Raw genomic sequence first — 57,300 nt, 5'->3', positions numbered from 1 at the left:
CAACTTGGTAATGACGATCCGACAAAGCTCTTTAAGAACATAGTCGCCGCCAGGATGGCCATAACTGTCGTTAATTTTCTTGAAGTGATCAATATCGAAGGTCACAAGACTGAGAGGTTCATTCAAAACTTCGGACCGCTTCATGGCTTCGGGGCCTTTTTCAAGCAAGGCGCCTTTGGAGTGAGCCCCTGTCAATGCATCCTTCTGAGCCCGCTCATACATGGCCGCGTTCGTCATCGCTTCAATACTTCCTTTTTCCAGGAACTTGAAAATCACATTGCCCGTTTTAATTTGATCATTGTTTTTAAGAAGGCAGGATGCCAACGGCGGAATCACCTGACCGTTCACGATTGTTTTGTTCGTGGAACCCAGATCGATAACTGAAACTTCACTGCCATTGACAGCAAACTTCGCATGTGAACGACTTAAACTTTTATCATCAATATAAACTTGGCTTTCCACGGATCGACCGATCACGATGTCATTCGCAGTGATGGGATACTGTTTTCCCACGTATCCCGGAGGACCAATCAAAACAACAATCGCCGGTGGAACTTCGTCTGCCTCTTTCAGGCGGCCACGAAAAGTGTCACTGGCGACAATACTGGTTTTTTCTAAGTTGTCATTGGAAGAATCATCGTTGTGAGCCATAGAGAAAAGTATAAGACTTCTCGACGACTTATGACAATCACGCTTTCTTCAATTTTTCTTTCGCTAGTCTCTTGCCTAGCTCTACGCCTGGCTGATTGAAAGCGTCGATTTGCAGGTACTCACCCATGCCCGCAACAACCAACTCCCAGAACATAAACATGTATCCCAAGGTGTGCTCGTCTAGGACCTTTGTCTTAAGAGTCATGGTAGAAACACCGTTTTGGGTCAGAGCTTCCTGTGTGGCCAAAGCTTCTGCCCTCAAAAGTTCCCCCATGGTGCGACCTTCAAGATCCACCGTCTCCATAAACTGGGACTTTTTCAGACGTTGCGATCCACCTTCAGCTTCATCAATGCGCATGAAAATCACGAATTTATCGCGATGTCCTTCCATCACTTGTTGCAAAATCGAATGTTGATCCGAAGCACCCACCGCCGACATCGGTGTGCTGGCTCTTCGCGCCGGCCCGCCATCCCGACCGTGCGCTTTACCCAATGATTCGGCCCACAGTTGCTGGAACCAAGCTCCGAAATTTTTAAGTCGCGATCCGTAAAACCACAATAGAGTGATCCACTCTTCGCGCTGATAGCTTTGCGCCACTTGGGCCATAGTTTGTGTCACCAGAGCCGTGTCATTCAGAGCTCGCATCGCACCGACGCGAAATTTTTCCAGATCTAATCCAAGATAAGCCGCTGGCATCATCCCCACCGGAGACAACACCGAAAAACGCCCACCGACATCCACGGGGATTTCACACATGGGCACGTCATTTCTTTTTGCCCACTGAACAAGAGTATTTTCTTTGGTCTCAGAGATGACTGCACTTTGCGCAGCTAGTTTCAGGTTTTCCTGTTTATAGATCTGATCGATAAATTCGAGTGAGCATAAAGACTCAATCGTTGTGCCACTTTTGGAAATGAAGATCCAGCCGACTTCCTTAAGGTCACCCAGCTCTTCAAGCAAAGTTTCAAATTCCAGAGCATCTACGTTGTCGACAAAAAACATATGTTTGGCGCGGAAGACTTCCGCCAAAACGCGATTCCCTAAAGAGCTTCCGCCCAAACCGACGATGACAAGTTGGGTGAAACGACGACTGAAATCCTGGCCGACTTTATGCGACTGCTGCCACAATGGAATACGTTCCACCAATTGCGGAAAGCCAATATCTTTACGGTGCAGGAAGATTTTTAAAGACTCCTGACATTTTTGTAGGATTGAATCGTCGAGTTTGTGACCAGCTTGAACTATTTCCAACATACATCTGCCTCATTGTAAGAGAGGCCAGTATAGTGGGCCTCTAAGAAATCGCAACGTCTTCTTCGATACGGTGGTATCCTTTCCACTCTTTTAAGCGACCGCGCGGACGCCCGCCGTCTTCAGGATACTCAATCAGTACATAAGTGAGTTTTGTGATTTTGCCTAGGGACACAATATCCAAAGATGTGATCTCCGTCCATGTCCCTGAGTTAAAATATTCTTTGTTCTCGGACCACTGACGATACTGATAAACGTGGGTGTGTCCAAAAACAACCGTATGCACGCGATCATCATGAAGGATTTTACGCGCCGACTCACTGAGATCAGGAAAAATAGCACTTTCAGCGATCACTTTGATGATGCGCTTCAAGGGATAATGCCGTCGAGGGTCTTTAATGAAGGCGCTGCGTGCAAAATAAAACAGCGCCATGAAAAAAGCGCGAATCATCGTTTTGGTTTCATTTACTAAAGACCAACGCACCATTTTTCCAAAAGGACGGATCTTGTCCACATGGGGATAGTGCTGCTTGATCTTCAACACGACTTCCAAAAAGAAATGCGATCCGAAGGGCAGATTCAGAATGGGTTCCACCAGGTCCTTCTTTAGGAAGAACTTTTTGGGGTCCATGCGATTGGCCGCTTCATGCATATGACCATGTTCGATATGCACACCATCAAAGAAATAGACAATATTCTTAAAACGGATTGGCGTGCCGATCACCTGATTAAGATAGGCGCGGCATGCGGGCCACAACATTCCTTGATCATGATTTCCGACGATGTAAGTAATGGTGTTATTGGGTTTGGAGGCGAACTCTGCCAAAGCATGGAAAACATTGGCATGGCCCTTCACAATGTCTTTCAAAATTTCTAAAGTTACTGATTCGGTGATGACCGACAGAAAATGACCTTTGTAATCACACTGCAGAAAATTAAGAAAATCACCATTGATGATCAGTTCAACTTCATAATCGCGATAGACACCGGATGAATAGTAGTGAATGAACTCCACCAACTTTTCCCCATAATAAAATTCTTCTAAAGAATTGATTCCGCCTTGATCCAAAAGGCGACCTTTCCCCAGATGGAGGTCGCTGACAACAACTTTGATCTTTTTAACAGGAGCGGGCTTCACCGTGACGGCGATCTCGTTGCTCTCTTCTGGGGAAGCAGATTCCATACTACTCAGCTTTCTTCAGTGGAACGGCACTTTCCTCTTTAGCTTCCAAGTTCGTCAAGGCTAAACGCAGAGCGCGCTCAGTCCGTTTGACCTGATCTTGGTTGGCCTCGATCGTCTTGTTAAGCTCAAGACATTTCTTACGATAATTATCGAGTTCCTGAGAGAGCTGATCAATCTTTCTTTTCTGTTCTAAAATATACTCATCTTTGGACCGAACAAGAGCCGACTTTTCTGCACGCAGCAGTTCCAGACGGTTCTCGAGTTCTCTTTCGCGAACACGGATCTTCTTAAAGTCCGATTTAAGTCTAGTTTCCAGTTCTTCAACTTTAATACGCGCTTTAGCAACTTCATTTTCTTTGAACTGAAGATTGCCTTTTAAAATAAGAATTTCGCTTTGTGCGGATTCCTGAATTTCGGTTTTTTCTTTTTCTAAAGAAGTAATGCGAACTGTCAGTTCATCCGTGCGTGTACGAATGATTTCACCGGCCGAAGCCAGCTCTTCATTGTCTGCGCGAAGATGCTCAACTTCTCTTTCCAGTTCCAGAATGCGCTGCTGAGCGAGTTTAAGATTTTCGGCCTGGGCCAAACTGGCGTCCACCGAGGTCATGACATTCGCGGAACCACGACTTCCCCGAAAATTCCCCACACTGACTTTGACATCCACATCAGCGGATTTGCGCGCCCCTAAACGAGCGTTCGCGAAACCATCCACCGCAACAGTTTTGTCTGCATCCGAGTTACTGGAGGCGACTGACGAGGTGGCGTTGAAATCTTGTTGAATCGATACAGTTTTGTCTTCACCACCGCCAGGTTGGCCACTGAAAACAGGGCGCGTGGATTCATCCACAGAGTCCTGCGAGGAAAAATCAGGCGTTGGCGGAGAAAACAAGTCATCGGAAGACTGATAGCCGCCATCAGAGGAAGGACCTTGATAACGCTCTTCTTCTGCTATCGGTGCCGAGTTGACCATGAAACGTTCTGACGGAGGCAAATCGCCAAATCCCTCAGGCATATCAAAGTCCTCGACCGGAACATCTTCTTCAGACGCTTCGGCACCACCGGTAAACTCTGAGGCATCAAGGTCTTGCTCTAAGCCTTTTTCCAGATTGTCCCAAAGATTATTTCCCGCATTGGTTTTTTCTACCCGATGAGCTTCATCATCCAGCGTCGGCAGGCCAGAAAATTCGCCATCCGAAGACTCCGAATGATACGAAGAATCGGACTGAATATCCTTAAGGTCGTCCATCAAGGACTCAATAAGGTTTTCCGCAGCTGAAGATTTCTTTTTCTTTTTGCTCATATCTATAGGGAAATATCGGAATTTTTCCTGGTCCCCTTTAAGAATAATAAAGCCGACGACAGATATCAGGATGAAGGTCCGGAGTTTCTCAAAATGAAACATCTTATCGCACCTTCTGCGGTCGAAAACGCGGGAAGTTGGCCACCGATCCTAGGTCCCAGTCGCGTTTACAGCGTCACTGAAACATTTTATTGTTTATATAAACAAAGGATATTTATGAACTCAATTGCCATCGAATTTACCGAAAGAATGTCGGGATTCGTTGTTCCAAAAAAGCTGACTCTTTCTGCAGGGAAAGGCCTTTCTCATTCTGACTTCCAGGCAGAAAACGACCGTTTCGACAAACAGCCTTTTGAATTTACCGTGACCATCAAAGTCCCCAACCTGGAAAACTTTCTTAAGGACCATGGAACTCCATCGCAAGTTTTTGGCAAGATCACTGACTTCCGCTTTCGCGAAGAACTGCGCGTTGAAAACGGCTATTTTCAACTGTTCACTTCGCCTTCCATCAGTCCCGACTTCGCCACGGTAAAAGAAATGCACTACACCCTGTTCCTGACGGATCGTGAAGGAAAAAAATGGACCTTCTTCGGCTTTAAGGAACTTCTGAAAGAAGAGCTTTCCCAAGTGTGGAAGCAGACGACGACCTTGTACTACTATCTTTGGGAAGGACATTCCTTACTGAATAATTATGGCGACAAAGAGGTGCACGCCATCGGCAGTCTGCGCATTTCACCGAGCGATTTTTTAACTCAGATGAAAAGCTTTAAAACCAACGCGGCGACCTTTCGTGAAGAAAAAGAAGCTTTGCTAAAGTATTTTAAAGCGTTCACGGACACGCTGTGGGAAAGCTATGCGCCCTACATCTTCACCACGACATCGGCGCGCTGGAATGAACACCCCTACCCTGTACACACCACGCAAGGAGTGGCCTTAGGTGAAAACTCGCTTCATCCACTAGACACGCGCGATGGACTGACAATTTCATTGCAAAGATTTCGGCATCAGGACAGCAAAGATGTCGTCCTTCTTTTGCATGGCCTGACGACATCGACCGATATGTTTATTATGCCCGAGCACCAAAATCTGGTGAACCATTTGCACACCTCGGGATACCCGGATGTATGGTCATTAGACTGGCGCGGCAGCGGACGTTTCACCTACAACATGTCCCCCCATCGCTACACCATCGACGATGTTGCCAAATTTGACATTCCCCGCGCGGTCGAATTCATTCGGGAAAGCTGCGGGGCCGATGTTCGCATTCACGTGGTCGCTCACTGTGTTGGCGCACTTTCATTCATGGCTTCTTTAGCGACGGGACAGGTTCGCAATATCGCCAGCGTTATCGCCAACAGTGTATCGTTAACTCCTAAAGTCCCCTGGCAAGCCCTGGCTAAAATGAGGGTGGGACCAGAAATTTTTGAACAGCTCTTGGGTTATCCCTATGTTTCACCTGCCATTCCTTATTTTCCGGCCCGTGCGTTTGGACGCTGGATTTACTGGATGGAAAGAGGCCTGCGCAGCGAATGCAAAGAACCCGCGTGTCATATGGTGAGTTTCATGTGGGGATGGGGCTTCCCGGCCGCTTTCAATCATCGCAACATTCATCCTGTCACACATCGTCGTCTTAAAGATCTGTTTGGCGGAACAAGCTTTCACTATCACAAGCACATCCGAAAAATGTTGCTGACCAAGGCCTCCGTTTCGTTTGATGGCAAAGTGAACTATTTGGAAGAATCCATGAAAAAGGATCTGCCCCCCATTCTTCTGATTTCGGGAACCGACAATCAGATTTTTCCAGGTGCCAACAAGGCCACCTACGAAATTTTAAGTCAGACGAAAAATGCCGCAAAGGTGACGTACAAAGAATTCACCAACTACGGCCACCAGGATGTCTTTATGGGGCAGTTCTGTCATGCCGAAGTTTTTCCAGAACTGATTGCTTTTATAAAACAACACTCTGGGACATCTGGAATTGAAAATCGCAAACTGCGAATTGCCTGAGGTTAAAGTGAAATTAGACTATGACTATATTGTGATCGGGTCCGGCTTTGGCGGCTCGGTGATGACCTGTCGACTCGTTGAAAAAGGTTATAAAGTGTGTCTTTTAGAGCGCGGACGCGAGTGGAAAATGCACGAATTCCCGCGTCGCCCCCACGAAGTCCGCAAGAACATGTTTTGGGACCCGGCTGATAATAAATATGGACTGATGGAAGTTCGCGACACGCCTGAAAGTGACGTCATGACGATCACCCCCAGTGGTTTGGGTGGCGGCAGTCTTATTTATGCCAATGTACTTTACAAAATGCCCGAAGATTTTTTTCGGGGATGGCCGGGCGGAATCACTCGGCAAAAACTGGAACCTTACTATGAACGTGTCTTGCGCACGATGGAGGCCAAGCCCTATCCTTATGATTCACATCCTTATTATCGCAACACCCCGAAGACCACCCTTCTAAAAAAGCTCACCGAAGAAATGACGACCGCACCCGAATCGACAGAAAAACCCAAAGTCGTTCATCCGCCATTAGCCGTGCGCTTCGAAGGGAAATTCCCCGGACATCAGACAAGAAATATTCACGGCGCTTTACAATCTCGCTGCAACAAATGCGGCGACTGCGATATCGGGTGCAACATTCACGCGAAAAACACGTTGGATTTAAATTATTTATTCCGCGCCCGGAACTGGGACGGCGCAGATCATAAAGCCGAGGTACGCACTCACGCTGAAGTCGTGCGGATAGAGAAAAAACAGAATTTTTATGTCGTCACCTATGTGATTCCTGAATTTCCTTTGCAGGAAAATTCTTTCACCGCGAAAAATGTCGTCTTGTCGGCGGGCTCTTTAGGTTCAACATCGTTGCTTTTAAAAATGCGACGTCATGGACACTTGCCTTTGTTGAACAAATGGTTAGGAAAAAAGTGGAGCGGAAATGGCGACTTCATTTCTTTGATTTTTAAATCAAAACACAACGTCGATGGCACCAATGGCCCGGTGATCACCAGCTCGATTGAATACAGGTACAAAGACTACGAGGATGGCTATCCACATGGAATGTTTATTCAAGAAGCGGGTTTCCCGGTCGGCTTCGCCTGGTTTCTTTCGGGCAAAGTACCGCAGTTCAGTGGCTTGTGGGGACTGGCTTCGATGGCGGCACATCACTTAAAGAAATACGTGTTCAAAGTTCTGAAGATCAGCAGCCAAGATCAGATCAACATTGGCGACGAGATGGCCCATAGTATCGACCGCGCAGAGTTCACCAAACGCTGTTTGGTTCTTTTAGGTATGGGCCGGGACAAACCTGACGGAGAAATTCAGTTGCGCAATGACGATCAAGCCCTGATTCGCTGGAAAATTGATGAAAGTCAGCCGCACTTCACACGCATCCGCACAGAAATGAAAAAATTGGCGGAAATGGTCGATGGTGTCTATGTCGAAAATCCGCTCACACACCTGAAGAAAGTCATCTCCGTGCACCCTTTAGGCGGCTGTCCTATGGGCGACTCGGAACACACCGGTTTCGTCAGCACCAAGGGGGAAGTCTTTGGCTATCCCGGATTGTATGTCGTCGATGGCAGCATTTTACCAACTTCCACCGGTAGCAATCCTTCCTTAACGATCGCCGCTATGGCCGAATACATCGCCGATCAAATTCCCTTAAAACAGACACTCTTGATGGAAGAAAGAATTAAAATTGAAAGCCTTTAAAAAAACAAAGGCGCCCTAGGGAAAGGCGCCTTCGTGGGGGGTATTCTAAGTAAAATGTAAGCCCTCTTTTTTCGGGGGAAGGAGAAGGCCAGAGGGCTCAAGCTTACTTAAGTTCGTTTTGCTCTAAAAGGGTTTTGTATTGGGCTCGAGTGCTTCTGATATAGCTTTCAGCTTCCGCCATTTTCTCGGGCTTAATACCGTTATCTAGGTACGCTTGTGCAATTTGCACCGCAGCCATATCATCCGTTCCAAGAGCGAGAGCGTTGATGCTATCCGCAGCCACAGGATTGAGAGCTTCAATGCCGCCAGCAACTGTCAATTGCAGGGTGTGGTTAAGATCGTTGTAGATTTGTAAGATCGCTTGTCTAACAACGACACCCTCTTTTGAAGAAGCGAGAGTTTCGCTTGTCACATCCATCAAGTCTCTGATGACAACCTGATCGGCTTGCGGAGCTTCACAGAAAGCATCCATTTTTTGATGAACTGGCGCCAAGGCTTGTTTTAGACCTGGGAGATCCTTATTAGCAGCTTTGTAAAGAGTGGCACAGGCCTTCTTTGCAGCCGTTAAAACTCTTGCTTCTGCCTTCGCATTGCCGACAAAAAGACCACTGTGTGTGATAGCTTCATCACGCACGGGAGTGTCGAGCATGATACGCCCTGTAAGATTTTGAAGAGTGGCATCATCAACCGGCTGCTTATGTAAAATCTGTCTTTGACGAAGCGACTCATGAACAAAAGCGGCCGCCTGCGAATAGAAGCCAAGCTTATTCCAGGAAGGGATCGAAACATGAGCACGGCCATCAACATAGAAGATCACCGGTGCAAGATCCTTAGCCTGGCACGCTGATTGGCCATCGACCACGGCACGATTTACTTGGGTTAGACTAAATGGTGTGACAACCATCTGGAGGCTCTGCAGAGTTGCTTCCAGTGTAGCAAGTTCTGGCATCACTTGGGTCCAGGCTTTAACTCGGCTGACAGCGAACTGATAGGCTTGAGTTTCAGTATGCTTAAAGCTGTCAAAACCGATAAGGTTCGCCACCGATGTTACGTGGACTTGCTCGCCACGACGATCCTGAAAATTTGGTTTAGCCAGCGCCAGGTCAAGGAGTACGGGCTGACCGCCATTTAACTCGGGCTTTATGCAAAATGTGCCGCCACCACTTGAGCCAATGCCTCTGGCTGACGCCAATAAGGGCGCCACTGTCAAAGACGTAAACATCATAAGACTCAGGAAACGAAGTGCGGTTGATTTGATGAGCATATAATTCTCCTTTAAATTTAAAGTTCAATTAGCGTGCCCAATAGAGGGGCGCTTTTGGAGGGGACATTCTGGTTGAAGAACAAGCCCTCTGGATTTTTTTTGGGGGGGGAGGAACCAGAGGGCTCAAGCTGACTGAAGTTCGTTTTGCTTACCAAATAAATGTCGTTTGCAGGGTGTAGTTAAGGTGGTTATAGACTTGCAAGACATGAGATCTGACAACGACACTGTCTTCTGAAGAAGCCAGGGTTTCACGTGCTACATCCATCAAGTCTCTGATGACAACCTGATCGGCTTGCGGGTTCTCACAGAACGCATCCATCTTTTGATGAATCGGCGCCAAGGCTTGTTCTAGACCCGGGATGTTCTTCTGGGAAGAACTGTAAAGGGCCGCGCAGGCTCCCTTTGCTGCCGTCAAAAATCGCGACTCTACCTTTCCAGCATCACGCACCGGAGTGGCAGCAGCCTTTGACGACACCAACATTGGCGCCATCAAAGAAGTTAACATCATAAGACTCATGAAACGAAGTGAAGTTGATTTGTTGAACATATATTTCTCCTTATAGGTTGAAGTTCATTTCGTGCGCCCAATGTAACGCTAAGCATTATTTGCGTAAATATATACGTTATTAAAAACTTCAGAAAGTATGTATAATTCATACACATATGACTAAAGACGTTTTTCAATTCACTGATTATCGAGCCTTCATTAAAGCCCAAGTCGATCAAGATCAAAACCGTTGGGGGATCTGGGCAAAGCTAGCGCAGGCGGCTTCGTGCAAGCCGACTTATCTGTCACAGGCGATGCGAGAAAAATGTCATCTAACCTCTGAGCACATGCTCGGCATCGCTCGCTATTGGGACCTTTCCGATGCCGAAACCGATTTTCTTCTACTTTTATTGGAGTATGCCCGAGCCGGCACGCAAGAGCTTAGGGATTATTTATTTTCAAAAATAAAGCGCATTCGTAAAGAGCGAGAAGACATTGCGACACGACTTAAAAAGCCTAAATTTGAAACCGGAGAAAAGGAAACACTCTATTACTCTTCCTGGTTCTGGTCTGCCCTTCATGTGATGGTCTCGATCCCTGAATATCAGTCGCCCAAGAAAATCGCCGCACGCCTGTCTTTACCCGTTGAGTTTATTGAACAGGCCCTTCAGCGCCTGGCCACTCACGGTATCGTCACGCGCAAAGGTCAGGGGTGGACCTACGGAACTGCGGACGTGCATATCCCCAAAGACTCGCTTCTTGTCGGTGTTCATCACAACAATTGGCGACAACGGGCTGTCGCCGACTCGACGTCACCATTGGGTTCGGACGGTGTTCATTATACATCCGTTTATTCATTGAGCCGAAATGATTACCAGCATCTTAAAGAAAAGATGTTAGAGCTGATTGAGTATTCACGAAAGAAGATCGTCGACTCAAAGGAAGAAGAGATTATTTGTTTTCTGTGCGACATTTTCCCGGTGTAGGGGGCTCGAAGAGGTCCCAATTCAAGGCGCCCCAAAGGCGCCTTGAATTGAACCTTCTGAATAGAAGAATTAAAGCGTGATGACTTTTTTGTAGTCAGCCAGGCGTTTTTCAACATCGCCCAAAGTGACTTTTGAAAGAGCACGCACCGAAAAATCCTGAATCGTGTGGCTCGCCATCATAGAACCCATGATACAAGCTTGTTTCAAATGACCCAAGGTTGGCTTGTCTTTTTGCGCAGCCAAGTAGCCAAAAAAGCCACCGGCAAAAGTATCCCCCGCGCCTGTCGGATCAACCACTGTTGGGATCGGCATCGCAGGAAGAATGAAGTAGCCTTCTTCTTTTGTGTACATCGCAAAACCGTATTCGCCACGTTTAATAACCACAGCTTGGGGTCCCAAGGCCGTGATCAACGGGGCTGCTGAAATCGCATTGGCAGCGCCCGTCAACATTTTCGCTTCACCTTCGTTGATCAACACCAAGTCTACTTTTTTCAAAACCTCGATCAACTTTTCTTTTTTTATCGAGATCCAGAAATTCATTGTATCCATGCCCACGAACTTAGGCGCTTTCACCTGTTCCAAAACCTGCAACTGCAATTCCGGAGCAATATTCGCCAAGAATACGAAAGAAGAATCTTTAAAGTGCTCTGGCAATTGTGGATTGAAATGTTCGAAAACATTCAAATCTGTTTGCAAAGTTTTGGCTTCGTTCATATCGCCTTCGTAAGAACCTGCCCAATGGAAAGTCTTTCCGGCCACTTTAGAAAGGCCGCTAAGATCCACACCGCGGGAATTCAAAAGCTCATAATCGCCTTGCTCATAGTCTTCACCAACGACACCCACGACGCGCACCTTCGAAAACAAAGACGCCGCCAAAGAAAAATAATTCGCGGAACCGCCCAAAGCACGATCCACTTTTCCTGAAGGAGTTTGAATGGAATCGTAAGCCAAACTTCCGACAACTAAAATCTCTGACATAACTTATTGCTCCTGTTGAGAGGTCGCCGCGTTTTCAAGCATCTCGCGTTTATACTTCGGCAGACCTGCTAGTTTTGAATTTGAAATATCCATGGACACCGGTTTGTTGGGAACCTGGCTTGTCAATTGTCCGCAAGCCGCGAAGATATCGCGACCCATCGAACGACGCAAAAGCACGTGTGCGCCCAAACGCATCAACTCTGAATGAAACGCCTCGACGGCGGCATCGGAAGGACGTTCGTAACCCGAGCCCGGGTGCTCGTTAAAAGGAATGATATTGATTTTACAAGGCACATCCTTCACCAGTTTCACCAACTGGCGCGCATGTTCAATTTGATCTGTTACACCTTTAAGCAAAACGTATTCAAAGGTGATTTTATCCTTGGTGATACGATAGTGCTCTTTGCAGGCATTTAACAATTCCGTCGTATTCCACTTTTTATTGATCGGCATAACTTGGGTGCGGATTTCATCCGTCGGACCATTTAGGCTCACCGCCAAACGCACTTTGGCTTCAGAGACTCGCCACATTTCCGGCACAATCCCCGATGTCGAAACGGTGATCTTCTTGCGCGACAAATTGATTCCCCAAGGAGAATGAAGAACATCGATCGTCTGGAAAACTGCTTCCGGATTATCCAACGGCTCGCCCATGCCCATGAAAACGATATTCGTGATACGTTGGCCTTCACCCAAACGATCGTGCACTTGCATGAATTGTCCGACAATTTCTTCCGTGCGCAGACGTCGTTTCAATTTTTGTTTGCCCGTAAAGCAGAACTTACATCCAATGTTGCAGCCCACTTCTGAAGAAATACACAAAGTCAGACGGTCTTCAGATGGAATAACGACGGCCTCAACGCTGTTACCGCTACCCATATCAAAGAGCAGTTTTTGCGTCCCATCGACCGACTTTAAATGAGTCAATACTGGCGGAAGATCGAAAGACAGAATCTGTGGCAATGAAGCGCGGAACTCTTTCGAAAGATTGGTCATCAGCTCGGGATCTGTTACACGCTGTTCGTAGACCCATTTAAAGATCTGCTGTGCGCGGAACTGTTCTTTTCCTTTGCCTTTCAAATAGGCTTTAAGGCCTTCCAAAGTCAGGGAGTAGAAATTCACCGGTTTGTTTTCGAGGGGTTTGGCGACGTTATCGTCAGAGTAGTTTACAGGCGCGCTAGTTTGAGTGGTGTCAACACCATCATTCAATTCCATCTTCGGGGCTCCTTGGCTTGTTACAGCCATGCTTATTACAGCTGGGACCTTGTCAGTCCCTTTGGTTAAGGATTTATGTGGGCTCGTTTGTAGCATAGCACCCGATCATTTCCTAGGGATTTCAGCAAATTGAGGGTTTCTCCCAAGCATTTTCTACACATTTTGCCGGTCCCCTGGCCACGTCTTGCCCGACCTATTCGAAAGCCGCATATTTAGTTGCCCTTGTCTTCCTGAAAGGGGCTCTTTATATTGACCGCATGATTTGGCCCTTTATTTTTCTTTCTTATGCGAGCTTGTTTGTATTTGGTCTGACTGACAATATCAGGGGCCCTCTTTTTCCAGAAATTCTGAAGCAATTTGGAGTCAGCGATTCGTTGGGCTCCATGATGTTCGCGCTCAGTAATATTTCGGGTTTCATCGCCAGCTATGGATCTCGTTATCTTTTGCGACGTTATGATCGTCTCAGCGTCCTCCAGGGGGGCGCCATCGGGTTGATGCTGGCGATGTGGGGACTGGCCGCCTCTCCGATCTTCCCTCTCTTCTTGGTTTTCAGTTTTATCTATGGCTTGTGCCTGGGTATTCTGGGGCTCGTGCCAAATATTCTTGTGCCCATGGGTTCGACTCCTCAAAAAAAACAACAAATGTTGTCGGGCCTGCATACCATGTATGGACTGGCCAGTCTGATGGCTCCCCTTTTAGCGGCGGGCATGGAGTACCTAACCGGCAGTTGGCGGTGGACTTTTGCAGCGGCCTCGCTGGCGCCCTTGATCTTTGTCGGTTACACCTTTCACTCCAGTCACAAGTCTTTGCACACAAAAGCCTCTTTTTCACCCGAGACTCACAAGGCGAATAAAAAGAAAAACTTCAAGCCACAGATTTTTTTGGCGATCATGTTAAGTTTGGCTGTGGCCGCCGAAATCATGGTTTCTTCCCGTCTGGCGTTGTACATGCAAAGAACCTGGAACTATGACATGGAAGCGGCCAGCATCTATGTGACCTATTTCTTTATTGCGATGATGCTGGGACGTTTGCTTTTTGCGGTAGTGCATTTTAAACGCTCTCCTCAATTTCTGCTTTCGGCCTCTTTGCTGTTAACAGGTATCTGTATTTTAGGCGGTGTCTTTATTCATCCGCTGTTTCTTACCGGCACAGGTTTCATGATTGCCCCCTTTTATCCCTTGGCGATTTCCTGGATCTCGACAGAGTTTCCAGAGGACTTGGACACCGCCGTTTCCTATATGATGGCGACAGATTCTATCATGTTGATCATTATGCATTTAACAATCGGCAAACTGACGGACCTGTTTGGCATTCGTGAAGCCGTTCTTTGCGGCCTGGTCTTTGTCGTGGTGTCCTTAGTTTTGGTGAACAGCTATCAGTTCTTTTTTAAACGCCCTAAAGAAGAAAACAAACCGTCCTATCATCCGCACGATAGGCAGGCCCCGGCGAAATAAAAATTCATTCATATTCACTAAACAAGTTTGCGATCTAGGAAGAGCGCGGAAACCATGCGATACTAGCGCTCTATGACCCGGGAATTTCGCAAAAACATCCGTGGTCGCGGCGCCAGTAGCAATGTCACCAATCGTTACGACTCTTTGAAATATGAAGCTACTACAGAAGATTTCGACAATTATCTTGAGGACGAAAAAGCTCTTCTTAAAACGGAAGTTCTGAAAGATTCTTCGCGCACGATTATCACGGAAAATAAAAGCCCAGACATCGGCTTTACTTTTTCAATCAATCCTTATCGCGGCTGTGAACACGGCTGCGCGTATTGCTACGCGCGCCCCACTCACGAGTACTTAGGTTTATCGCCGGGATTGGATTTTGAATCTAAAATTTTTGTGAAAGAAGAAGCCCCGCAACTTTTGCGAACCGCTTTACTGAAGCCCTCGTGGCAACCCGCAGTGATTGCTATGAGTGGCATCACCGATTGCTACCAGCCCTTAGAAAGAAAGATGCAACTAACGCGTGGATGCCTGGAAGTTCTATTAGAGTTTAAAAATCCTGTTTCCTTGATCACCAAAAATGCTTTAGTCACTCGCGACGTAGACCTTCTGGCGCCAATGGCGGCTTATAATGGAGTTTTAGTTTTTATTTCCATCACTTCTTTAGATGATGAACTTGTGCAGGTTTTGGAGCCGCGCACCTCCCGTCCCGCTGCCCGCCTGAAAGCTCTTGAAACTCTGGCTCACGCGGGTGTGCCTGTGGGCGTGAATGTCGCTCCTTGCATTCCGGGATTGAATGACCACGAAATGCCGGCCATTTTAAAAGCAGCCCGGGACGCGGGAGCCCAGTATGCCGGCTACACACCTTTGCGTTTGCCGTCGTCCGTCAGTCCTCTTTTTGAAGAATGGCTGGACGTCCATCGCCCCTTGAAAAAGGAAAAAATCTTGAACTCGGTGCGTGATATACGTGGCGGCAAACTCAATGATCCTAACTTTGGCTCGCGTATGCGCGGACAGGGAGCTCGCGCCGAACAAATGGCGCAAATGTTCAAGCTTTATACTCGCAAATATGACTTAAATGTGAAAAAGTTTGAGCTCTCGACTGAGCACTTTCAGCGCCGCGGGGATCAACTAAAATTTGATATAGATTAAGATGAGAAAAATAGCGTTGGACCTAAAACAATTTGCCGTGCCTGCGCCTCGTGTTGGTAGCATCGAGTCGCATTCAGGCTATGGACCGATCCCCACCAGTGGTCAGGAAGTGCATGTGATGATCCAGCGCCAACGCGTGCGCGAAAACTCTGGCTACACGCCGGAAAAGAAATACGTCCATTCATTTACGGCAGATCCCTATGAATTTGTTATTTCAGGAAGAGCCGATGGCTGTGTCGAAGCCACAGGTTTGATTGAAGAAATCAAGTCCTCTTTTGATATTGATGATTTGCGGGCAAAGCTGGAACGCGAGCCCAATCATCCCTACGTCTGGCAATTAAGAACCTATGGCTATTTCCACTTTCAACAGACCGGGCAATTCCCCACCTTGAAGTTGCATTTGGTGTCACTACGAAATTTCAAATCTTATGACCTGAATGTGGAATTGGATTTGGACGGCTATGAAGCCTGGTTAAAGATCCGTCTGGCTGAACTGGTGGAAGAAACCAAAGAAAAAGAAAAACTTTTTAAAAAACGGCAAAAAGCTGGCGAAGACATGAACTTCCCATTTGCTTCGCCTCGCAAGGGGCAAAAAGAGCTTGTCGAAACAATTTCTGAAAATCTGAAAAATGAAAATCCACTTTTAGTGCAAGCCCCTACCGGACTAGGTAAAACTATCGGTGTGCTTTATCCATCGCTGAAAGAAGCTTTACCGCGCGGGCAGCGAGTCGTCTATGTTACGCCAAAGAACTCGCAACACCAGGTGGCTGAAGAAGCGGTGGAACGCCTGCAAGAGCAAGGATGCAAAATACGCTCGTTGACTATCACTGCCAAAAGTAAGATGTGCCTGAAAGCCGAGCCTTTGTGCAATCCGCAGTACTGCGAATTCGCGAAAGACTACTATCAAAAGGTGGCCGAACACGATCTGATCAATAAGCTTTCACGACTGCGCAGTCTAGACAGTGAAAAATTAAAGACCATGGGCGAAGAGTTTCAAGTTTGCCCTTTTGAGTTGTCGGTGGAAGCCATTGAACGCGCCGACGTGGTCATCGGAGATTACAACTATGTCTTTGCTCCCCGCAGCCTGATCGGACGCCTGGCGGCGCCTCTTTTAGAAGAAAATGAAAAAGCGAATCTGGTGATTGACGAGGCTCACAATCTTCCTTCGCGCGCCCAGGACTATTTTTCGCCGAGCATTTCAACTCAACAACTGGCTTTGCTGGAAAAAGATTTTTCCCGTCTGCCGCCCACTTTTTACATGCAGGCTCAGGCCTTGTGTCAGCGCGCGCGCCGGCTGATTTCTTCCTATGGCAAAGATGGCATTTCCAAAAAAGTCACTATCGACTTAGATCCCTTCCTGGAAATTGAACAGGATGTTCGGGAAATGACCACGTCTTATCTGGAATCAGAAACTGAAATACTGCCGCAGGACCCGATTTTGCGCATGATGAATATGTGGTCCGAATTCGTGGCCTCTTTGACTTTAAGCGGGGATGAATTTTTTCAGACCTATCAAAAAAGCACTTTCAGCGAAATGCTTAAGATCACCTGTTGTGATGCCTCGGAACATTTGGCTTCCGCATACAAAGAATTTAAAAACGTCGTGGCTTTTTCCGCGACGTTGAAACCCTTCACCTACTATCAAGAGCTGATGGGGTTCCCCGAAGAAACCACCAAACAGGTTGAGTTTTCTTCGCCATTTGAAAAAGATAATCGCAAACTTCTGATTATCCCACAGATCTCCACGAAGTTTTCTGATCGTCATGTCAGTGCCGGAAAAATTGTCGAAACCATTCAAAGGATCACGGCACTGCGAAAAGGCAACTATATCGCTCTTTTCCCCAGTTTCGAATTTCTGCGCATGGTGGAAGCCAAACTTTCTTTGCCGGAATTTCAGATTTTGGTGCAGGAACGCGAAATGAAACAAAAGCAAACTCAAGAGTATCTTGAGGAGCTGAAAGCCGGGAACAAACCAACACTTCTTATGGGCGTGCAAGGTGGTGTCTTTTCCGAAGGCGTGGACTTTCCCGGAGATATGCTGATCGGGGCTTTTGTGATCGGCCCGGCTCTTCCCAACTTTGATTTTGAGCGCGAGCAAATACGCGCCTACTATGAGCTTCGCTATGGCAAGGAAAACGCGTTCAACTACGCCTACGTCTATCCGGCCATGGCCAAAGCCATTCAGTCAGCGGGACGGGTGATTCGTTCGGAAACAGATCGTGGTGTTATTGTCATGCTGGATTCCCGCTTCCTGCAGGCCAGCTATGCTGAGACTATGCCTGACGGCTGGTTCAATGAATCTCCGCAAGAGCTCGTTTCGCGTCAGATTCTAAGCGACATCAAAGAGTTTTGGGGGACCTCTGTATGAGTTTGCTCAAAACGCCAGTTCTTTTTTTGGATTTGCAAACCACAGGTGCCAAACCAGACACTGCGCATATTTTGGAAATCGCCTGGGCCTCGCTCGCCAGTGAACATATTGAAAGTGCATTGATTGAACAAGTTGAAGATGTCCCCCGCCGCATTCAGTTTATCACGGGGATTTATCAAAAAGATCTAGAGGCAGCCCGCCCTTTACCGCAGGTATTTGCCGATCTCAGAAGTTTTGTTCAGAAGCACTTGGGCTCTGAAGCGGTGGCGGTCATTCATTTTGCGCAATTTGAACGTCCCTTCCTGGTGGATGCCTATGAAAAGCTACAGGAAGAAATGCCTTTTTCTATTCTGTGCACACACGAAATTGCCAAGCGCCTGCTTCCCAATCTTCCGACAAGAGGAATCAAAGGACTTGCGGGATATTTTGGCTGCCCCTCGGGTGAACTAAAGCGCGCTGCCAATCATGTGCAAGCCACGCAGGTCATTTGGCAAGGATTGACGACGGCTTTAGCTGAAAAAGGCATACTCTCCTTGGCCGACCTTGAACAATGGCTTCAAGACACCCCCAAAACCGCGCGAGTGAAGTACGAATACCCGCTGCCGAAAGAAAAGCGCCTGAGTCTGCCCAAACAGCCCGGCGTCTATCGTATGATAAGCCGCTGGGGGGAAGTCCTGTACGTCGGTAAAGCAACCTCCCTGCACGACCGTGTTAACAGCTACTTCCGGGGACAGAAAAATCGCGACACTCGAAAATTGGAAATGCTCACGCAAGTGTGGGATTTACAAGTCACACCCGTAGGCAGTCCTTTAGAGGCCGCATTGCTTGAGACCGACGAAATCAAGCGTTTGGACCCGCCTTACAACATCAGTTTAAAAACCGGACGACGAGAGCTTTGTTTCTTCAACAAAGCTTTTACGTCATTTCGTAATGAAGCCGACGAAGAACACTTTCTGGGACCTTTTGCTAACGCCTTGGCTTTGGATTCCATTTTAAAACTAAGTGCGTCCTTGCAGGACAAGTCTTTCGACGAAAACATATTCTACGAGCCGATGGATGCCGCCCTTTTGGCAGAAGGCTTCCAGGTTTTCTGCCAACGCCACGGATTTACGCCTCAGACTTTCTGTTCGGTGCGATCCATTCTGGCCGTGGGATTGAATTGGTATCGTCAGCTTCAGGAAGAGGAAGAAATCGCAGACTCAGAAGCAACAGACACAACAGAAGAAGCGGAAGAAGATAATGATACCGAAGAGCTTCTGGAGATCGAGCTGACGCCCGAAGATCTGGCCGACAAGTATGAGCGGCACTTCATTCGCTCGGCTGCGACCTATCTCCGTACGAAACGTCTGACACGGCTTTTGAATGTTCATATACAGATTGATGATAAGATGACATTAAAAATCCAAAACGGAAAAGTGCTGCAACCCGAAGCTTCACTGCAAAAGCAGAAAGGGTCCTGGAAAGATCTTTCGATTGATACCTATGACCGAATGACAGTGCTATTTACCGAATTGAATAAGCTGAAAGATCAAAATCAGAAAATAGACTTTATTTAAAACGTTCGTATAAAAGCGGCACTTCTTTACCCAGCCATAACGCCGCTTGAGTATGATCATAAAGATCATCGCCGGTCAGTTCATGCACCAAGACAGACAGATCACCGCGCGCCTTCATCAACCACAAGACGACTTCAGAAAATAACGCCAAAGGAAAATTGATTTCAAACATGGGTAAGGGGTGCGGACCAATAGGTTCGGGAATCAGTTGCCCAACAAAGACCTGACGTCCCGCAAATTCCTGCATCGCCTTCAGTCTTAATTCCGCGGCCGCTGTTAAAGAAGCCTCGGAAAAATAAATATGGGCATCGAATTCGCGCGGAAATCCCTGTGGCAAAAGCTGAGAATTGACCTTGTATGATCTTTCCATAACGGCAACCTAGTGCGCCGCCTGGATGTATTCTTTAAGCTCGGGAATTTCACAAGGTACACATCCAACTTTTCCGACAACCACACCGGCAGCAAAGTTAGCCAACATGCAGGAATGAACCAAAGAAAGACCCGAAACCAGCCCCAAAGAAAGAGCGGCAATCACGGTATCACCCGCGCCCGTCACATCAAACACCTTGCGGGCATAAGTCGGAACTTCCGTGATGTGATCTCCGGAAAAGATCGTCATACCATCTTTACCACGAGTCAAAACCACTTCTTTCGCTCCTGTGATTTTTTGCAATGCCTGACCAACATCAACGACTTTATTCGGGTTGTTACGAAGGTCATCGAAATCCATTCCCGCCAAAGTCACCGCTTCGTCAAAGTTTGGCTTGATCAGATCGACACCCTGATAGAACGGCCCTGAAGAGGTTTTATGTGGATCGACTAGAACGCGTTTGCCCTTTTGTTTGCAAATCGCGACGACCTTTTCGATGACATTTCTCGAGATCACGCCTTTTTTATAATCTTCAATGACAACACAATCAGCGTCTTCAACATTTTTTTCCACCATGTGCACCATTTGTGCTTCAACTTCAGCAGAAAGGCTGGAACGAACTTCGTAGTCAACGCGAACCAGATGATGATGTTTAGCCATCACGCGGGTTTTACGCGTGGTCGGACGAGAAGTGTCTGTCACTAAAAACTCGGAACTGACACCGCTCTTGGCGCAAAGCTCGCGCAGAAGGTTGGCTCCGGTGTCGTTGCCAACAACAGAAACCAGCATCGCGGTACCACCCAGGCTGCAGACGTTTTGCGCAACGTTGGCCGCCATGCCCAAGCGAACGTCCTCTTGTTCCACTTCCAAAACCGGAACCGGAGCCTCGGGACTGATCCGACGAACTTCCCCCATGACGTACTCATCAACACAGACATCGCCGATAATGAGGATTTTTTTACCCTTTAAACGAGGCAATTGATTGATCAGAAGTTCTTTCTCTTGAGGGCCTACGGCCGCCTTTACAGGTGTTGTCATTTTTTCATCCTTCAGGCCATGGTTTTAGCGGATGACGGGCCCCCTGTCACCTTCTTATCACTCGCCCGTTGGCCAGAGCCCTGTAGCTATGGTATGGACTTCCCATGACAAAATCCAAAGGAAAATTTTTCGGCAAGGGACCTTCGCGACCTCCACAAAGAGGCGGCTTTTCTGCAACGCGACCTTCCTCTGAAAAAAAGGGTCCAGCCCGTGGTTTGGTCTACAAAAGCGGCTATATCAGTCCTCGGGAAAAAGAAGAGATCCTGAAGTATTTAGCGACGCTGTATCCAATTTGGGAGATGCGCTACTCGAAAAACAATCCGCCTCCAGAGAATCAGAAACAGCGACCTCTTTTACGCCCCGTCTACTGGTTGGGGAACTGGCAGTTCGCCTGCCTTAACTACTATCATCCGCCTAAAGGCATTTATAATCGTTGCGTGCAAGCCGAAGGTTATCCCCCTGTTCTGGAATATCTGGTGCAAAAAATCGAAGCACTGGTGCATGAAAGTTTTGAGCCTCGTGATATTCCGCGTGGTTGGCACTTAAATACCTGCCTCATTAATTACTATGGAAATCAGATCACCGACGACGGCAAACGGGTCGACTGTGCCCGCGTCGGAGAGCATAAGGACTTTGAACCCGGCCCGGTGGCGTCCATCTCGTTCGGAGAAAAAGCTCTGTTTCAATTTGTCTCGAGCAAAGGCACCGAAGCAAAATCCAATGTGATTGTGCAACAGTGGCTGGAAGATCGCTCGCTGCAAATCTTCGGCGGCGACAAATTCAAAAAACATCTTTTTCATCGAGTTCAGCGGGTGGATCGAAAAGAGGGACACCTATTTCCGTTAAACGAGATCAGCAACTTTGAAACCCGCCGGATCAACTTCACCTTCCGCTACGTTCCCGACGAACACGTCGTGCCTTTTCATCGTTTGCCGGACGAAGCCAAGGAAGATGTTCAGGGCTACATGCAAAAGCTGTCTGAGCATTCTGATTTCTTTAAAGAGCAACTCGCAAAACCACAGACCTAGACCGCGCGCCAGTCCTGACCCAGTCCTCACTTTTAAAGGCCGGTCTTGCTTTTAACCCCGAAAACTCTTTGAATAAGATCCATGCAAAAAGAATACGATGTTTTGATAGTCGGAGCAGGGATCATAGGAACTTCCATCGGCGCAGAGCTGGCTCGTCGAGGAGCGAAAGTCGCCGTCATTGATAAGGGCACCGTGGGTCGCGGCTGTTCTTATGGTAACGCCGGGTGGATGACACCGTGTTTTGCCATGCCACTTCCGATGCCGGGCATGCTTTTGAAATCCATGAAGTGGTTGTTGGACCCCGCAAGCCCCCTGTACATCAAACCTTCTTTGTCCTTGGATTTAGCTTCGTGGCTTTTCCAATTTATGAAAGCCATGAATGAAACTCAGGCTCGCCGTGCCGTGGATGCCCTGGTGGTATTGTCGCAGAAAAGTCTGACCGAATACGAAAAACTGGGACAGAAATATCCCGAAATCTTTTTTCAGCAAAAAGGTCTGTTGATGGTTTCCAAAACGCAGGCGGGTGTTGCCGCTGCCATAGAGGAATTGAACTATGTGAAAGATTTAGGTGTCCCGGGACGAGTGCTGAATTCCGACGAGATTTGCAGCATGGAGCCTGCATTAAAGCCCGCCCTTCTAGGTGGAGTTTACTTCGAAAAAGAGGCCATGGCTGAACCCTATCAAGTGGTGCAGGCCTTAGCGCAAGAAATTCGCACTCACGGTGGTGAGATCCTTGAAAACTGCACACTGCAGGATCTGCCCGTTACCGGCAACAGAATCGAAAAAGTGGTGACATCCCAAGGTGAAATCAAAGCCCAACACGTCGTCATGGCGACGGGAAGCTGGTCCAAGGATCTTGCGCGCATGATGCGCTTACGAGTGCCAGTTTTGGGAGGCAAAGGCTACGCCATGATCGTCCCCCCTTTGGAAAAACAACCCCAATATCCGATGATGTTGGTAGAAAAGAAAATCGCCATCACTCCCCGTCAGAATTCTTTAAGAATTGCCGGAACTTTAGAACTGGTCGATCAAGATTTTTCAATCACCCCCAAGCGGGTGGATAACATCAAAAAGGGCGCACGCGAATTTTTGCACTTACCTGAACAACTGCAAGTTCAAGAGCTTTGGGCAGGTCTTCGCCCCTGCACTCCGGACGGTGTGCCTTTGATCGGCTACCACAACAAGATTGCAAATTTGGTCTTAGCTTTAGGTCATCAGATGCTGGGGCTGCAAAGTGGCACGGGCACGGGACTGTTGGTTTCTGATTTGATCGAAGGTAAAAAGCCTTTCGTCGATCTGCAAGTTCTGGACGCCAACCGCTTCTAAAAACGGGGCCGTTGTTTTACAAGGCCACCGGCCAGGTGGCTTTTAAAACAGGCGTCTTTTGAGTCGTCTCGATGGACAAATGCAGATTTTGATTGAGCCAACGCACAATCATCTCTTGCTCTGATTCACTCAATTCTTTATTCAAAAAACGAAAATCAAACTGCGAAAGCGGCAGGCTTAAATTCATGGTCTTTTCTTTGCCTGCGGCATTTTCCAGTTCTAGTTCCACCGTCGCAAAACCGGATTTTTTTGCTGGCTCATTCACCGTGAATTTCACTGATGACCCTTTGTCGAAAAAGCCCTTCCACTCGTCGTCGGCCAGATCAATGGCCAAAGATCTTTCGGTCATTTTAAAACCGGGAGAATGAGAAAGAATTTGTGCCTGCAAAAGGGTTGTCAGCGCACCCCAATCATAGGCGATCGGCAAGGAGCAATGAATTCCCTGCGGCAGATCCACCACGCGAATGTTTTTGCTGTCGACTTTCAAATCTTTATTCTGCAGTCGTTGCGAATTGATATTGAATGGAACGGCGGGATCTTGCTCGGTCGCAAAAATCAGCACCGGTTGTTCAATGTTTTTATAAAACTTCCAAAAGTTATTGAGCTCCCAAAAATCAGGACCATCTTTCATCCCCGGCGGCAGCTTTATACTGGAGATGTAAGACAATCCGCCCTTATAGGTGCGCGCCACCTCGGTGATTGTCGTCGAAAGAAACGAAAAGCTGTCATAACTGACCAGTGCGGGTATTTTTTCTTCAAGCGCACTCAACCGTTGCCGCCCCCATAGATCCACGAACGCGGATTTCACACCACTGTTCGTCAAGCTGAGCATTGTCGCGTTCAAGTCAACGACCGGGCACATCGCCGTAAAACTTTGCATCAGCGGCCGTGCCGCCGACGAGTTGTACTTATTCAACAAAGAGGCAAACAAGATGCCGTGCCCACCTAAACTGATCCCGAAAAAATGCACCGAATCGACCAACTGAGAAAGCGGTTCATTGTTGTCATTGAGAAGCTTTGCGATCAGCAAATTTTGAATTCCCTCGTCGTAACCGCCGAAAGAAAACTGATTGTTATTCGTGACGAACTGACCGCTGGACATGTTTTCCAACAACAGAACATTGAAAGGTGATTGCTCAAATAGCATCATCATCCAGGCGCGCTCGGCTTTGAAATCCTCGCTGTTAGCGAAAATCCCCAGGCGGATAATCACCATGGGTCGGCGTTTAAAATCTCCCTTTAAACCTAAAAGCCCCTTCAGCTTGATATTCCCAGGCAGGTTGATGACAACGCGACGAAGAAAGGGATGACCAAAAGGATCATATTTCATGGTCAGCATACTCATATTTGCGAAATAGCCGTTGTCACCTGTCTCAAGCTCTGTGCGGCATTCTTGGAAGTACTTCTGAAGCAAAGCGCCTTGAAGTTGCGATGAGTTTTTAAGACGCGGGTCTTTTAAGCGCTGTCCCCAGATATCGGGGTCACAAGCGACACTAAAAAGCTTCGGCTCACCGCGAGGAATCCAGCTAATAACGTTGTTAAACAGAAAGTTCAGGGGCTCTGGATACTGCCCCGACGCGTCAGTCAGGATTGGCGACGATTCCGCCGGAAATTCAATGCGCGAACTATTGAACTGTTCCATGAAGGCGCGTTGCGGACTACTGGCAAAGACCGGGAGAGAGACAACAACAAGACCTAAGAGGGTAAAACAAGACCGAAGCATAGGCCCTGATTGTGGCCAATAAGAACCACTGAGTCATCTCCTTTTTCCGGAGTGACTTTGAGTATTTGCTTCATTAGACTCGGGCGAGTGTATTTTTAAGGAGACACAAATCATGGAACACAAGATAGAGCCGGTTTATGACGGGCCTCTTTTCAGGAACGCTCTTCAAACTCTCGAAGAAGCGGCAAAAATTATTAACTGTGACCCGAACGTCCTAGAGCGCTTGAAGCGTCCTCGTCGCACCATCACAGTTTCAGTTCCCGTTCGCATGGACGACTACAGCGTCAAAGTTTTCACTGGGTACCGCGTGCAATATTCACCAACCTTGGGCCCTTACAAGGGTGGTATCCGTTATCACCAAAATGTCGATCTTTCTGAAGTTGTCGGTCTTGCCGCTTTGATGACTTTCAAAAACTCCGTTCTTGGTCTTCCTTTGGGTGGAGCCAAAGGCGGTATCACTGTTGATCCAACAAAACTTTCCCGCACGGAAAAGCAAAACCTGACTCGTCGTTACGCTTCTGAAATTGGCCCTTTCGTAGGCCCCACTAAAGATATTCCAGCGCCTGACGTGGGCACGGACCCACAAACGATGGCTTGGTTCATGGACACTTACTCCCAAGAGCAAGGTGGCTTCGCGCAACCTGGTGTCGTCACTGGGAAACCGGTTGAAATCGGTGGTTCTTTAGGTCGTAACCATGCAACCGGCTTGGGTGTGGTTTACGTGGCTGAAAAAGCTTTCGAAGTCTGCGGTATGAAAATGGCGGGTTCCGCTATCGCAATTCAAGGCTTCGGTAACGTCGGTTCTTTCGCGGCGAAATTTGCTCACGAACGTGGCGCACGCATCGTTGCGGTGTCTGACGTTTCTGGCGGTATTTACAATGGCGATGGCCTGGATATTCCAGAAGTAATAGAGTACGTGAAAGCGCACAAGTTCTTGAAGGGCTATCCAAAAGCGCAACCGATCAGCAATGAAGAATTGCTTGAAGTAAAGTGTGATGCTTTATTCCCTTGTGCTCTTGAAAACCAAATCGACACTCACAATGCTGAAAAGGTTCAAGCGAAAATCATCTGTGAAGGTGCCAACGGTCCTGTCACAAATGCCGCGACAAAAATCCTTCATAAACGTGGTATCTTCATCGCTCCAGACGTTATTGCGAATGGTGGCGGTGTGATCGTTTCTTACTTCGAATGGGTTCAAGACATCATGTCGTTCTTCTGGGACGAAGAAGAAGTGAACGGTCGTTTGAAAGGTATCATCACGAAAGCCTTCGATAAAGGTTACGCGCTTTCTAAAGAGAAAAACGTCGACATGAGATCTGCAGCTATGGCGGTTTCAGTTCAACGTCTTGAAAAAGCGATGCTTCTAAGAGGCCTATATCCTCGATGATTAAGTTCGGTTGCGCGGCTTCGGCCGCTCCACCTCCTGCGCGAGGCGCACTATGAAACCCTGGATGCTCTTACCACCTCAATGGGCTCACGATCTGAGCTCTTGGGGTTTACCTCTCTACTCTTTGATTCACGGAAGAAAAACGCCGGAGTGGAAAAGCTTCACTTGGCGCGATCTTCATTTCAAAAATCCACTGGGCATTGCCGGCGGTGTTGATAAAAACGCCGAACACTTGAAAGAATGGTGGTCACTCGGCTGTGGCTTCGTCGAAGTCGGCACGGTCACACCTTTGCCACAGACACCCAACCCCGGAAAAATTTTGGATCGTGATCTCAAGCTCAGGGCGATGTGGAACAAGATGGGCTTTCCTAGCGATGGCGCGGAAGAGACTTTCTATAATCTGACTTACTATGCTCCGAATTATCGCACGCCGATCTTCGTGAATATTGGAAAGAATCGCTACACGCCGAACAATCAAGCCGTTCTGGATTATCTTTTTCTTGTCGATAAATTCCGTCCTTTCGCAGATGCTTTCGTCGTGAATATTTCCAGTCCGAACACGAAGGGCTTGCGAGAGCTGCAGAAGAAAGAAAATCTGCGCTCTTTAATCGGCCCCATCGTGGACCGTGTTTCCCATTTCGAACCCACACCGGTTTTGGTTAAACTTTCACCTGACATGGGCGACGAGGCTTTGGCCGAAACCGTCGTCAACTGTCAGGAATTAGGGGTCGATGGTTTTGTGCTAACAAACACCACTCTTTCCCGTCCTGCGGGCTGCCATTTTCCTGAAGAAGGAGGCCTTTCCGGCGCCCCTTTAAAGGAGCTTTCACAAAGAGCTCTGAAAGTGGCTGTTGAAAGTTTAGGCAAAAAACGTGAGGGTCTTCTTCTGGTCAGCGTCGGGGGCATTTTAACACCCGAAGATGTCTTTGAAAGATTGCAAATGGGCGCAGATCTTGTTCAAATTTATAGTGCACTTGTGTTTCATGGACCGAATTTCTTCCATGATGTAGCTAGAAGGTATAATGACGGACGATAGCGCTATCGAAACAAAACCCAAAAAATCCAAGATCCGAAAAGGTCATTGGATTCCTGTCGTCGCGGGTTTTTTGCGTAAAGATGGCAAAATATTGGTCGGTCAACGTCCCGAAAACAACTCTTTAGCAGGTCAATGGGAATTCCCCGGCGGAAAAATTGAAAATGGGGAAACACCTGAAGAGGCTCTGTCTCGCGAGCTCAATGAAGAGTTGGGCATCGAAGCCGATGTTGGCGAATTAAAACTTGCGTGTACACACTCTTATGGAGATGTAGGGATTCTCATATTATTTTATGAAATCCTGTATTGGAAGGGCGAGCCTCGGGCTAAGCACCACATGATGTTAGAGTGGATTCATCCTGAAGAGCTCAAACATCGCAATATTCCAGAGGCCAATCGCAAGATTCTGCACAAGATCTACAAAGCTTTAGGAATTGAATGGCGAAAATAATCCTTGTAAGCAAACATGTGAACGCGACTTCTTGGCAGTTGGCTCAGGCTTTGAAAAGCCAACAACATGAGGTGGTTCTGCTTACGAGTTATGGTGAAGTTCCCCCGGAAGACACGACGGGCATTGAGTTCATGGGTTATTTCAAAAGCTGGAGCGTCCTTGAAGGCTTCCGCATCATTCCCGGCCTATTCGGTCTTCATCCACAAATTCTGCACGTGCTTTTAGACGAAGATCAAATGAACCCAGCGCAGATGATTCTTTCGACTTTTGCGAAGTCTCATCCTTCCTGCGTTTTGACGACCTCTCTTTTGAATATTCGCCGCGGTTTAAACCGTCGTAATCCGGTTCGTTATCTGGTGGAGGAAAGTGACATCATCACTTGCCCCACGGTGGAAGCCTTGGGACAGCTTCGCGGTCTGAATGTCCGCTCGCCTCGTCAAGGGCGCGGAATTTTGCCGCCGGTTTTGGATTTGAAAGCCGAATTCACGGCAACGGCCTTTCAGGAAGATATCGAAGAGCAGTTTTTTCATTCACTGGAACACAGACCTTTTGTCGTCGTGCCTTTCCGCGAGACTCATTTCGACGCCGAATCAGAAAGCTTCGTGCGCATTCGTACGATCGCACAAAAATACAAGGTGGTCTTGTGGGGGTCTTATTCTCACTGGAGCCTTCGTGAGCGCAAAAAATTTGCCGCCTGGATGGAAGAGTTTCAGTGCGGGCACAACTGGACAGTGACCGGAAACTTGAGTCCTCAAGCGGGTAAACAACTCCTGGAAAAAAGTATGGCTTTGATGTTAGCCGGCCAAGGCTTTACGCCCATCGAAATGACCGACTTTTACATGAAGGCCATTCATTCCCATGCGGTGCTGATCTTGGATTCCAAACAGTCCAGTGTACACGCGGATCTTTGGAAGAACACCATCAACTGCTGGATTTTAAACAACGATCATATTCATGCCGACCTGGTAAAGCTTCTGACGAAGCCCCACTTGCGAGTCCCAGAAAATCTGTCAGAACAACTGGCCGAGGATCGCCATCTGATTGATTCGTCATTGAATGAACTCAATCGTCTGTACAATCGGGCTTTAAATCATTTAAGATGAGCTTATGCTCAACAAACCCCGTCTTCCCGAGACATTGAACATTTGCCTGACCTCGCATCGTTTTCCGATTTTAAGTCGCGCAACCGATCATGGTTTTCTGTGGCCCATAGCCCGGGGGCTGGCCAAAGAAGGTCATAAAGTCACGGTTTTGGCGGCGACATCACCTTTGAAAAAACCAGAAGTGGTGCGCGACGGTGTACGTGTTTTCTTCTTACACGAGGGCGCAAAAAATCTGTCGCATATGAGTTTTCAAATGGCGGTTCGTCAGCGCTTCGCCCAGCTTCACAAAGAAGACCCCTTCCATCTGGTTCACAGTATCGACAAGTCAGGGTATCGCATTGGCAGTCGCAAAAATGATTTTAAAGTCGCCATGGCTTATGATGTGGAAGCGACGCAAATGTCACAGCTTTTCGCGATTCGCGCCATGAAACAGGATACGTTAGGCAGCATGCTTTCAACGGCCATTGCCACCACCTACAAATTTTTGACAACCTACTATGGCGGCGATCGTCGATTGCTTTCCACGGCGGACGGCATCTTCGTCACAAATCCTGAGCAAAGAATTATTCTGGAAAGATATTATCTTTATCCGGATTATCACACCTACACAGTCCCCTATGGGATTGAGCTGGGTGATTTGACTCCGAAAGAAAAGTCTTTTGAACTTCGTAAGAAGCTGAGCATTCCCGAAAATGCTCATGTGGCGGTGACCCTGTCGGATATGACTCAGACGCAGGAATTAGCGCCGCTTTTAAAGGCCTTTGAAAAAGTGGCGATTAAAAAACCTAATAGCTATCTCATCGTCATCGGGAACGGCCCGAAGTTCAAAGACATCGAATATCAGGTTTTGAATCACGCTTTGGGTAATCGTGTGGTCATGCCGGGAGCAGTGCCCGCATCAGAGATCGAAGATTATATTGTTTTGGGTGATGTTTTCGTCAACTTGGGGTCTAGAACTACGGGCTTTGAACCGACAACTTTGGAAGCCATGGCACAAAAAAAGGTGGTTTTAGGTTCGGAAGTGTCCCCAATTGCCAATATTATCGAGGATGGACGTGATGGATTTTTACTGCGCCCAGCGGATGTGGACTCGATGAGCAATCTTTTGGTCGAAATTTTCTCGGGAACCATGCCTGCTGACGAGATCGGCGACCGCGCCCGCCAAAAAGTGGTCGACCTCTTTGACACGCCTAAAATGGTCCAGGCGACGCTTGATGCCTACCGTAAAATCCTGATCAGCACGGGTCTGTATAAGAAGCATTGAGTTAAATGCTTGAATTTTGATGTCAGACCACTTCATATCTGTATAATCGAGAGTGTTATCAATACTTTAAGCTGAGCCCTTTAGGAAAGCCGACGATGACAAAAGCGGATTTGATTAATTTGATTTCTGAAAAAGCGGGAATTACCCGTGTTAAAGCTGAAACGGTTGTAAACACCATTTTTGACTCTATGGTAGAGGCACTCATGCGTGATGACCGTATCGAAATCCGGGGCTTTGGCTCATTTGTGAATCGCCAATATGGTGCTTATAAAGGACGCAATCCACGCACTGGCGAAATCATCAACGTAGAAGAAAAGAAGCTTCCCTTCTTTAAAGTCGGAAAAGAACTGAAGGAAGACATCAATAACGGGCCAAAGAAGGCGTAAAAAAAGGGGCTTAAAAGCCCCCTTTTTCATTCTATTAGTTCGCTTTCTCGCACTCCGTGTGAGTCACTTCAAAGAAATCCTGGAACTTCGCAAAGTAAGTCACACATGTGAAAAGAGGCACTTCGCCGCGAGTGCGGTAATAGCCACGAACCTGAGTCTGTACAGCTAAGTCTGCATTAGGAATCTGTAAGAACTTATGTCCTTCAATAGCAACAATACCTTCATCAAAACCCAACTCTGCCAAAACACTTTCGTTCGTCATTTCCCAGATGGCTTTCATTTTACCAGCGAAAGCAGGAACTGCGGATAGAACTAGTAAAGCGACGATCAGCTTTTTCATCGAAACCTCTTTGCGTATGTATTACGGATGGCAAGGTTTTATAGAATAAGATCCCAAACGAAAAGTCAGGTTTTGATTCCCTGTTATTTTTACCGGGACCGCAGCAGAAAAACGCAAGAACATCGAAAGAACATCACTTTTGGGAAGGTGCAACGGGACGGCCCTAGGCCTGCGGAAAGACTTTCACTTCGGAAATGCTCCCCACTCCCAGTAAAGCCATGAAAAGGCGCTCCACCCCTAAGGCAATTCCTCCGGAAGGAGGCATCCCCGCCTCTAGACACTGGAAGAACTCCTCATCTAAAGAAATCACTTCTTTCTGCAGATCCTTTTTCTTTTCCAGGTCCTCTGCAGAACGCAGACGCTGAATCGCGGGATCGTTCAGTTCATGGAACGCATTCGCCAATTCCAGCCCTTGCCAGTAAACCTCAAAGCGGTCCCCCCAGCCGTCTTCCGTCAGACGCGCCAGAGCCGCCTGATAAGGGGGATATTTTTCGACAAAAATCAGCTCGTCCGAAGGCAATACCGACTCTATTTTTTCCATAAAAATCAGGAAAAAGTAGTCATCAATACTTTCCGCACTTCTGACATCGACACCGATTTTTTCCGCAAGTGCTTGCAGTTCTTCCTTGGTCGTCTCGGGCCTTAAAGTGAATCCGCAGTATGTTTGGAAAAGCTCTGCAATACTATAACTGCGCACCTTGCGCGGGCCGGGAACATTCATTCGCTGCGCTAGAAAACTCACAAGGTTTTCCACGTCTTTTTTTATCGCGGCCAAGGTGTCATACGCGCGATACCACTCTAGCATCAGAAATTCCGGCTGATGGCGTTCAGTGATTTCGCCATTGCGATAACAGGTCGCGATTTCAAAGATTTTTTCTGCCCCCAAGGCCAAAGCTTTTTTTAGGTGCAGTTCGGGACTTGTCGGAAGATAAAGCTTTTCTTTGCGCGAGCCCACCTGAAGCAACGTCGCAAAGACATCCAGACTGGGTTCTGTTCCTGGGCAGGGCACCAACGATGGCGTTTTCAGCTCTAGAAATCCTTCCTGCGTGAAAAAATCCCGCAAACCCTGAACATACAACGCCCACTGCTGCAAAAGATTTTTGTTGTAAGAGCGCGAAGGCAAAGACGTTTTTTGCGGAGCCAAAAGCACAAGTTCCGTTGCGGAAATAATCGCCACAACATCACCTTCACTTAAAAATTCGGAATAAGCAGGAGCCGAGGCAAATTCAATTTTGTGAATTTTATTATCGCGAATCAGGGTCAGCTTAAGAAGGTCCCCATCCCTTTCGATCTTGTAGATTCGGCCCGCGACCTGCGCATCGGGAGGCATCGGGGGATAAGGATTCCAAATGAGGTTGAGATAGTCTTTTCGTGTCAAAGCCCTGCCACTTTAGCGGCAAAGGCCCTCGTTACGCAAGTTTTCCAGTTGAGTGAGGATTGAATTCATATCATTCGCACCATAAACCACATCTTCATTGACGTAAATCCGGTGTTTCACCCAAAGACCCTGGTAAATTCCTTCACTCGCCATCAGGCAAGAGGGGGTCATGGAACCCGCGGCTTGAGCCGGAACCAAGTATGTGAACATCGCGATCATCAGTGTTGATAGAAGTGCCAGAACGATTCTCATAACTTCATTTTCTGCTGGGTCTTTATGACACCAGCTCCTCCTGTCAAAGATATAAAGCAAAGGGCTTGCCAAGTATTTTTGCCACCGAGTCTTGTCGAAGCTCCCCAAGTATTACTCAGTGCGACTTTTAACAATCGATCTTTTGGAGATTGAGTTTTCTAATAGCATCCATTATTGGAACTGTTGAATTACATTGAGGAAAGGGGCCCTAAATGCTCGATTTACAACGAACCCTCAACCAAGTGAAAACGGCCGCAGACTGGGTCAGTTTACGTCACGTCACTGAAAAAACCACACAACGCAGAGTCCGCGATGAAAAAGTCGACGGCAATTCTGTCTTCTTTGATCAAGGTGTGATGGTCGAGGTTTTAGTCAATGGCCACTTCGGCTTTTCCGGAACGAGTGATCTGACCGAGTCTGGGATCAAAAGAGCCCTAGGCAAAGCCGTGGCGATGGCGCGATCTGGGGCCTCACAAAAAGTCCACAATTTCACCACCGCGCAACGTCCTGCGACTCAAGGAAGTTATTCCTCGCCAATTCTTCGTCCGATGGATTCTATTTCTGCAAAAGAGATCTCTGATGTTCTGGTCGACGCCACTTGCGCCATGAAGGTGTCTGATAAGATCTTGAGCCGCTCGGCCGGAGCGATGATTGTCGAAACAGCTTTTCATTCCGTCACTTCTTCTGGCGCTGAGGTCAGACAAAACTTTTCCATCGTCAGTACGGACTTTTCGGCCACAGCGGGAGGCGCCGGCGAAACCCAGACGCGTTCCGATGGTGGGGGCCTCGCTCGTTGTCTGCAAATTGGCGCGGAAGTTTTCAATCGTGCCGATATTTTGAACCGCAGCAAACGCATTGCTGAAGAATCCGTAGAGTTGCTTCTTGCTGACAACTGCCCGAATGAGACTTTGGATCTGTTGTTAGCCCCGGATCAGATGACCTTGCAAGTGCACGAATCCATCGGCCACCCTCTGGAATACGACCGCATTCTGGGCGATGAACGCAATTATGCCGGTTGGAGCTTCGTTAAGCCTGAGGACTTCGGAAAACTTCAGTACGGCTCGCCCCTGATGAACGTCACTTTTGATCCGACCGTCGCTGATGCCATGGCTTCTTACGCGTTTGATGATTCAGGTCTTCCAGCCACTAAAGAATTTTTGATTCAAGACGGTGTTCTGGTACGAGGTTTGGGAGGACTTGAATCCCAAGCCCGCTTGAATCTTCCTGGCGTTGCCAACTTCCGTTCGGCATCGTGGAATCGTGCGCCCATTGATCGCATGGCCAACATCAACTTGGAACCCGGGACCTCCAAATTCCAAGACATGATTGCCTCCGTCGAGCGCGGCGTGTTTATGATGGCCAATAAATCCTGGTCGATCGATGATTACCGCAATAAATTCCAGTTCGGTTGCGAATATGCAAAGCTTATCGAAAACGGAAAAATCACGAAGACACTGAAGAATCCAAACTATCGCGGCACCACTGTGAAATTCTGGAATGGTTTAAAAGCGGTCAGCGAAAATCGCGAAACCTACGGTTCTCCCTTCTGCGGCAAAGGGGAACCTAATCAGGTGATCCGTGTCGGTCACACAACTCCGTATTGCCTGTTTGCGAATGTCGAAGTGTTTGGTGCATAGGAAGGTCGGTCATGAATTTTACTGAAAATACAAAAAAATCATTCAACACCGTGGCGGACTTTATTCTGGCGAACTTACAGCCGGGCGAAGAAGCCAACGTCAATCTGCACGCGGAAGAATCTTTATTCATTCGCTTTAATGGCAGCAAAGTTCGGCAAAACACCACAGTTGAACAAAAGACATTGAGCCTGCTTCTGCAAAAAGACGGCAGAACCGCCTCTTTCAGTTTTTCCATCACGGGTGATGAGGCGGAAGATAAGTCCCGCGCGACTTTCTGGCTTTCTGAAGCCCGCAAAGAATGTGCGTTGCTGCCCGAAGATCCCTATCAGGTTCCTTTGAAAAACAACGGCGTCAGCGACAGCACCTTTAAGGGCTCTCTGCTTCCGGGCGAGGCCGTCATTGCCGCCATCACCCAGCCCGCTGCGGGCGTGGACCTTGCGGGGCTTTACTGTGCCGGCCCGTTGATTTCTGCCAACAAAAATTCACAAGGGCAAAGTCACTGGTTTGCGACAGAAAACTTCTTCATGGACTACTCTCTTTATTTGGGCGAAAAGGCCGTGAAGTCTGTTTATGCCGGCACGCACTGGGAGCAAAAAGATTTTGAAGGCAATCTGGCGCAAAGTAAAAATCAGCTCCGTCTGATGGATCGACCTAAAAAGACTTTGGCGCCGGGTGCGTATCGCACTTATCTGGCCCCGGGAGCGGTGGCGGAAATGGCCACGATGTTTTCTTGGGGAGCCCTGAGCTTTACGGCTTACAAACAAGGTGGCTCTGCTCTGCAAAAGTTGGCCGATCAAGAAAAGACGTTGTCCTCTTTACTGTCGATTCGTGAAAACTACAGCCTGGGTCTTATTCATCGCTTCAACAGTTTGGGTGAACTGGCCCCTGAAAGTCTGGATCTTATCCAAGCGGGGCAGCTTAAGAATTTTATGATCAGCACCCGGTCGGCAAAAGAATACTCGGTGGAAGGCAATGGCGCCGACGCTGGTGAATATCCGCGGGCGATGGAGATTTTACCCGGCTCGTTAAAAGAACAGGATGTTCTAAAGGAATTGGGAACAGGACTTTATTTATCCAATCTTCACTACTTGAATTGGTCAGATAGAATGAATGCTCGAATTACGGGCATGACTCGTTATGCCTGCTTCTGGGTGGAAAACGGCGAAATTGTCGCCCCCATCGCCGATATGCGCTTTGATGAAAGCCTTTATGACTGCCTGGGCGAAAACCTGATGGCCGTCACAGACTTTCAAGCCATCGATCCCATGGTTTTGACTTATGAAAACCGTGCTTTCGGTGGAAAAAAGATCCCCGGTATGCTAATCAAAGACTTCAAATTCACCTTGTAGGGGTTATCCGATGGTTAAATACCTTGTCCATGTGATGGTTCGTCATGAAGTTTATTCTGAGTACGTAGACTGGCTTAAAAACGAACACATTCCCGAAATGCTGGCCTTTCCGGGATTTGTCGGAGCGGAACTGTGCCTGCGTAAGGGCGGCAATCTTGAAGCCTCCAGCAAAGATGTCAAAGTCATCTACACGCTGAAGGACGAAGATGCGATGAAGGTTTACATGACCGAACACGCGATGAAAGCCCGCGAAAAGGGCCTTGAGAAATTCCCCGGTCAGTTTTCTGCGCAACGCGAAGTCTGGTTGGAAACAATTAATTTTACGTCAAAATAGTCCCGAGGGGCTTTTAATTCGCCCCTTGTGAGTGTATGTTAGGTCTTAACAAAGGAGACTCTTGTGGCTACAGCAGCATTTCAAAAAATTTTGGAAAATATCTCTGCAAACAAAGGTGTGCAAAACCTTCTTGAAAACTTCCAAAAGCTGAACGACGAAATCAAAAAGAAAGAGTCCGAGCTTAAAAAATCTTTCGATCAGAAAAAAGAAGAGCAAATCGAACTTGCCTGGAAGAAATATCAAGAGATCGTAAAAGTATTGAGCACTTCTGAAGCGAAAATCGAAAAAGAAGTGAACACGACCATCGCGAAATTGAAAAAGTCTGCGGATGATTTGGAAAAAAACATCGCCGCTTACAAAAAGAAAGCCGTGGCACAAAAATCGAAATTGGAAAAATCTCTTTTCAACAAAACGATGAAAAAATCTTCCGCAAAAAAAGCGACGACGAAGAAAGCGGCAAAAGCGACAAGCAAAAAAACCGCGGCAAAACCCGCTGCTCGTAAGACGACGAAGAAAGCCACTAAGAAAGCGAAGTAATTTTTAGTGACTGCTTAAAGTGAAAAGGAAGGCCGCAAGCCTTCCTTTTTTTTACCAAGAGCCCCATGGAAAACGACATTACCAGGGGACGGCCGCAGGGCCGCCAAAGATAGCCACCTGACCAAAACTTAGCCAGGCCAAAGCTTCTATTTTCCAGTTCTCCCCTTCTTGGGACGGCAAAGCTTTTGCTTTAATCGGCGTATCAGGAATTGGTTATGAAAAAGTCCACTTTTAGATTTAGAAAACAAGGCGTTTTTCTTTGCGCGATCGCGTTCGCGCTGGCCTATGCGGCGACGTCGCATGCGGCCAGTTGGAACGAAATGGATATTCGTGCGGATCTGTATTTTATGCGTGGCCAGGAAGTTTACAGCGGCCAGGATATCACTGAAAACAACCGCCGCCTGATGGAAGAAATCAATAACTTCAAACCCTCCAGCCAGCATCGGATCGATGGGGTCAGTGCGCAGCAAGCCCAGGCCATCATTCAGAAGACGAATCAAAATGAAGTCACTGGTTATCGGGGTGGACAGAAGTATGATCCGAAAGGCATCGTCGGCTTTTGTTTCGGTCGTGCGCTTTATGCGCATTTAGAATTACTTCGTCATGGTGTTTCTAAAGATGCTATTAAAAAAGTCTTTGTCGTCGGTCCGATGCGAACGGGCTCGATTGATTGGCAATTTCACGTCACGACTATTGTGAAGGCCAGCGATCACTCCGGCTGGTACGCGGTCGATACTTTTATCGGCAGACCGGTGCCCTTGGAAGAATGGTTTAAAAACTTTCAAAAATATTCCACCGATGGAAAGCTGCGCTTATTCGTCACCGAGCCCAATAAAATTGGGCCCAGCGCTTGGGAGTACAATGTCAAACCGGGCGGTTTGATGGACCCTTTTTACAACAACTATTTCAAAGACATGTTTGAATACTTCAAAAAGAACCATCTTCGACCCGAGGAAAAGTTCTTCCCTAGCTGCTCTAAAGTCTTTGCCACTTAAAAGTTCCCTACGCAGGTCGTGGTCTGTGCTGACAGCCCCCATTTCGTCTGTTAGGTTGGGAAGTTCCATGCGCTTTGTAAAACGTCTTCTTAAATACGTTCTTTTCTTTGTTCTGGGTGCAATCACTTGCGCCCTGATGAGCATCACCGCTCTTTCTTATTTTGCCATTGATCAGTTAAGCAAAGCCACGGCCCCGGCAACAAAACCTGTCAAAAAAATGCCCGTCGCCAAAGCCACCATGCTCCCAAACCTTCCTTTAGCCCCCGGGGAAAAAGGGACAGATCAAGAAGTGAATCCAAATCTGCGCGAACTCACCCATATCGGGCATACCTATGTGCATGAGCTCAATCTTTTTGACGAACTGGCGGCGACCCTTGCCCAAAAGAATTTACCCGAAATCTGCTCCGTTCTTTGCAATCCCACTTTCATGGACCGCGAATTATTAACGAACGAACGCACCAATTACCTGGTTCGCTTTTACCAACAAGAAGGAGCACGTGCGCATTCCGACCCGGTCTTCCGAATGAAGCTTGAAGAGATCGGCATACTGTCCGAGCTTTTTCCCGTCTCATTCCGAAAGGTCCTTGTGCAAATTCACGAGGCCAAGGCGGAATCAACGACGGACAAGTTAGCACTTGCCGTGCAACTACAAACTGCAGTGGTGCGCGAAATCTCTTCTTTGAATGATCGCATTGACGACGCCAAACGGGGCAATGAAAGACTTAAAATCCTTCGGGAACTCACTCGCTCTTGCGAAAAAGGTTTAAAATCTCGTAAGCAAGTGGTTTCCGAATGTCATTCTGAATTAGGAAACTGAACTTGCTCCTCGCCTGAAGATGGATTAACACCATTGATATGGGTCAGGGTCTTTCTCGATTTCAAGTTTCCTTCATGTTCGTGGCGTGCGCGCTGGTTGTCAGCAATTTGTATTACAATCAGCCGCTGCTGGGTATTCTGGCCCGTGAATTTGCCGTGAGTGAAAAATCGGTCGCGCTGGTGCCCGCTTTCACTCTGATTGGTTATGCGATTGGCATTCTGCTTTTGGTTCCGTTGGGAGACATGCTCAACCGCCGTCGTCTTTTGCAAGCCAGTATGACTGTGGCAGGACTGTTGGCTTTGTCCTTGTCCTTCAGCCCTAACATTCTGACTCTGTGTGCTTTGAGTTTTGTCATGGGTTTCTTCAATGTCTCGGCGACGATTCTGATCTCCTTTTCGGCGAATCTCGCTCGTCCCGAAGAACGAGGACGTATTGTTGGCATCGTCACTTCCGGTATTTTAATCGGCTCGTTGATGGCGCGCACGCTGGCCGGTTTCGTCGCGGAAAATTTTGGCTGGAAGATGGTCTTTGTTTTTGCCGGGTCGGTGAATCTTCTTTTAGCCGTCATCACGCAGTGGGCTTTACCTTCTGCGGAATCACATTTTCGCGGCACCTACAAAGCTCTTCTTTCTTCCACATGGGATTTAGTCAAAAACCATGCGACGGTTCGTGAAGCTGCGTTGATGGGCGCTATTCTTTTCGGCTCTTTTTCAGCCTTCTGGACGACGCTGACTTTTTTGCTTGAAGGCGAGCCTTTTCGCTACACACCGCAAACCATCGGCCTGTTCGGGGCTTTAGGAATGATCGGAGCTTTGGCGGCACCCCTGGCCGGTCGCTATGCCGATAAAAAAGGCCCTGCAGCTACCATCCGCCTGGGACTTTACTGTGCAATGGCGGCCTTTGCCCTCTTAGCTCTATCGTCCACAGCTGTGATCGGTGTGATCCTGGGAGTCTTGCTTTTGGATTTGGGTATCCAGGTCGCACATATATCCAATCAGACCCGCATGTTCGAGGTCTCTTCCGAGGCGCGTTCGCGCTTAAGCTCCATTTATATCTTCAGCTATTTTGTCGGCGGCGCTTTAGGTTCCTACATCGGCTCTTGGCTTTGGAGCCTGGGTCGTTGGCCTGCTGTTTCTTTGGGCGGACTGGCATTTTGCCTAGGCGCGACCCTGCTTTTTCAGAGAGGACAAAAAAGACGGGCGACTTCGCTTGAACTGGCTTAATAGTCCCATTTCGCCTCGCATTAGCGCCCCTGCTCTCCTTACAAATCTTTCATTACCCTAGGGGGGTGTGCTAGTCTCGACGGCGTTATAGAGGTGCACATGAAAATTGCCGATCTTTCCCCACGGAACGAATTTATCCCCCGTCATATTGGTCCTTCTGATTCTGACATTCACGAGATGTTGAAGACTTTAGGATTTAACTCTTTAGATCAAATGGCTGACAAAGTGATTCCCCAACAGATCCGCACGCAGCATAACTACGCGGATGTAGGCCCCGGTATTTCCGAGCACGGTCTTTTGAATCATTTGAAGCAGATGGTTGCAAAGAACAAAGTCTTTAAAACCTACATCGGCATGGGCTACCACGACACTATCACGCCAACGGTGATTCAACGAAACGTCTTTGAAAACCCCGTATGGTACACAGCCTACACTCCTTATCAACCCGAGATCTCGCAAGGCCGTCTGGAAGCTCTTTTGAATTTCCAAACTATGATCGGTGATCTTTGCGGTATGGAAATTTCTAATGCTTCGTTGTTGGATGAAGGAACTGCAGCCGCAGAGGCGATGTTCATGGCGCACTCTCTTTGCAAAAACAAAGCAAATGCTTTTGTTGTGTCTCCGGAAATGCATCCTCACGTCATCGAAGTGCTAGGCACTCGCGCTGAGCCTTTGGGCTTTGAAATGATTGTCACCGATCCCGCGACATATGATTTCGCAAAACCTGTCTTTGGCGTGTTCTTCCAATATCCCAATACCAGCGGAGCCGTGGAAGACTATTCAGATCTTGCAAAGAAATACAAAGATCATGGAGCCCTAGTGACCGCGTCTGTGGATTTATTGGCCATGACGTTGTTGACGCCTCCGGGAGAATGGGGTGCCGACATGGTTGTCGGTAACTCTCAACGCTTTGGTGTGCCATTGGGCTTCGGTGGACCTCATGCCGGTTTCTTGGCGACAAAAGATGCTTATAAGCGTTTGATGCCAGGCCGTCTTGTCGGCGTCAGCGTGGATTCCCAAGGGAAAATGGCTTTACGTTTGGCTTTGCAAACTCGTGAGCAGCACATCCGTCGCGAAAAAGCGACTTCCAATATCTGCACCGCTCAGGTTCTTTTGGCCAATATGGCTTCGATGTATGCCGTTTACCACGGCCCTCAAGGTCTTAAAAAAATCGCTCTTCGCGTGCAACGTTTGACGGGCATCCTGGCGGAGGGTTTGAACAAACTGGGCTTCGCTGTTTCTAAAAATGCTTTCTTTGACACTGTGACCGTAACAACGGACAAAGCCACAGCTATCATTGCGCAAGCGGAAAAAATGCAGATGAACTTCCGCAATTTCGGCAACGGCAAAATCGGTCTTTCTTTGAACGAAACAACGACGTTAGAAGATGTCGAAATGATCTGGGCCGCTTTCAATCAAGGCCAAGCAGCGGCGTTCACGGGGGCCTCTATTGATGCCGCTATGAAAGATGTGGAAGTGCCAGAGAAGCTGGTTCGTACTTCCGCCTATATGACCCATCCCGTGTTCCACTCACACCACAGTGAAACCGAGATGCTTCGTTACATCCATCACTTGCAGAACAAGGATCTGACTTTAACTCACTCGATGATCCCATTGGGATCTTGCACAATGAAGTTGAATGCCACAACAGAGCTGGTTCCGGTGTCCTGGCCCGAGATCAATAAACTTCATCCCTTCGCCCCCACTGCGCAAGCGGTCGGCTTGATCGAGATGATTCACGATCTGGAAAAGAAACTTTGCGACATCACGGGCTTTGCCGCTGTGAGCTTGCAGCCGAATGCGGGCTCGCAAGGGGAATACGCCGGTCTTTTGGTCATTCGTAAATATCATCAGTCACGTGGCCAAGGTCATCGTAATATCTGTTTGATTCCTTCTTCCGCGCACGGAACAAATCCCGCATCAGCCGCTTTGGTGAACATGCAGGTCGTGGTGGTTGCGTGTGACGATCAAGGCAACGTCGACGTTCAGGATCTTAAAGCGAAAGCCGAACAGCATCGCGACAATCTTGCCGCTCTGATGATTACTTATCCTTCCACGCATGGCGTGTTTGAAGAGGCCATTGTCGAAATTTGTAAAATCATTCACGACAACGGCGGACAAGTTTACATGGACGGCGCGAATATGAACGCCCTGGTCGGCATGTGCCGTCCTGGAGCTTTCGGTCCCGATGTATCACATATGAACTTGCATAAAACCTTCTCGATCCCTCACGGTGGTGGCGGACCGGGTGTGGGCCCTATCGGCGTCGCAGCTCACCTGAAAGATTTCTTACCAACGCACTCCTTGGTGCCTGAAGCGGGTCCTAAGACAGGGATTTCAGCAACGACGTCCGCACCTTGGGGCAGCGCCAGCATTCTTCCGATCTCTTGGGCTTATATCACCATGATGGGCGCTGAAGGCCTTCGCAAAGCGACTTTGGTGAGTATCTTGAGCGCGAACTATATCGCGAAAAAACTAGAGCCTCACTACCCTGTTCTTTACAAAGGTAAAAACGGTCTGGTCGCGCACGAGTGCATCGTGGATGTGCGTGAGATTAAAAAAGTTTCCGGCATCGACGTGACGGACGTGGCGAAACGTTTGATGGATTTCGGGTTCCATGCTCCGACTATGAGCTTCCCTGTTGCGGGAACTTTGATGATTGAGCCGACAGAGTCTGAACCGAAAAAAGAGCTGGATCGTTTTATCGATTCTATGGTGACAATCCGTAAAGAAATTGCCGCGATTGAAACTGGAAAAATGGATAAAGAAAACAATGCTCTTAAAAATGCGCCTCATACAGCGGCGATGATGATGAAGCCTGAATGGAATCATCCGTATTCGCGCGAAGAGGCCGTATACCCTGTTGAGTGGTTGCGCACGAACAAGTTCTGGCCTGTGGTTGGCCGCGTAGACAACGCGTACGGTGACAGAAACTTAATTTGCTCTTGCCCCTCTGTGGAAGAATACACTTAAGAAGTGAAAAAGGTTCTTCTGATCCGACTTGATAAAATTGGCGACCTGATCTGCACCATGTGTGTCGATCAGGTTTCTTTTTTAAAAGACCGGGATGTTCACTGGGTGATTTCCAAAGGTTTGGGCTTCGTTCCCGACAACGCCGATCCCCACCGAAAATACCTAGAGCTGGCCAAAGATGATTGGCGGACCTCGCTTCAATCGTTGCGTTCGTTCCTGAAAGATTTTAAACCTGACGTCGCCGTCAGTTTTCAAGCTCCGTGGTGGGTGAGTTATGCTCTGTGGGCGGAAAATGTGCCCGTGCGGGCCGGGGTTCAATCGCAATGGCATAGCTTTTTGTTTTTAAATAGGGGCTTACGCCAGCGTCGCAGCCAGGCGGTACAGCATGAATCTGATTACAACTTAGATCTGCTTCTTCATGCCTTTGGTGTGGAAGAAGAGATCACTCAGGAAAAAACTCCCGAGTTGAAATTGCTCGCGCCTTTGAATCCTGCGCTTTTGGCAAAACACAATCTGACTTCGGGACAATACGTTGTGGTTCATCCCGGAATGGCCGGTTCGGCTTTAAACTGGCCGATCGCAAAATATATTGAATTTATCTCTGCCGCAAAAAAAGATTCTTTGGTTGTTCTGACCGGCACCCCGGCCGATGAGCCTTGGCTCAAGGACATCAAAGAACACTTTGCCGGCGATGCGCGTGTTCTGTCCCTGCAAAACCAACTGAAAGCAACAGAGCTTTTCACGGTTCTAAAAAACGCCAAAGCCGTCGTCGTTCCCAGTACCGGAGTCGCCCATATGGCGGCCTCATTGGGCGCTCACGTTTTAGGTATTTACAGTCCAGTCCGGGTTCAACATCCACGCCGTTGGGCTGCGCGAGGTCCGCATGTTCGCATCTTCATGCCTCATAGTCAGGATCAGGATCATGTCGATCCCCGCTGTATGGACGAGATTTCCGTTGAAGATTTGCTAAAAGCTTTGTCTTCGCTTTAAAATGTCAGCTATGCAAAGACAGTTCACCTTCCCCGAATCTTTTGAAGACTCTATTTCTCAGGCTCTTGCAAACTACAAGCTGTCTTTGCAGGACTCCAAAGCGCTGGCAAAATGTGTTCTGGCTTTGTCGGACTATTTTATTCAAAAACCCGACGACGTGACACCTTGGCACGAGTCGTGGGCGCAGGTGGCTTATCTTTGTTATTATCTGCCTCTCAATTCCACTCGTCTGGCAGGAATTATTGCTGAGGCTGACAAAAGAAGCTTTTTTCACGGCCTGGAAAGAGTCGTTGATTTTGGTGCGGGCCTAGCCACGGCGTCTTTGAGTCTGGCGCAAAAACATTCTTGGCAATTTCAACTTGTCGAACGCGCCAGCGAGCCGCAAAAACTTATTGAAACATATTTCCCTCAGTTCAAGGCCGAAGAATGGCTTCGCACCTTTAGTGCTTCTCGGCTGAAAGATCCCGGAAAAACTTTGGCCGTGTTTTCTTATTCTTTGACCGAGCTTGCCGACATTCCAGAATGGGCTTATCAGTGCGAAGCTCTGATGTTAGTTGAACCGTCCACCCAACAGGACGGCAGAAAGCTCTTACAACTTCGTCAAAAACTTTTGGAAAACGGGTATCACGTATGGGCCCCTTGCACCCATGAAGGTCCCTGCCCTCTTCTGACCCAGTCCAAGCATGACTGGTGTCATGATCGCGTGCATTTTCAAGCGCCTGAATGGTTCCTGAAAATGGAAGAACAGCTGCCAATGAAAAATCGCACCCTCACTATGAGTTACCTTTTAATGCGCAAAACGCGACCTGAAAATATCGCTGCCGCGCGGGTCGTGGGCGACCGCTTACAAGAAAAAGGCAAAGATCGTCAGATGATTTGTCGTGGCCCTGAGCGCGAATTTTTAGCCTGGATGCACAAACTGAAGATTCACCAAGAGATTCCGCGAGGAGTTCTAGTGAAAATTCCAAGTGAATCTCAGAAGGTTTCCAATGAGCTTCGTATCCTTAACGAAGTCGAAATTTACGAATGAAAACCTCGTCATTTCACTCTGAAAGCGAAATTCATGGAACATATTCCAGAGTGAAACACCTAGCCTTTTCTTCGCAAGATTTTAATTAAACAACTTCTGACAACGGTCCGATAAGTATTCATATAGGAACTTTATGAATAATCGGCACGTAATGGTATCATTCATAACTATCGGCATTTTTATATGCGCAACCCTGGCGGGTTGTATTAAAGCCGATATCAAACACCCCGATCTGGTTCCCACTTTAAAGTCCACGTCCCCTTCCTATTACACCAACGACGCTTCTATCAAAGTGAAGGTGCAGTTCAACCGTCGACCGACAACGATTGTTGATTCCGAATTCAAAGTGAACAACGCGACAATCGTTAGCATCACTCCTCTTGATGACTTCACCTATCTTGTGGAACTGACCCCGGTAGCGGAAGGCCGCGTGATTTTAAGTCTGCCGGAAGGTGCGGCTTTGGATGAGCGGGGAAAAAAATCATTCAGTTCGGAAAATTTCGAAGTCTATTATGACAATTCCATCCCCGTCGTCGGCGCAGTGCAAATTCTACCCGCTGCCGTCAGTCCTAATCCACGCCCCGTTATCGATGGCCAAACAGAGCCCAAGGCGATCGTGACTCTTTATAATTCCATCGCGTGCTCGGGATTAAAATTAGCCGATACGCAAGCCGACAGCGTCACTGGCACTTTCCACTTCCCAGTGGCGAATGCACTGACCGTTGAAGGCCCTTATGCCTGGAGTGTTTTAACTCAAGATGCCGCTGGCAATACTTATTGTTATCCTTATCCTTTGCCGTATGTTTTCGATGCAACGGCCCCGTCTGCCCCTGCGATCTCTTTGCCCTATGCGATCCAAGACAGTCCCGTCATCATTGATGTCACTTCCTGCGATGACACCAATCAGTTGCCGGATTCTTACTTTCAGGTGGCCTTCGCCCAAGATGGGGGCCCTGCGCCTGATTTTACAGACTCTTCGTGGGGAAACTGTGCCACCGGAAACAATTATGTAACCGTCACTGGAAGCCAAGGCTTGCATACTTTGACAATGTGGGTGCGCGATGAGGCAGGTAATATCAGTCAAAGCAATAGCGTTTCGTTCACCCTGGATACCACGATTCCCAGCCTGACACTTCCGACAGCGATTTCTTTAAACCGCAATAGTTCTGCGACCGAGTTATTCGACGACGCCAGTGTTGATTCCGACGAAGAAGGATTAGGAAGCTATTCGCTGGGGACAGCCTCTTCACCGCAATGTTCGGATTATGGATCGGTGACGATCAATTCGGCGACGGGCGCTCTGACGTACACACCTACCGCGCATTATTATAATAAAAACGGAGCCACCAACCATCATGGCGGTCCCTGCAACATCAAGGTGCAGTTTTCAGATCAGGTTTTGCCGACGGCTCATATAAAAGAGGCCGAAGTCGCCGTCAGCGTTGATTTCATTGACGAGCTTCCCCAAATCACCGCGTGGCCTGGCACCAATGGCACGGCCACGGAAAAGTGTGGAAACAAGTGTTTTGCGAACGCCATCTTTGACTTGAGTTTCACGGCCAATCCCGGTGGCGCCGGTTTCCCCGACCCGCAAACTTTAACTTGTTCGGCAACGACTGCCGACGGCTATTACGTATCGATCGCAAGCTGTTCCGTCAGTGGCACCTCGGGAACTTTGTCACTACAGATGGGCTCAGCCCATGCTTCTTCAACAGACACGACACTCATCACCCTGACTGTCAGCGATGGGCTCACCAGTGTTTCAAAATCCTTTGGCGTTCATGTCGACAACTATGTCATGAGCATGTACCCCGCTTTGGCGGTGTCTCGCCCGCTTTCCTGCATTCTTTGCCACGCGAATATTCAGGCTGATATTGTTATGGACTTCGGTGTTGCCCAGGCAAACTACGCAAACGCTTCCGATATTCTGGGATTTGCCAGAATCAACTCTTCCCACATGTATCACTCGGACAATAACGTCATTGGTTTTACAGTAACGGGTTCCCTTTATATGCCCAATATCACGGTGACGGATAAAAACTTTATCAAACAGGTTTCAGGGACACCGAATGGCGCCCCCGTGAATCTTCGTAGCTTTCTTTTAAATCCCTGGAACTATTACGAACCGCAGGCCGATGCCCAGGGGACTTTGCTGACGGACACAGATGGCTTCGTCAAAGTGGCGGCAGCACCGACGGTCATGGCCGCCTTGCCACCGATAAACGGCGGATTGACACTGAAAAACTCGGTCACGATTCGTGCCCCTTCGGATGCAGAAATTCTGGCCTTGGATGCCACCTTGTCGGCAGCCACGACCGCCTTTGTTTACAAGGGACCAAACTCAAAACCCGCATTAAGCGGATTAGAAATTCACGACTATGGTTACGGCGAGTTTGTTCGCAACAATGGCACGATTGTTTGTTATGGCAGCATCATTATCAGCGGCACACTTTATCTGAACAATCCCGACATTCAGACAGATGACGTGGGTTGTTCCATCTATGTCGCCGGAAATGTTTTTATTGAAACCAACAGAGGCACCGCCATCAACTACGTCGGTGGCGCAGCCTCACCCACGCTGCAAATCACGGCCTCCCGCAACTTACATATGGGAATCGGGCTTTACGACCTAGCGCACATTCGTAACTCGAACAATGCCGCCAATGATGCCAGAAAAATCGCGAATGACGCCAATCCGTCGGGACTGCGTGATGCCGGAGGAACCGTTTCCTCGATCAAGAGCAACGAAAATGCGGGAGCGTGGGAATACATGACGTGTCCACTGCGCCCTGAGCACGCTATTTACCTGGAAACACACTACGTCTCGAACGGAAACTACACCGCCTGCGATGCCTCTACAGATCCCTGGAAATGCGCCATGGCCAACGAGATCTTCAACAATTGGATCGGCGTCGTTACGAATTACGACCACGTCCCCAACGTGCGAAACGTCTATCGACCAGCGACGAATTCTTTAATTGATATCGTCCGTGCCTATGAGACCATGTGCCGTTTCAACGGCGCCTATCAAATGTCCAGTTATTCCAGCTATAGTTGGACCTGGGCCGGCTACTGGGGCGAACAGCCTTCCAAGATTGGCGCGCCAACAATCAACTCCTACCGCGTCGCAACGGTCTTTGATCATCTGCGTGTTAATGCGCACAACGTCCACAGCAGGTACTATGGCGAATTTAGAGGCTCGGTGATTTCTCCATATGCGCTTTTCGCCGTCGGAAATCTGGTGTTCAAATACGACACGCGCCTTAACAACGTCGTGCCTTATCCCAAATTAATGGTTCCAAATCCGATCTTTGATGTGCAATAGTGAACGCATGTCTTTTGATGAAAACGAATCCAGTCCCCCTTTGGAAGTTCCCAAAGAAGCCTTAAGTGAAGAGGCCTTGCGCGGAATCATAGAAAGTTTCATTCAACGCGAAGGAACCGATTACGGCCGCGAAGAAATCGCTTTTGAAACCAAGTGCAATCAAATCAAAAAACAGATCGATAAGGGCGATGTAAAAATCGTTTTTGATCCCGATACGGAAACGGTGGGATTGATGAACACACGCGACTGGCAGCGCCGGCAAAAGTCTTAACGATTTCCGTAGGCTTGATAAAGGCGTTGAATATCCGCTTGGGAAAGAGCTCGCAGTGGCGCAATCTGCCGTCCCGGATCCTTTGAGACCAGCGTCTGTGACGTACCCGGCTTGGCAAAAGTATCACTGGGGTAAAGCATCAAAGAGTTATAATCAAACGGCGCCAGGCCTGAGACCTTCATCAGACTTGGTGGGAAAATTTCGAAGTTGATCAGGTAGCCTTCTTCGACATTGTCTTTAAGAACCTGTACAAAGGCTTCCCGGTCCGTGCGATTCTGTTCGTGGATAAATCCCAAAGCATGCATGATTTCGTGAGCGATCTCTGCCGGGGCGCAGTTGGGTGCTAACCACACTGGCTGCTTACCTCCGACTTTGCCAAGGTAACTTTTGCAGTCCTTAGAGCCCGTCTGAAAAACCAAAACATCTTCCTGGTCGGTGTAATCGACAAAACGAATCGGCGTGTTTGCAAAATACAACAAAGCCTCGCGCACACGCTGAGGATTTTCCAGGTCGGGCTGAATATAAATCGCAATCTCGGAAGAATCCCATAACTGCAGTTCTAAAGGTTTGGTCAATCCCGTTGGCGGCGCACCGGCCTCGACCTGCCCTAACAAAATGTCGCCGTCAGCAACTGCCATGCCGTCTTCGATCCGATAATGAACCGCCCCCAGCTGTGCCGCTGTTTTTTGCAAAGGCGCTTGCGGCAAAATTTCCACCTGTTTGTGACTTGCGGGAATATTTGCTTCGGATTGAAGACCCGATTCTTGCGCTGGCAAATCATGTGCGAGCGCCGCCGGGATGTTCTGTTCATTATTTGTGATCTGCTTTTTCGTGGGAACTGCAGTTTGCGCGCGCCACGAATTATCGCGCTTAGAGAAGACATATGTTCCGACAACAAGAAGTAAAATAAGCAGAAAGACTAAAATCCGATTGCTCAAAACAGACCACCTTCGCGGGATGTTTCAGCGTTCAAAATTTTTACCCCGAGGTCAAAATAAAAAAACACCGGTGTCGTGAACCGGTGTTTTTTTAAGTCGTGTTTTAATTTGTTAAAGGGTTGAAGATGAATCCTAATCGTTACTGAATCCAGAAACGGGGAACAGGGACACAGAAATCTGATACGTTTTTCCCTGAGCCACACCAGCATCTAAAAACTGCGCAAGTTCTTTGCGGAAGTTTTTGATTTTCTCTTTTGCTTCTGGCAAGCGCGATTCATCGACCGTGATCGAGATCGTTGACTGCTCACGCTCTTCTGTCGGCATTTTCTCAAGAAGACGTTCAAGCTTGCGCTTCATCTTCTTTTCACGAGAAACTTCACCGAAACGCTGAAGCTCATCAGGTGTCAGGTTTAAACGCTCCCCGAACATACGAATTGTTCTGATCGTCACTGTTCTTTTGCCATTAAGAATCTTGGACAAGAATGACGAGTCCACTTCCAAATGACGCGCAAAAGCGCGCAAAGAGTAACGGGGATAGTTTTGGCTACGGCGAGCCAGTTCATCTTCTAAGAATTGTCGGAAATCCGAGTTTTTATTTACGTCCTGCATGTGGACACAATTATTTAAAGGACTCCTAATAATCAATAAGTTGTTCACAGCCTTACAGACATTTAATAAAGCCATTCAGGCTGCGTCAATTACACGCTGTCCATTACTATTTTTTTATCTAATATCAACATCTTACGAACCCTTCCGCGTTCGACAAATTGGTAATGTTGATTGCCGAACATCGACGCAAAGGACGGTGTTTCTGAGAGAAAATGAAGCAGTTTATCTTCGTAATTTTGCGGACATAAAATCAAACGATCCGCTTGCAGAAGCCCCTTGCTGTGAAGCGTATGCAAAATTTTGATAATCGTGTGCGTCCCCACTCCGGCGATGACCACACTTCCTTTGAGCGCCGCGTCTAAATCTTCTCCCGCTGACGTCAGAAATTCGGCCCTGCTTGAAGAGTCTTCGTCGAAGTGCTTTTCCTGAAAACGCTGGCGCAACCGATCCATAATAGAAGCCACCTGATCGACGAAATAAACTTCAGGAAACAGACCACTGCGATAGGCGCTGATGCCCAGAATACCATGGTCACAGCAAAAGTCCCAAACGGGCTGCCCAGGAAGAAGTTGATCGAAAATAAGCTGCATGCGGAGAGGCAATTTGTACATCGACGCAGTAGATATCATTGACTGTCTGCCAAGGGAAAAGGAAACTCCCGAGCTATGAAAAAGACTCCATTAGCAGATATCCACGTAAATTCGGGCGGCCGCATGGTCGACTTCGCAGGCTGGTATATGCCTGTTCAATATTCTGGCGTTCGTGAAGAGCACGACAATGTTCGTAAGAACGTCGGTCTTTTCGATGTGTCTCACATGGGCGAGGTTCGCGTAAAGGGACCTAAGGCCTTGGAAACGCTAGAGTGGCTGACGACCAATGACGTTGCCAAGCTCAACGAGGGTGAAGCGCAGTATTCCCTTCTGCCAAATGAGCAAGGCGGATTGGTCGACGACATTATCGTGTATTGCCTGAAGAAAAATGAAGACTATTTGGTCTGCGTAAATGCCTCGAATAAAGACAAAGACTTTGCCTGGATGACGAAAAATAATAAGGGCGCTGATATCACAGACGAAAGCGATCTGTGGGGCCAGATTGCGATCCAGGGTCCGAAAGCTTTGGAACTTTGCGATCGTGTTTTCGGGTTTAAAGTCAGTGAAATGAAACCTTTCACTTTGAAAGCCAGTCAGTTTCAAAATTTCAAGATTATGGTAGCTACGACGGGATACACAGGCGAAAAAGGCTGTGAGGTGTTCGTTGAAGCTGCCGGTACAGGAGCTCTTTGGAATCACCTTTTGACTGAAGGCAAAGACCTGGGAGCCCAACCTATCGGCTTAGGCGCTCGTGACACACTCCGCACAGAAATGAAGTACTCTTTGTACGGCCACGAAATCGATGACACAACGAATCCATACGAAGCCGGCCTGGGTTGGGTTATTAAGCCGGCTAAAAAGGACTTTATCGGCAAGGCCATGATCGTCGGTAAAAAAGAAGCCGGTCTTCAAAGAAATCTTGTGGGATTTAAGATGCTTGAGAAGGGCATCCCCCGTCAGGGTTACAGCCTATTTTCTTTTGACAACAAAGAAATCGGCAAGGTAACTAGTGGTACACATTCTCCGACTTTGGATGAACCTATCGGTATTGCCTACATCGACGTAGCTTTTGCGAAAGAAGGAACTGAATTCCTTCTGGATATTCGCGGCCGTAAAACTAAAGCGGTGGTTTGTAAGACACCTTTCGTTCAGAAATAAGGAGCCGAAAATGCCATTTCACATCCCAGAAGACTACTACTACACAAAAGAACACGAATGGGCTCAAGTTGACGAGAACATCGTAACCGTGGGTATCACTGAATTTGCTCAAGACCAATTGGGCGAGGTGGTTTACGTTGAACTTCCAGAAGAAGGTCAAAAAATCACTCAAGGTCAAACTTTCGGCGTTATCGAGTCCGTAAAAGCGGTCAGCGATCTTTATGCCCCTGTTTCAGGCACAGTTATCGAAGTGAACGCATCTTTATCTGACGATCCGTCAGTTTTAAACGACGATCCAGTGAATGAAGGCTGGTTGGTTCGCATCGAAATGGATACTGAAAAGGAACTAGCGAACCTTATGAGAGCTCCCGATTACAAAAAATTGATCGCAGAGAAATAGTTCTTGCAAGATAGCGCAAAAATGCGCTATCACTTTGTTTCAAATTAAGGTGTTGCCCCGCTGGTGAAATTGGCAGACACGCTAGACTTAGGATCTAGTGCGCAAGCGTGGGGGTTCAAGTCCCTCGCGGGGCACCAAATCTTCTTTCAAAAGAAGATCGCGAAGGAAAAGAGCTGACTGAAAAGTCGGCTTTTTTTATGTCCAAAATGGCTCTTGGCTCTTGCCCATTAACGGGGGCAGTCTAACTTTTGCTATCCAAGATATAACCTTGCTCTTAATCGGAAATTTTCAAATTTTCTAAAACCGTAAGCTCTTCTGATCAACTCCTCCATTCGGGTGTGCATACCCTCAACAATTGAATTTGTTTTCTTAAATCTCCACATTCTCACGATCTCTTCCTGCCAGCTTTCAAGCGTTTCACCCAAGATCACGAAGTTTCTGAATCCTGATTCTTTCAAGGCCCGTATTGCGTCTAAAAACTTCGGGATCATCTTCTTTGCTTCCTCCTTACTATAAACTCGGTAAAGCATCATTTGCGTGAGCTCTTGCTTAAAATCGTAGATGGCTTCCAAGGCTGGGTTTTGTTTCAAATACTTTCTGAATTTTACCTCCTGATCGGGTTTTAAATTCCATGGATGTCTGCGCATTAAGGATAGCAGACCACGGTTCTTACGACCGGCCTCATCAATCAATCCCCAAACCTTTAAAAGTGGTGATTGATCAACCTCACAACGTGAAAACTATCAGCGACGATCATGGCGTTGGTGAAGTATTTCTTGGCTATACTTCGATAGGTTTCTGATAAATCCATCAACACTACTTTGCAGTTCCGCCTGTCTGGTATTTTCCTTAAGAATCGCCGCAGACTTGGCTCTGATCGTCCTAACTGTACATCGTATAAGCGATGTCTTTTGAGATCTGCAAAGGTTGTCATAAACCCAAGCTTGCGTGAAAAATTCTTATCATCAATTCCTAGAATCTTTGGACATGCGGCATTGCTGAACTCTTTGTTTTCTTGCTTTAAATATCCTTGAAAACATCGCTCAACAGTGGCTGTTCCAAGATCAAGAAATTGACCTAAAACGGATTTGCAAATACCGTGCTTGTGTTTGACTGCAACTTCTTCCCTGAAAGGTTCAGAGCTTCGAAATCGAGGTCTTATTCCAGGGAGTCTTTGATTGAAATATCGACCACAAGATCGGCAACAAAACTTATGAACCTTGATTCTTAAATAGGTTTTTTGAATGCCAATACTGTGATGCTTTATCGTTCGTATAAAGCTGTCTTTTTTGCGCAAATCGGTTCCATCGCAATAAGGACATCGAGGCTTTGCGATAAGCTCTACGTTAAAATAAACGGATTTAATTCCATCATAGGAAATGAGTTTGTAACCGGGCAATCCAATGATAGGTTCATGGATGTTCGGGGGCATCGGGAATTCCTTTTGCTAAAACTTAGTTGTGGTAAACCAAGTATAACAAAAGTCCTGACTGCCCCTGTTAATGATCTAGAGCCGGTTTTCTGACTTTACGTAGCGACCGATGTCTTTCCAGCTTGCTCGCGTCCAAGCGCCAAAGGGGATCACTTCGCCGTTCTTTCCGTAGCCAATCATAATGCGGATCTCGCCTCGGTTGGAGCCATTTTCGTCGCGATCTTTTTTAAAGCCCGCGCCATCGGCGATTAAATAGTCGACTCGATGATTTACCGATAAATCTGTTGCATCACTCTTTGCAAACCAACGATGCTGGCTTGAATGAGCGGTACTAAATCCCATTGTGTCATTAAGGTTTTTTGCTGATCTTCGGAAGCTCTGGTTCGTCACTGTTTCAAGGGATAGTTTTTCAAATTCGCGACTTCTTCTTGAGTACTGATCTAGATCTAAAAATTGATTGAAAGGGACACAGGTTTTCTCGCAACTTTGGCAGCGCATACGCTTTAAGCTTAGGACGACTTCACCAATAGACGTTTTTAATTTTCTATCTCTCTTGCCGTGCAAGTGACGTTTATGGCTTTGGCAGTGAGGGCATTCAATTCCAGCCTGCATAATCATTTTCTCAACTAAAATCACCAATACTTTTACAAGGCTCGGTACGCCTTCGGTGTCGAACAAACTTTTCACTGCAATGATTAGCTGGGAAAACGAAAAGTCTTTGAGGGAAATTTCAGAGCCTATATGCAGCGAAAGTTTGGACATAAAAAAGGCCTCCTTGCCATCATGATCACGAGTGTAGAAAATAAAAACAAGAAAACCAGCCAAGTCTTTTTATCACAAATTTAAACGCAGAATTTTTCAAACAAAAACTGCGTGTAAAAAAGTTCGACGATCTTTCACGGCACCTGTAAAGTGCTTAGACGCCCGCTTTGCCTTCATCTTGAAGTAAATTCGTTTTTAGGTCTGGCATGCTCGTAGCAATATGAACCACTTGAAAGATCGTTGCTGTGGAATAACGGGAAACTAATCCCACCAACTTTGCAACGGTATCTACTTTAGGAGGTCCTATGAGAACAATGACAGCGGTTTTAAGCCTAGTGTTAGTTTCTTCGACAGCATTTGCGGGTGAGCTCAAAGACATTTCCGTCAGCGATTTTGTCAAAGTTAGTAAATTGATGCAGGAGACTCAGTGGAGCAAAAACGAGACAATTGATACGCTAATCAAAACGGGAGAAAATAGTTTTTATTCAGTTGTTAAGGCCGATGGAGAATGTACCTCTGCTAGTATCTCCGAACTTAATAAAGGAACACTGTATGTGGTTCCAAGTTCAGTAGAAAAAGTGAATTGTTCAAAGTAGACCTCACCTTGGCTACTTCAAACCCACTTTTTTGAGCAAATTTCCTCCGTCAGTTTTTCCCACTCAGAGCGAGTAAGAAAAATCTAGATTTTGGTCACAAAACCTGTTCACGCCAATGCTCCACAAAGCACTGGCGTGTTGAACATATTATTTTAATGTCTGCCGCTCACACTGCGCACTTCTGCCCGACTTATTTTACGCGGGACTTAGCACTTTTGCGCAGATTTATGGTTAATAGCCTCACACTATCAGGTCGTGGCGTTCTGCCGGAGTCTTCTGGCCTTCGTATTTAAACTCCAGTGGCCGTTCGATGAATATCCGTCTCTTACTTAAAATTTACCGAAGAGCCCCGGCGAGTGTCGTCTCTCCTTCGGGCAAGTACCCGATGCAATTATTTCACAGTCCACTAAGAAAATGAGTTATATGATAATGTGATTTAATGTACAGAGATTTTGCCGCCATTTTTTTGATTTTTTGTCAGTGAAAATGCTTATGGATTTCTTTTTTCGAAAGGAAACGCGCAGACATTTTGAACTGAAACATGTTAGAAAAAGCTAAGTTATTTGGGCAGACAATTTTTCTTTTTTTTGCGCGCAAGCTCTTTACGTTTGTGAAATTTTGCTGTCCCATAAAGCAAAGAGTTTGACCAATTTCCCCCTGTTCGCCCGCGTATTTTTGAAAAAGTAATCCTCCAAATCCCCTAGAATCTCGAATAGATAAATTCGCTTCTTTAAAAACTCGTGGTGAGCAAACACTTGTTTTTAAATTTTGTTTGTATGTCTTTGAATTGCAGTATTTGCCATTTTTCAAAAACACTTTTTTATAAACGAGAATATCGATCATGAGGACTTTGAGGAAGAGGATCAAGAAACACTTGAAGAAATTAAGGAAAATGCGATCAATTTTGGAGATTAGCGGCGAAACCTTCCTAGTCGCTTTCTTGAGCGCTTAAATCCAGCTCTTTGGTTTTCAGAGTTTTCTTAGCGAAGCTTCAAATCGTTCAACTTTTGAGTCATCTGTTGATTTGTTCATAAGCTGCATCAGCTGGAACTTCTGCTGGAAGGTCGGCAATTCTTTGCACCCAGTTGTTGATACGTTTGAAATTCGTAAGAATTTCTTGATCTAACTTTCTACTTTGAGCATGAAGCTCTGGCATGTGTATGATTTTGAATCAGAAAGAAAAAGAGCAACAAGTTAAATTCCTTGTTGCTCTCGTTGCTGTTATTCTTTTTTGTCGATAACAGAACTTTGATAGATTTTTGGCGGCATTACTTTAGTTGCAGTTTGAATTAGCCATTGCTGCTAAAGTTCTTTGACCTGTCAGTAATTCATTCACTTCGTCTCGAGAAAGAAGTCCATCAGTTGACATTTTTTCCCAACGAGCTTTGTTGATTTTCACCTGCTCACAGAAACTGATTGCCTTTTGAGTCGGAGGCTTAACCCACCCACAACCAAGAGCATTCATCTCTACTATGTCGTTAACACCTTTAATTAAGGCCTGTCCTTCATCTGGAGAAAGCTTTCCATCTTTCACCATTTGTTGATAGCGTAAAACATTATCTTTTACGTATGCAGACACTTGATTTTTGTTGCACCCTAACGAGGCTGGTTGCCTGATTTCATTTTTTGAAAACGCAAAAGATGCTCCGAAGACTACCACTAGAAACGATAACACTGTCTTTGAATTCATATAGAACTCCTCCTATTTACATGTAGTGTATCGAAAAAAATTTAGATAATGTGAGTCCAGTTCCATGATTGAAAGGCCGAATGGGAGTGTTTCGAATACTTGCAGTTTTCTGAGTGGACAAGTTTACAAATTGTAAACGAATCTTTTGGGCAAAAAGCGTTTTTGTGACCCAAGGTTGAAGAAAAGTTAATGCCCAGACAAGAAGCTGAAAAGAACATGGAAATGGGATCTAGAGTTTCTATTTTCTACTTCACTTTCCTCATTTAGGTTTTGATAGGACAGCACCTTGATAAGGTAGATTCCCAAGAACCGCAAATAAGAAAGGGGCCATCAGCCCCTTTTTGAAAACACAGTATTTACTGAACAAAAATGTCTTAGCCAACACCTGGCTTTTCTGGTCTATAGCGAACCCAGTCCGCACTCATTACTTTGCCATCACGAGAGATTCTGACATCAAGATCATGTGGATTTGCCCACCCCGACTCAACATCTGGAATCACGACACGCAAGAGGCAAGCACTGCCGCCATTAAGCACGCCAGAGCATCCAACGATTTGCACGTTGTAAGCAGAAGGCTGAAAGCCTTGAAGGATCTTTTTGAAGCCATCATAAGCTTCTTTAGCATCCTCCGTTGCTATCATTTTGCGCTTTAGGACTTGGCTGATGATCATATGAGAGAGGATTTCATTAGTGTCCTCTGCATCACAAGCTACTTTACGATCCATTTTTTCAGATTTTTTAGTTGCCGCAGTAAAAGTGTCAGCGGATTTTGATTTGGCTTCTTCTGTTGCAAACACAGAACCGCTTGCAAAGATCACAATTAATGATGACATGATAACGAACTTAGATTTCACAACGAACCTCCATTTCTATTAGATTACCAAGATTCCGGAGGCTTTAACAGTCCGACCCACTTGAAACTGTTTACGGTGTGAAAACAGGGTGAACATCTCAGATGGGCCGCAGGAAAATTCAACTAATCCGCTTGGAAACTATCAACCAAAAGTACA

At 47.3% G+C, this 57,300-nt stretch carries 55 protein-coding genes and 1 tRNA gene (2 of these 56 only partly in view); 31 read left to right on the top strand and 25 right to left on the bottom strand.

The window, feature by feature from the left end; all coding sequences use genetic code 11:
• The 4 genes in view from OM95_RS01920 to OM95_RS01905 are tightly spaced (at most 40 nt apart) and all read right to left on the bottom strand, a layout consistent with a single transcriptional unit that may run on beyond the window.
• Positions 1–651 carry the 5' portion of a diguanylate cyclase gene (locus tag OM95_RS01920; protein WP_041869665.1) on the bottom strand. The gene continues 285 nt to the left of window position 1, outside the view, so only the first 651 of its 936 coding nucleotides appear in the window; it begins with the start codon at positions 649–651; its stop codon lies beyond the left edge, outside the window.
• A gap of 37 nt (positions 652–688) precedes the next feature.
• Positions 689–1,906 (bottom strand): hypothetical protein, encoded by a 1,218-nt coding sequence (locus tag OM95_RS01915; protein WP_041869663.1) that lies wholly within the window; start codon positions 1,904–1,906, stop codon positions 689–691.
• A gap of 40 nt (positions 1,907–1,946) precedes the next feature.
• Entirely contained in the window at positions 1,947–3,086 is a 1,140-nt protein-coding gene (locus OM95_RS01910; RefSeq protein ID WP_041869661.1) for a metallophosphoesterase, read from the bottom strand.
• A gap of 1 nt (position 3,087) precedes the next feature.
• Positions 3,088–4,386 (bottom strand): hypothetical protein, encoded by a 1,299-nt coding sequence (locus OM95_RS01905; protein WP_041869863.1) that lies wholly within the window; start codon positions 4,384–4,386, stop codon positions 3,088–3,090.
• 93 nt (positions 4,387–4,479) lie between these two features.
• Between OM95_RS01905 and OM95_RS01900 the strand changes: the two genes are divergently transcribed.
• Both OM95_RS01900 and OM95_RS01895 read left to right on the top strand, forming a co-directional pair.
• Positions 4,480–6,393 (top strand): alpha/beta fold hydrolase, encoded by a 1,914-nt coding sequence (locus OM95_RS01900; protein WP_291515447.1) that lies wholly within the window; start codon positions 4,480–4,482, stop codon positions 6,391–6,393.
• A 7-nt stretch (positions 6,394–6,400) separates the two neighbouring features.
• Positions 6,401–8,098: a GMC family oxidoreductase gene (locus OM95_RS01895; RefSeq protein ID WP_041869658.1), complete on the top strand. Its 1,698-nt coding sequence runs from the start codon at positions 6,401–6,403 to the stop codon at positions 8,096–8,098.
• A gap of 103 nt (positions 8,099–8,201) precedes the next feature.
• Here the strand turns inward: OM95_RS01895 and OM95_RS01890 are convergent, their stop codons facing one another.
• Both OM95_RS01890 and OM95_RS01885 read right to left on the bottom strand, forming a co-directional pair.
• Positions 8,202–9,362 carry a hypothetical protein gene (locus OM95_RS01890; RefSeq protein WP_041869656.1) on the bottom strand — a complete coding sequence of 387 codons (1,161 nt, stop codon included), beginning with the start codon at positions 9,360–9,362 and terminating at the stop codon, positions 8,202–8,204.
• A gap of 148 nt (positions 9,363–9,510) precedes the next feature.
• A complete protein-coding gene (locus OM95_RS01885) occupies positions 9,511–9,909 on the bottom strand; it encodes a hypothetical protein (RefSeq protein WP_041869653.1) in 399 nt (132 codons plus the stop codon).
• A 116-nt stretch (positions 9,910–10,025) separates the two neighbouring features.
• Between OM95_RS01885 and OM95_RS01880 the strand changes: the two genes are divergently transcribed.
• Positions 10,026–10,835 carry a TIGR02147 family protein gene (locus OM95_RS01880; RefSeq protein WP_041869650.1) on the top strand — a complete coding sequence of 270 codons (810 nt, stop codon included), beginning with the start codon at positions 10,026–10,028 and terminating at the stop codon, positions 10,833–10,835.
• A 69-nt stretch (positions 10,836–10,904) separates the two neighbouring features.
• Here OM95_RS01880 and OM95_RS01875 read toward each other — a convergent pair whose 3' ends face one another.
• Entirely contained in the window at positions 10,905–11,813 is a 909-nt protein-coding gene (locus OM95_RS01875; protein ID WP_041869648.1) for a PfkB family carbohydrate kinase, read from the bottom strand.
• Positions 11,814–11,816: 3 nt separating this feature from the next.
• Positions 11,817–13,028 (bottom strand): 23S rRNA (adenine(2503)-C(2))-methyltransferase RlmN, encoded by a 1,212-nt coding sequence (rlmN, locus tag OM95_RS01870; protein ID WP_291515446.1) that lies wholly within the window; start codon positions 13,026–13,028, stop codon positions 11,817–11,819.
• Between the two features lie 257 nt (positions 13,029–13,285).
• On the opposite strand from rlmN, the gene OM95_RS01865 reads away from it, so the two are divergent.
• The 4 genes from OM95_RS01865 to OM95_RS01850 all read left to right on the top strand — a co-directional run bounded on the left by OM95_RS01865 (position 13,286) and on the right by OM95_RS01850 (position 19,555).
• Positions 13,286–14,482 carry an MFS transporter gene (locus tag OM95_RS01865; RefSeq protein WP_291515445.1) on the top strand — a complete coding sequence of 399 codons (1,197 nt, stop codon included), beginning with the start codon at positions 13,286–13,288 and terminating at the stop codon, positions 14,480–14,482.
• 72 nt (positions 14,483–14,554) lie between these two features.
• Positions 14,555–15,631 (top strand): PA0069 family radical SAM protein, encoded by a 1,077-nt coding sequence (locus OM95_RS01860; protein ID WP_041869645.1) that lies wholly within the window; start codon positions 14,555–14,557, stop codon positions 15,629–15,631.
• 1 nt (position 15,632) lies between these two features.
• The gene (locus tag OM95_RS01855; RefSeq protein WP_041869642.1) at positions 15,633–17,999 is read left to right on the top strand and encodes an ATP-dependent DNA helicase; all 2,367 of its coding nucleotides are present in this window, start codon (positions 15,633–15,635) and stop codon (positions 17,997–17,999) included.
• The gene (locus OM95_RS01850; protein ID WP_041869639.1) at positions 17,996–19,555 is read left to right on the top strand and encodes an exonuclease domain-containing protein; all 1,560 of its coding nucleotides are present in this window, start codon (positions 17,996–17,998) and stop codon (positions 19,553–19,555) included. Before OM95_RS01855 ends, OM95_RS01850 begins: the two co-directional genes overlap by 4 nt.
• Here the strand turns inward: OM95_RS01850 and OM95_RS01845 are convergent.
• Together OM95_RS01845 and rfaE1 are read right to left on the bottom strand one after the other, a co-directional pair.
• Positions 19,548–19,925, bottom strand: a complete 378-nt coding sequence (locus tag OM95_RS01845; protein ID WP_041869637.1) for a DOPA 4,5-dioxygenase family protein — start codon at positions 19,923–19,925, stop codon at positions 19,548–19,550. The two genes, OM95_RS01850 and OM95_RS01845, sit on opposite strands and share 8 nt — an antisense overlap.
• Positions 19,926–19,934: 9 nt before the next feature.
• Positions 19,935–20,963 carry a D-glycero-beta-D-manno-heptose-7-phosphate kinase gene (gene rfaE1 / locus OM95_RS01840; protein ID WP_041869636.1) on the bottom strand — a complete coding sequence of 343 codons (1,029 nt, stop codon included), beginning with the start codon at positions 20,961–20,963 and terminating at the stop codon, positions 19,935–19,937.
• A 104-nt stretch (positions 20,964–21,067) separates the two neighbouring features.
• Between rfaE1 and OM95_RS01835 the strand changes: the two genes are divergently transcribed.
• Both OM95_RS01835 and OM95_RS01830 read left to right on the top strand, forming a co-directional pair.
• Entirely contained in the window at positions 21,068–21,991 is a 924-nt protein-coding gene (locus tag OM95_RS01835) for an alpha-ketoglutarate-dependent dioxygenase AlkB (RefSeq protein ID WP_041869634.1), read from the top strand.
• Positions 21,992–22,072: 81 nt separating this feature from the next.
• Positions 22,073–23,317: an FAD-dependent oxidoreductase gene (locus OM95_RS01830; protein ID WP_041869631.1), complete on the top strand. Its 1,245-nt coding sequence runs from the start codon at positions 22,073–22,075 to the stop codon at positions 23,315–23,317.
• Between the two features lie 16 nt (positions 23,318–23,333).
• Here the strand turns inward: OM95_RS01830 and OM95_RS01825 are convergent, their stop codons facing one another.
• Positions 23,334–24,959: a hypothetical protein gene (locus OM95_RS01825; RefSeq protein ID WP_041869858.1), complete on the bottom strand. Its 1,626-nt coding sequence runs from the start codon at positions 24,957–24,959 to the stop codon at positions 23,334–23,336.
• Positions 24,960–25,152: 193 nt separating this feature from the next.
• Here OM95_RS01825 and OM95_RS01820 point away from each other — a divergent pair, with 193 nt between their 5' ends.
• The 6 genes from OM95_RS01820 (at position 25,153) to OM95_RS01795 (ending at position 30,664) form a co-directional block, all read left to right on the top strand.
• The gene (locus tag OM95_RS01820; RefSeq protein ID WP_041869629.1) at positions 25,153–26,427 is read left to right on the top strand and encodes a Glu/Leu/Phe/Val dehydrogenase; all 1,275 of its coding nucleotides are present in this window, start codon (positions 25,153–25,155) and stop codon (positions 26,425–26,427) included.
• A 52-nt stretch (positions 26,428–26,479) separates the two neighbouring features.
• Positions 26,480–27,463 carry a quinone-dependent dihydroorotate dehydrogenase gene (locus OM95_RS01815; protein WP_041869627.1) on the top strand — a complete coding sequence of 328 codons (984 nt, stop codon included), beginning with the start codon at positions 26,480–26,482 and terminating at the stop codon, positions 27,461–27,463.
• Positions 27,450–27,911: an 8-oxo-dGTP diphosphatase MutT gene (mutT, locus tag OM95_RS01810; protein WP_041869625.1), complete on the top strand. Its 462-nt coding sequence runs from the start codon at positions 27,450–27,452 to the stop codon at positions 27,909–27,911. Before OM95_RS01815 ends, mutT begins: the two co-directional genes overlap by 14 nt.
• Positions 27,899–29,014: a hypothetical protein gene (locus OM95_RS01805; RefSeq protein WP_041869622.1), complete on the top strand. Its 1,116-nt coding sequence runs from the start codon at positions 27,899–27,901 to the stop codon at positions 29,012–29,014. Before mutT ends, OM95_RS01805 begins: the two co-directional genes overlap by 13 nt.
• A 4-nt stretch (positions 29,015–29,018) precedes the next feature.
• The gene (locus OM95_RS01800; RefSeq protein WP_041869619.1) at positions 29,019–30,278 is read left to right on the top strand and encodes a glycosyltransferase family 4 protein; all 1,260 of its coding nucleotides are present in this window, start codon (positions 29,019–29,021) and stop codon (positions 30,276–30,278) included.
• Between the two features lie 95 nt (positions 30,279–30,373).
• Entirely contained in the window at positions 30,374–30,664 is a 291-nt protein-coding gene (locus tag OM95_RS01795; RefSeq protein WP_041869616.1) for an HU family DNA-binding protein, read from the top strand.
• 34 nt (positions 30,665–30,698) lie between these two features.
• On the opposite strand, the gene OM95_RS01790 is transcribed toward OM95_RS01795, so the two are convergent.
• From OM95_RS01790 to OM95_RS01780, 3 genes are all read right to left on the bottom strand, one after another.
• Positions 30,699–31,004: a hypothetical protein gene (locus tag OM95_RS01790; protein ID WP_041869614.1), complete on the bottom strand. Its 306-nt coding sequence runs from the start codon at positions 31,002–31,004 to the stop codon at positions 30,699–30,701.
• 163 nt (positions 31,005–31,167) lie between these two features.
• Positions 31,168–32,382: an EF-P lysine aminoacylase EpmA gene (epmA, locus tag OM95_RS01785; RefSeq protein WP_291515444.1), complete on the bottom strand. Its 1,215-nt coding sequence runs from the start codon at positions 32,380–32,382 to the stop codon at positions 31,168–31,170.
• A 12-nt stretch (positions 32,383–32,394) separates the two neighbouring features.
• The gene (locus tag OM95_RS01780) at positions 32,395–32,634 is read right to left on the bottom strand and encodes a hypothetical protein (RefSeq protein WP_041869609.1); all 240 of its coding nucleotides are present in this window, start codon (positions 32,632–32,634) and stop codon (positions 32,395–32,397) included.
• 212 nt (positions 32,635–32,846) lie between these two features.
• On the opposite strand from OM95_RS01780, the gene OM95_RS01775 reads away from it, so the two are divergent.
• From OM95_RS01775 to OM95_RS01720, 12 genes are all read left to right on the top strand, one after another.
• Positions 32,847–34,271 (top strand): TldD/PmbA family protein, encoded by a 1,425-nt coding sequence (locus tag OM95_RS01775; protein ID WP_041869607.1) that lies wholly within the window; start codon positions 32,847–32,849, stop codon positions 34,269–34,271.
• Between the two features lie 11 nt (positions 34,272–34,282).
• On the top strand, positions 34,283–35,620 hold the full coding sequence (locus OM95_RS01770; RefSeq protein WP_041869605.1) for a metallopeptidase TldD-related protein: 1,338 nt from the start codon (positions 34,283–34,285) through the stop codon (positions 35,618–35,620).
• Between the two features lie 10 nt (positions 35,621–35,630).
• The gene (locus tag OM95_RS01765) at positions 35,631–35,954 is read left to right on the top strand and encodes a DUF4286 family protein (RefSeq protein WP_041869602.1); all 324 of its coding nucleotides are present in this window, start codon (positions 35,631–35,633) and stop codon (positions 35,952–35,954) included.
• 63 nt (positions 35,955–36,017) lie between these two features.
• Positions 36,018–36,491: an actin-binding protein gene (locus OM95_RS17015; protein WP_291515443.1), complete on the top strand. Its 474-nt coding sequence runs from the start codon at positions 36,018–36,020 to the stop codon at positions 36,489–36,491.
• 215 nt (positions 36,492–36,706) lie between these two features.
• Positions 36,707–37,486, top strand: coding sequence for a hypothetical protein (locus OM95_RS01755; protein ID WP_041869600.1), 780 nt, complete (start codon positions 36,707–36,709; stop codon positions 37,484–37,486).
• A 67-nt stretch (positions 37,487–37,553) separates the two neighbouring features.
• Positions 37,554–38,303, top strand: coding sequence for a hypothetical protein (locus tag OM95_RS01750; protein WP_041869598.1), 750 nt, complete (start codon positions 37,554–37,556; stop codon positions 38,301–38,303).
• Between the two features lie 74 nt (positions 38,304–38,377).
• Positions 38,378–39,526: an MFS transporter gene (locus OM95_RS01745; RefSeq protein WP_291515442.1), complete on the top strand. Its 1,149-nt coding sequence runs from the start codon at positions 38,378–38,380 to the stop codon at positions 39,524–39,526.
• A 99-nt stretch (positions 39,527–39,625) separates the two neighbouring features.
• Positions 39,626–42,499 carry an aminomethyl-transferring glycine dehydrogenase gene (gene gcvP, locus OM95_RS01740; RefSeq protein ID WP_041869592.1) on the top strand — a complete coding sequence of 958 codons (2,874 nt, stop codon included), beginning with the start codon at positions 39,626–39,628 and terminating at the stop codon, positions 42,497–42,499.
• A gap of 3 nt (positions 42,500–42,502) precedes the next feature.
• The gene (locus OM95_RS01735; protein ID WP_041869589.1) at positions 42,503–43,489 is read left to right on the top strand and encodes a glycosyltransferase family 9 protein; all 987 of its coding nucleotides are present in this window, start codon (positions 42,503–42,505) and stop codon (positions 43,487–43,489) included.
• Between the two features lie 10 nt (positions 43,490–43,499).
• Positions 43,500–44,519 (top strand): small ribosomal subunit Rsm22 family protein, encoded by a 1,020-nt coding sequence (locus OM95_RS01730; protein WP_041869852.1) that lies wholly within the window; start codon positions 43,500–43,502, stop codon positions 44,517–44,519.
• 151 nt (positions 44,520–44,670) lie between these two features.
• A complete protein-coding gene (locus tag OM95_RS01725) occupies positions 44,671–47,844 on the top strand; it encodes a hemagglutinin (protein WP_291515441.1) in 3,174 nt (1,057 codons plus the stop codon).
• A 7-nt stretch (positions 47,845–47,851) separates the two neighbouring features.
• Entirely contained in the window at positions 47,852–48,115 is a 264-nt protein-coding gene (locus tag OM95_RS01720) for a YheU family protein (RefSeq protein ID WP_291515440.1), read from the top strand.
• Here the strand turns inward: OM95_RS01720 and OM95_RS01715 are convergent.
• The 3 genes from OM95_RS01715 to OM95_RS01705 all read right to left on the bottom strand — a co-directional run bounded on the left by OM95_RS01715 (position 48,112) and on the right by OM95_RS01705 (position 50,273).
• On the bottom strand, positions 48,112–49,053 hold the full coding sequence (locus OM95_RS01715; protein ID WP_291515439.1) for a M12 family metallopeptidase: 942 nt from the start codon (positions 49,051–49,053) through the stop codon (positions 48,112–48,114). The two genes, OM95_RS01720 and OM95_RS01715, sit on opposite strands and share 4 nt — an antisense overlap.
• A 132-nt stretch (positions 49,054–49,185) precedes the next feature.
• Entirely contained in the window at positions 49,186–49,662 is a 477-nt protein-coding gene (locus OM95_RS01710; RefSeq protein ID WP_041869584.1) for a DUF4423 domain-containing protein, read from the bottom strand.
• A gap of 89 nt (positions 49,663–49,751) precedes the next feature.
• Positions 49,752–50,273 carry an SAM-dependent methyltransferase gene (locus tag OM95_RS01705; protein ID WP_291515438.1) on the bottom strand — a complete coding sequence of 174 codons (522 nt, stop codon included), beginning with the start codon at positions 50,271–50,273 and terminating at the stop codon, positions 49,752–49,754.
• Between the two features lie 54 nt (positions 50,274–50,327).
• On the opposite strand from OM95_RS01705, the gene gcvT reads away from it, so the two are divergent.
• The 3 genes from gcvT to OM95_RS01690 all read left to right on the top strand — a co-directional run bounded on the left by gcvT (position 50,328) and on the right by OM95_RS01690 (position 51,947).
• The gene (gcvT, locus tag OM95_RS01700) at positions 50,328–51,410 is read left to right on the top strand and encodes a glycine cleavage system aminomethyltransferase GcvT (RefSeq protein ID WP_041869581.1); all 1,083 of its coding nucleotides are present in this window, start codon (positions 50,328–50,330) and stop codon (positions 51,408–51,410) included.
• Positions 51,411–51,420: 10 nt separating this feature from the next.
• Entirely contained in the window at positions 51,421–51,810 is a 390-nt protein-coding gene (gene gcvH, locus OM95_RS01695) for a glycine cleavage system protein GcvH (protein ID WP_041869580.1), read from the top strand.
• 54 nt (positions 51,811–51,864) lie between these two features.
• Positions 51,865–51,947 (top strand) — tRNA-Leu (locus tag OM95_RS01690).
• 114 nt (positions 51,948–52,061) lie between these two features.
• On the opposite strand, the gene OM95_RS17010 is transcribed toward OM95_RS01690, so the two are convergent.
• The 3 genes from OM95_RS17010 to OM95_RS01680 all read right to left on the bottom strand — a co-directional run bounded on the left by OM95_RS17010 (position 52,062) and on the right by OM95_RS01680 (position 54,067).
• Positions 52,062–52,502, bottom strand: coding sequence for a transposase (locus tag OM95_RS17010; RefSeq protein WP_291515437.1), 441 nt, complete (start codon positions 52,500–52,502; stop codon positions 52,062–52,064).
• Between the two features lie 11 nt (positions 52,503–52,513).
• Positions 52,514–53,242, bottom strand: coding sequence for a transposase (locus OM95_RS17005; RefSeq protein WP_291515436.1), 729 nt, complete (start codon positions 53,240–53,242; stop codon positions 52,514–52,516).
• 75 nt (positions 53,243–53,317) lie between these two features.
• The gene (locus OM95_RS01680; RefSeq protein WP_041869578.1) at positions 53,318–54,067 is read right to left on the bottom strand and encodes a transposase family protein; all 750 of its coding nucleotides are present in this window, start codon (positions 54,065–54,067) and stop codon (positions 53,318–53,320) included.
• Between the two features lie 242 nt (positions 54,068–54,309).
• Here OM95_RS01680 and OM95_RS01675 point away from each other — a divergent pair, with 242 nt between their 5' ends.
• Positions 54,310–54,600: a hypothetical protein gene (locus OM95_RS01675; protein WP_041869575.1), complete on the top strand. Its 291-nt coding sequence runs from the start codon at positions 54,310–54,312 to the stop codon at positions 54,598–54,600.
• A 477-nt stretch (positions 54,601–55,077) separates the two neighbouring features.
• On the opposite strand, the gene OM95_RS01670 is transcribed toward OM95_RS01675, so the two are convergent.
• The 5 genes from OM95_RS01670 to OM95_RS01655 form a co-directional block, all read right to left on the bottom strand.
• A complete protein-coding gene (locus tag OM95_RS01670; RefSeq protein WP_041869573.1) occupies positions 55,078–55,443 on the bottom strand; it encodes a hypothetical protein in 366 nt (121 codons plus the stop codon).
• 169 nt (positions 55,444–55,612) lie between these two features.
• Complete coding sequence (locus OM95_RS17000; RefSeq protein ID WP_291515435.1) at positions 55,613–55,756, bottom strand: hypothetical protein; 144 nt, start codon at positions 55,754–55,756, stop codon at positions 55,613–55,615.
• A 117-nt stretch (positions 55,757–55,873) separates the two neighbouring features.
• Positions 55,874–56,290: a hypothetical protein gene (locus tag OM95_RS01665; RefSeq protein WP_041869571.1), complete on the bottom strand. Its 417-nt coding sequence runs from the start codon at positions 56,288–56,290 to the stop codon at positions 55,874–55,876.
• A 374-nt stretch (positions 56,291–56,664) separates the two neighbouring features.
• The gene (locus tag OM95_RS01660) at positions 56,665–57,144 is read right to left on the bottom strand and encodes a hypothetical protein (RefSeq protein ID WP_041869568.1); all 480 of its coding nucleotides are present in this window, start codon (positions 57,142–57,144) and stop codon (positions 56,665–56,667) included.
• A 122-nt stretch (positions 57,145–57,266) separates the two neighbouring features.
• A protein-coding gene (locus OM95_RS01655) for a hypothetical protein (protein ID WP_041869565.1) crosses the window boundary here: on the bottom strand, positions 57,267–57,300 show its 3' portion. 893 nt of this gene lie beyond the right edge of the window; the window shows 34 of its 927 coding nt (coding positions 894–927); the start codon falls outside the window, past its right edge — the gene reads right to left on this strand; it ends in the stop codon at positions 57,267–57,269.

Source organism: Bdellovibrio sp. ArHS, from assembly GCF_000786105.1.
In the GTDB taxonomy this organism is placed as follows: domain Bacteria; phylum Bdellovibrionota; class Bdellovibrionia; order Bdellovibrionales; family Bdellovibrionaceae; genus Bdellovibrio.
The sequence above is the reverse complement of the archived record's forward strand: the minus strand, read 5'-3'. Positions and strand labels throughout refer to the sequence as shown.

Excerpts from the sequence above, each read along its gene's own strand:
- OM95_RS17000 (WP_291515435.1), bottom strand. The coding sequence starts at position 55,756 with ATGCCAGAGCTTCATGCTCAAAGTAGAAAGTTAGATCAAGAAATTCTT.
- OM95_RS01915 (WP_041869663.1), bottom strand. The coding sequence starts at position 1,906 with ATGTTGGAAATAGTTCAAGCTGGTCACAAACTCGACGATTCAATCCTA.
- OM95_RS01830 (WP_041869631.1), top strand. The coding sequence starts at position 22,073 with ATGCAAAAAGAATACGATGTTTTGATAGTCGGAGCAGGGATCATAGGA.
- OM95_RS01750 (WP_041869598.1), top strand. The coding sequence starts at position 37,554 with ATGCGCTTTGTAAAACGTCTTCTTAAATACGTTCTTTTCTTTGTTCTG.
- OM95_RS01850 (WP_041869639.1), top strand. The coding sequence starts at position 17,996 with ATGAGTTTGCTCAAAACGCCAGTTCTTTTTTTGGATTTGCAAACCACA.
- OM95_RS01860 (WP_041869645.1), top strand. The coding sequence starts at position 14,555 with ATGACCCGGGAATTTCGCAAAAACATCCGTGGTCGCGGCGCCAGTAGC.
- OM95_RS01790 (WP_041869614.1), bottom strand. The coding sequence starts at position 31,004 with ATGAAAAAGCTGATCGTCGCTTTACTAGTTCTATCCGCAGTTCCTGCT.
- OM95_RS01670 (WP_041869573.1), bottom strand. The coding sequence starts at position 55,443 with ATGATCGATATTCTCGTTTATAAAAAAGTGTTTTTGAAAAATGGCAAA.
- OM95_RS01880 (WP_041869650.1), top strand. The coding sequence starts at position 10,026 with ATGACTAAAGACGTTTTTCAATTCACTGATTATCGAGCCTTCATTAAA.
- mutT (WP_041869625.1), top strand. The coding sequence starts at position 27,450 with ATGACGGACGATAGCGCTATCGAAACAAAACCCAAAAAATCCAAGATC.
- gcvP (WP_041869592.1), top strand. The coding sequence starts at position 39,626 with ATGAAAATTGCCGATCTTTCCCCACGGAACGAATTTATCCCCCGTCAT.
- OM95_RS01900 (WP_291515447.1), top strand. The coding sequence starts at position 4,480 with ATGAAACATCTTATCGCACCTTCTGCGGTCGAAAACGCGGGAAGTTGG.
- OM95_RS01905 (WP_041869863.1), bottom strand. The coding sequence starts at position 4,386 with ATGAGCAAAAAGAAAAAGAAATCTTCAGCTGCGGAAAACCTTATTGAG.
- OM95_RS01890 (WP_041869656.1), bottom strand. The coding sequence starts at position 9,362 with ATGCTCATCAAATCAACCGCACTTCGTTTCCTGAGTCTTATGATGTTT.
- OM95_RS01795 (WP_041869616.1), top strand. The coding sequence starts at position 30,374 with ATGACAAAAGCGGATTTGATTAATTTGATTTCTGAAAAAGCGGGAATT.
- OM95_RS01780 (WP_041869609.1), bottom strand. The coding sequence starts at position 32,634 with ATGAGAATCGTTCTGGCACTTCTATCAACACTGATGATCGCGATGTTC.
- OM95_RS01805 (WP_041869622.1), top strand. The coding sequence starts at position 27,899 with ATGGCGAAAATAATCCTTGTAAGCAAACATGTGAACGCGACTTCTTGG.
- OM95_RS01820 (WP_041869629.1), top strand. The coding sequence starts at position 25,153 with ATGGAACACAAGATAGAGCCGGTTTATGACGGGCCTCTTTTCAGGAAC.
- OM95_RS01745 (WP_291515442.1), top strand. The coding sequence starts at position 38,378 with ATGTTCGTGGCGTGCGCGCTGGTTGTCAGCAATTTGTATTACAATCAG.
- OM95_RS01755 (WP_041869600.1), top strand. The coding sequence starts at position 36,707 with ATGAAAAAGTCCACTTTTAGATTTAGAAAACAAGGCGTTTTTCTTTGC.
- OM95_RS01825 (WP_041869858.1), bottom strand. The coding sequence starts at position 24,959 with ATGGAACAGTTCAATAGTTCGCGCATTGAATTTCCGGCGGAATCGTCG.
- OM95_RS01775 (WP_041869607.1), top strand. The coding sequence starts at position 32,847 with ATGCTCGATTTACAACGAACCCTCAACCAAGTGAAAACGGCCGCAGAC.
- OM95_RS01885 (WP_041869653.1), bottom strand. The coding sequence starts at position 9,909 with ATGTTCAACAAATCAACTTCACTTCGTTTCATGAGTCTTATGATGTTA.
- OM95_RS01770 (WP_041869605.1), top strand. The coding sequence starts at position 34,283 with ATGAATTTTACTGAAAATACAAAAAAATCATTCAACACCGTGGCGGAC.
- gcvT (WP_041869581.1), top strand. The coding sequence starts at position 50,328 with ATGAAAAAGACTCCATTAGCAGATATCCACGTAAATTCGGGCGGCCGC.
- gcvH (WP_041869580.1), top strand. The coding sequence starts at position 51,421 with ATGCCATTTCACATCCCAGAAGACTACTACTACACAAAAGAACACGAA.
- OM95_RS01800 (WP_041869619.1), top strand. The coding sequence starts at position 29,019 with ATGCTCAACAAACCCCGTCTTCCCGAGACATTGAACATTTGCCTGACC.
- OM95_RS01855 (WP_041869642.1), top strand. The coding sequence starts at position 15,633 with ATGAGAAAAATAGCGTTGGACCTAAAACAATTTGCCGTGCCTGCGCCT.
- OM95_RS01730 (WP_041869852.1), top strand. The coding sequence starts at position 43,500 with ATGCAAAGACAGTTCACCTTCCCCGAATCTTTTGAAGACTCTATTTCT.
- OM95_RS17005 (WP_291515436.1), bottom strand. The coding sequence starts at position 53,242 with ATGCCCCCGAACATCCATGAACCTATCATTGGATTGCCCGGTTACAAA.
- OM95_RS01815 (WP_041869627.1), top strand. The coding sequence starts at position 26,480 with ATGAAACCCTGGATGCTCTTACCACCTCAATGGGCTCACGATCTGAGC.
- rlmN (WP_291515446.1), bottom strand. The coding sequence starts at position 13,028 with ATGGAATTGAATGATGGTGTTGACACCACTCAAACTAGCGCGCCTGTA.
- OM95_RS01720 (WP_291515440.1), top strand. The coding sequence starts at position 47,852 with ATGTCTTTTGATGAAAACGAATCCAGTCCCCCTTTGGAAGTTCCCAAA.
- OM95_RS01875 (WP_041869648.1), bottom strand. The coding sequence starts at position 11,813 with ATGTCAGAGATTTTAGTTGTCGGAAGTTTGGCTTACGATTCCATTCAA.
- OM95_RS01665 (WP_041869571.1), bottom strand. The coding sequence starts at position 56,290 with ATGAATTCAAAGACAGTGTTATCGTTTCTAGTGGTAGTCTTCGGAGCA.
- OM95_RS01710 (WP_041869584.1), bottom strand. The coding sequence starts at position 49,662 with ATGCAGGACGTAAATAAAAACTCGGATTTCCGACAATTCTTAGAAGAT.
- OM95_RS01865 (WP_291515445.1), top strand. The coding sequence starts at position 13,286 with ATGATTTGGCCCTTTATTTTTCTTTCTTATGCGAGCTTGTTTGTATTT.
- OM95_RS01675 (WP_041869575.1), top strand. The coding sequence starts at position 54,310 with ATGAGAACAATGACAGCGGTTTTAAGCCTAGTGTTAGTTTCTTCGACA.
- OM95_RS01910 (WP_041869661.1), bottom strand. The coding sequence starts at position 3,086 with ATGGAATCTGCTTCCCCAGAAGAGAGCAACGAGATCGCCGTCACGGTG.
- OM95_RS01835 (WP_041869634.1), top strand. The coding sequence starts at position 21,068 with ATGACAAAATCCAAAGGAAAATTTTTCGGCAAGGGACCTTCGCGACCT.
- OM95_RS01705 (WP_291515438.1), bottom strand. The coding sequence starts at position 50,273 with ATGTACAAATTGCCTCTCCGCATGCAGCTTATTTTCGATCAACTTCTT.
- OM95_RS01765 (WP_041869602.1), top strand. The coding sequence starts at position 35,631 with ATGGTTAAATACCTTGTCCATGTGATGGTTCGTCATGAAGTTTATTCT.
- OM95_RS01845 (WP_041869637.1), bottom strand. The coding sequence starts at position 19,925 with ATGGAAAGATCATACAAGGTCAATTCTCAGCTTTTGCCACAGGGATTT.
- OM95_RS01725 (WP_291515441.1), top strand. The coding sequence starts at position 44,671 with ATGGTATCATTCATAACTATCGGCATTTTTATATGCGCAACCCTGGCG.
- rfaE1 (WP_041869636.1), bottom strand. The coding sequence starts at position 20,963 with ATGACAACACCTGTAAAGGCGGCCGTAGGCCCTCAAGAGAAAGAACTT.